58 protein-coding genes and 4 tRNA genes (2 of these 62 running past the window's edge) are annotated in these 57,671 nt (G+C 38.0%); 16 read left to right on the top strand and 46 right to left on the bottom strand.

Translation table 11 applies throughout. The features are described from left to right. The 5 genes from tilS to ispE all read right to left on the bottom strand — a co-directional run. A protein-coding gene (gene tilS / locus E4N74_RS06485; protein WP_255817071.1) for a tRNA lysidine(34) synthetase TilS crosses the window boundary here: on the bottom strand, window positions 1-18 show its start. The gene continues 1,338 nt to the left of window position 1, outside the view; only the first 18 of its 1,356 coding nucleotides appear in the window; its start codon is at window positions 16-18; its stop codon lies off the left edge, out of view. A gap of 312 nt (window positions 19-330) precedes the next feature. Further along, complete coding sequence (locus tag E4N74_RS06490) at window positions 331-963, bottom strand: 50S ribosomal protein L25 (protein WP_255817072.1); 633 nt, start codon at window positions 961-963, stop codon at window positions 331-333. A gap of 70 nt (window positions 964-1,033) precedes the next feature. After that, a tRNA-Gln gene (locus tag E4N74_RS06495) sits at window positions 1,034-1,106 on the bottom strand. A gap of 89 nt (window positions 1,107-1,195) precedes the next feature. Further along, entirely contained in the window at window positions 1,196-1,477 is a 282-nt protein-coding gene (spoVG, locus tag E4N74_RS06500) for a septation regulator SpoVG (RefSeq protein ID WP_044979572.1), read from the bottom strand. A gap of 64 nt (window positions 1,478-1,541) precedes the next feature. Further along, a complete protein-coding gene (gene ispE / locus E4N74_RS06505; protein WP_255817073.1) occupies window positions 1,542-2,393 on the bottom strand; it encodes a 4-(cytidine 5'-diphospho)-2-C-methyl-D-erythritol kinase in 852 nt (283 codons plus the stop codon). A gap of 205 nt (window positions 2,394-2,598) precedes the next feature. Here ispE and pheT point away from each other — a divergent pair, with 205 nt between their 5' ends. Together pheT and E4N74_RS06515 are read left to right on the top strand one after the other, a co-directional pair. Beyond that, a complete protein-coding gene (pheT, locus tag E4N74_RS06510; protein WP_255817074.1) occupies window positions 2,599-4,359 on the top strand; it encodes a phenylalanine--tRNA ligase subunit beta in 1,761 nt (586 codons plus the stop codon). A gap of 9 nt (window positions 4,360-4,368) precedes the next feature. Next, window positions 4,369-5,130 carry a sugar phosphate isomerase/epimerase family protein gene (locus E4N74_RS06515; protein WP_255817075.1) on the top strand — a complete coding sequence of 254 codons (762 nt, stop codon included), beginning with the start codon at window positions 4,369-4,371 and terminating at the stop codon, window positions 5,128-5,130. Between the two features lie 32 nt (window positions 5,131-5,162). On the opposite strand, the gene E4N74_RS06520 is transcribed toward E4N74_RS06515, so the two are convergent. Continuing rightward, a complete protein-coding gene (locus tag E4N74_RS06520) occupies window positions 5,163-6,026 on the bottom strand; it encodes a M23 family metallopeptidase (protein WP_044979576.1) in 864 nt (287 codons plus the stop codon). Continuing rightward, window positions 6,027-7,151, bottom strand: a complete 1,125-nt coding sequence (locus E4N74_RS06525) for a hypothetical protein (RefSeq protein ID WP_145475273.1) — start codon at window positions 7,149-7,151, stop codon at window positions 6,027-6,029. It abuts the gene before it with no gap. Window positions 7,152-7,174: 23 nt separating this feature from the next. Here E4N74_RS06525 and E4N74_RS06530 point away from each other — a divergent pair, with 23 nt between their 5' ends. Further along, entirely contained in the window at window positions 7,175-7,591 is a 417-nt protein-coding gene (locus E4N74_RS06530) for a cytidine deaminase (RefSeq protein ID WP_084224551.1), read from the top strand. Here E4N74_RS06530 and E4N74_RS06535 read toward each other — a convergent pair. From E4N74_RS06535 to E4N74_RS06570, 8 genes are all read right to left on the bottom strand, one after another. Then, window positions 7,582-7,655: transfer RNA gene (locus tag E4N74_RS06535), tRNA-Arg, on the bottom strand. The two genes, E4N74_RS06530 and E4N74_RS06535, sit on opposite strands and share 10 nt — an antisense overlap. A 142-nt stretch (window positions 7,656-7,797) precedes the next feature. Next, a complete protein-coding gene (locus tag E4N74_RS06540) occupies window positions 7,798-8,070 on the bottom strand; it encodes a hypothetical protein (protein ID WP_255817076.1) in 273 nt (90 codons plus the stop codon). Window positions 8,071-8,109: 39 nt separating this feature from the next. After that, window positions 8,110-9,138, bottom strand: a complete 1,029-nt coding sequence (locus E4N74_RS06545; RefSeq protein WP_255817077.1) for a leucine-rich repeat domain-containing protein — start codon at window positions 9,136-9,138, stop codon at window positions 8,110-8,112. Further along, on the bottom strand, window positions 9,135-9,683 hold the full coding sequence (locus E4N74_RS06550; RefSeq protein ID WP_255817078.1) for a hypothetical protein: 549 nt from the start codon (window positions 9,681-9,683) through the stop codon (window positions 9,135-9,137). The genes E4N74_RS06545 and E4N74_RS06550 overlap by 4 nt, the downstream gene beginning before the upstream one ends. A 117-nt stretch (window positions 9,684-9,800) precedes the next feature. Further along, window positions 9,801-10,058, bottom strand: coding sequence for a type II toxin-antitoxin system RelE family toxin (locus E4N74_RS06555; RefSeq protein WP_255817079.1), 258 nt, complete (start codon window positions 10,056-10,058; stop codon window positions 9,801-9,803). Window positions 10,059-10,064: 6 nt separating this feature from the next. Next, entirely contained in the window at window positions 10,065-10,295 is a 231-nt protein-coding gene (locus E4N74_RS06560; protein WP_002688827.1) for a hypothetical protein, read from the bottom strand. A gap of 340 nt (window positions 10,296-10,635) precedes the next feature. Next, entirely contained in the window at window positions 10,636-10,779 is a 144-nt protein-coding gene (locus E4N74_RS06565; RefSeq protein ID WP_255817080.1) for a hypothetical protein, read from the bottom strand. 69 nt (window positions 10,780-10,848) lie between these two features. Next, window positions 10,849-14,250 (bottom strand): InlB B-repeat-containing protein, encoded by a 3,402-nt coding sequence (locus E4N74_RS06570; RefSeq protein ID WP_255817081.1) that lies wholly within the window; start codon window positions 14,248-14,250, stop codon window positions 10,849-10,851. A 436-nt stretch (window positions 14,251-14,686) separates the two neighbouring features. Here E4N74_RS06570 and E4N74_RS06575 point away from each other — a divergent pair, with 436 nt between their 5' ends. From E4N74_RS06575 to E4N74_RS06585, 3 genes are all read left to right on the top strand, one after another. Further along, window positions 14,687-15,001 (top strand): nucleotidyltransferase family protein, encoded by a 315-nt coding sequence (locus E4N74_RS06575; protein WP_002688821.1) that lies wholly within the window; start codon window positions 14,687-14,689, stop codon window positions 14,999-15,001. Then, window positions 14,991-15,212 carry a HEPN domain-containing protein gene (locus E4N74_RS06580; RefSeq protein WP_255817082.1) on the top strand — a complete coding sequence of 74 codons (222 nt, stop codon included), beginning with the start codon at window positions 14,991-14,993 and terminating at the stop codon, window positions 15,210-15,212. The genes E4N74_RS06575 and E4N74_RS06580 overlap by 11 nt, the downstream gene beginning before the upstream one ends. 452 nt (window positions 15,213-15,664) lie before the next feature. Further along, entirely contained in the window at window positions 15,665-16,423 is a 759-nt protein-coding gene (locus E4N74_RS06585; RefSeq protein WP_044979580.1) for a hypothetical protein, read from the top strand. A 147-nt stretch (window positions 16,424-16,570) separates the two neighbouring features. Here E4N74_RS06585 and E4N74_RS06590 read toward each other — a convergent pair whose 3' ends face one another. The 5 genes from E4N74_RS06590 to E4N74_RS06610 all read right to left on the bottom strand — a co-directional run bounded on the left by E4N74_RS06590 (window position 16,571) and on the right by E4N74_RS06610 (window position 21,456). Further along, complete coding sequence (locus E4N74_RS06590; RefSeq protein ID WP_044979581.1) at window positions 16,571-17,635, bottom strand: hypothetical protein; 1,065 nt, start codon at window positions 17,633-17,635, stop codon at window positions 16,571-16,573. Further along, entirely contained in the window at window positions 17,632-20,397 is a 2,766-nt protein-coding gene (locus E4N74_RS06595) for a VCBS repeat-containing protein (RefSeq protein WP_255817083.1), read from the bottom strand. The genes E4N74_RS06590 and E4N74_RS06595 overlap by 4 nt, the downstream gene beginning before the upstream one ends. A 148-nt stretch (window positions 20,398-20,545) precedes the next feature. After that, on the bottom strand, window positions 20,546-21,166 hold the full coding sequence (gene rpsD / locus E4N74_RS06600) for a 30S ribosomal protein S4 (protein WP_044979583.1): 621 nt from the start codon (window positions 21,164-21,166) through the stop codon (window positions 20,546-20,548). 111 nt (window positions 21,167-21,277) lie between these two features. Next, window positions 21,278-21,351: transfer RNA gene (locus E4N74_RS06605), tRNA-Arg, on the bottom strand. Window positions 21,352-21,384: 33 nt separating this feature from the next. Then, window positions 21,385-21,456, bottom strand: a tRNA-His gene (locus E4N74_RS06610). Between the two features lie 141 nt (window positions 21,457-21,597). Here E4N74_RS06610 and E4N74_RS06615 point away from each other — a divergent pair. Continuing rightward, the gene (locus tag E4N74_RS06615; protein ID WP_044979584.1) at window positions 21,598-22,155 is read left to right on the top strand and encodes a hypothetical protein; all 558 of its coding nucleotides are present in this window, start codon (window positions 21,598-21,600) and stop codon (window positions 22,153-22,155) included. 48 nt (window positions 22,156-22,203) lie between these two features. Here the strand turns inward: E4N74_RS06615 and E4N74_RS06620 are convergent, their stop codons facing one another. The 7 genes from E4N74_RS06620 to E4N74_RS06650 form a co-directional block, all read right to left on the bottom strand. Beyond that, a complete protein-coding gene (locus E4N74_RS06620) occupies window positions 22,204-22,530 on the bottom strand; it encodes a DsrE family protein (protein WP_255817084.1) in 327 nt (108 codons plus the stop codon). Window positions 22,531-22,544: 14 nt separating this feature from the next. After that, complete coding sequence (locus E4N74_RS06625; RefSeq protein WP_255817085.1) at window positions 22,545-23,687, bottom strand: hypothetical protein; 1,143 nt, start codon at window positions 23,685-23,687, stop codon at window positions 22,545-22,547. 24 nt (window positions 23,688-23,711) lie between these two features. Beyond that, window positions 23,712-24,644: an ABC transporter permease gene (locus tag E4N74_RS06630; RefSeq protein WP_044979586.1), complete on the bottom strand. Its 933-nt coding sequence runs from the start codon at window positions 24,642-24,644 to the stop codon at window positions 23,712-23,714. A gap of 2 nt (window positions 24,645-24,646) precedes the next feature. Beyond that, on the bottom strand, window positions 24,647-25,744 hold the full coding sequence (locus tag E4N74_RS06635; RefSeq protein WP_255817086.1) for an ABC transporter permease: 1,098 nt from the start codon (window positions 25,742-25,744) through the stop codon (window positions 24,647-24,649). Next, on the bottom strand, window positions 25,737-27,260 hold the full coding sequence (locus tag E4N74_RS06640) for an ABC transporter ATP-binding protein (protein WP_276535511.1): 1,524 nt from the start codon (window positions 27,258-27,260) through the stop codon (window positions 25,737-25,739). Before E4N74_RS06640 ends, E4N74_RS06635 begins: the two co-directional genes overlap by 8 nt. Window positions 27,261-27,365: 105 nt before the next feature. After that, entirely contained in the window at window positions 27,366-28,439 is a 1,074-nt protein-coding gene (locus tag E4N74_RS06645) for a BMP family lipoprotein (RefSeq protein ID WP_044979589.1), read from the bottom strand. 138 nt (window positions 28,440-28,577) lie between these two features. Then, complete coding sequence (locus tag E4N74_RS06650; RefSeq protein WP_084224553.1) at window positions 28,578-29,675, bottom strand: M42 family metallopeptidase; 1,098 nt, start codon at window positions 29,673-29,675, stop codon at window positions 28,578-28,580. Between the two features lie 210 nt (window positions 29,676-29,885). Here E4N74_RS06650 and E4N74_RS06655 point away from each other — a divergent pair, with 210 nt between their 5' ends. The 4 genes from E4N74_RS06655 to E4N74_RS06670 all read left to right on the top strand — a co-directional run bounded on the left by E4N74_RS06655 (window position 29,886) and on the right by E4N74_RS06670 (window position 33,927). Then, window positions 29,886-30,992 carry a D-alanine--D-alanine ligase family protein gene (locus E4N74_RS06655; RefSeq protein ID WP_255817087.1) on the top strand — a complete coding sequence of 369 codons (1,107 nt, stop codon included), beginning with the start codon at window positions 29,886-29,888 and terminating at the stop codon, window positions 30,990-30,992. A gap of 8 nt (window positions 30,993-31,000) precedes the next feature. Continuing rightward, window positions 31,001-31,630, top strand: coding sequence for a hypothetical protein (locus E4N74_RS06660; RefSeq protein ID WP_338113350.1), 630 nt, complete (start codon window positions 31,001-31,003; stop codon window positions 31,628-31,630). After that, on the top strand, window positions 31,627-33,249 hold the full coding sequence (gene malQ / locus E4N74_RS06665) for a 4-alpha-glucanotransferase (protein ID WP_044979592.1): 1,623 nt from the start codon (window positions 31,627-31,629) through the stop codon (window positions 33,247-33,249). Before E4N74_RS06660 ends, malQ begins: the two co-directional genes overlap by 4 nt. A 75-nt stretch (window positions 33,250-33,324) precedes the next feature. After that, window positions 33,325-33,927, top strand: a complete 603-nt coding sequence (locus tag E4N74_RS06670; protein WP_044979593.1) for an ATP-dependent Clp protease proteolytic subunit — start codon at window positions 33,325-33,327, stop codon at window positions 33,925-33,927. 3 nt (window positions 33,928-33,930) lie between these two features. Here E4N74_RS06670 and cbiB read toward each other — a convergent pair whose 3' ends face one another. The 10 genes from cbiB to E4N74_RS06720 all read right to left on the bottom strand — a co-directional run bounded on the left by cbiB (window position 33,931) and on the right by E4N74_RS06720 (window position 42,959). After that, window positions 33,931-34,977, bottom strand: coding sequence for an adenosylcobinamide-phosphate synthase CbiB (cbiB, locus tag E4N74_RS06675; protein ID WP_049992373.1), 1,047 nt, complete (start codon window positions 34,975-34,977; stop codon window positions 33,931-33,933). A gap of 96 nt (window positions 34,978-35,073) precedes the next feature. Beyond that, entirely contained in the window at window positions 35,074-36,099 is a 1,026-nt protein-coding gene (locus E4N74_RS06680) for an SH3 domain-containing protein (RefSeq protein WP_044979594.1), read from the bottom strand. Window positions 36,100-36,121: 22 nt separating this feature from the next. Then, complete coding sequence (locus E4N74_RS06685; protein ID WP_255804734.1) at window positions 36,122-37,198, bottom strand: peptidylprolyl isomerase; 1,077 nt, start codon at window positions 37,196-37,198, stop codon at window positions 36,122-36,124. A gap of 5 nt (window positions 37,199-37,203) precedes the next feature. Then, the gene (locus E4N74_RS06690) at window positions 37,204-38,061 is read right to left on the bottom strand and encodes a DUF6675 family protein (protein ID WP_255804735.1); all 858 of its coding nucleotides are present in this window, start codon (window positions 38,059-38,061) and stop codon (window positions 37,204-37,206) included. An 83-nt stretch (window positions 38,062-38,144) separates the two neighbouring features. Continuing rightward, window positions 38,145-38,855, bottom strand: coding sequence for an RNA-binding cell elongation regulator Jag/EloR (jag, locus tag E4N74_RS06695; RefSeq protein WP_044979596.1), 711 nt, complete (start codon window positions 38,853-38,855; stop codon window positions 38,145-38,147). Window positions 38,856-38,876: 21 nt separating this feature from the next. Further along, window positions 38,877-40,625 (bottom strand): membrane protein insertase YidC, encoded by a 1,749-nt coding sequence (gene yidC / locus E4N74_RS06700; RefSeq protein ID WP_255804736.1) that lies wholly within the window; start codon window positions 40,623-40,625, stop codon window positions 38,877-38,879. 187 nt (window positions 40,626-40,812) lie between these two features. Further along, complete coding sequence (gene yidD / locus E4N74_RS06705) at window positions 40,813-41,034, bottom strand: membrane protein insertion efficiency factor YidD (protein WP_255817089.1); 222 nt, start codon at window positions 41,032-41,034, stop codon at window positions 40,813-40,815. Beyond that, on the bottom strand, window positions 41,031-41,387 hold the full coding sequence (rnpA, locus tag E4N74_RS06710; RefSeq protein WP_255804738.1) for a ribonuclease P protein component: 357 nt from the start codon (window positions 41,385-41,387) through the stop codon (window positions 41,031-41,033). Before rnpA ends, yidD begins: the two co-directional genes overlap by 4 nt. A gap of 11 nt (window positions 41,388-41,398) precedes the next feature. Continuing rightward, window positions 41,399-41,554, bottom strand: coding sequence for a 50S ribosomal protein L34 (rpmH, locus tag E4N74_RS06715; RefSeq protein ID WP_044979600.1), 156 nt, complete (start codon window positions 41,552-41,554; stop codon window positions 41,399-41,401). 148 nt (window positions 41,555-41,702) lie between these two features. Further along, entirely contained in the window at window positions 41,703-42,959 is a 1,257-nt protein-coding gene (locus tag E4N74_RS06720) for a beta-propeller fold lactonase family protein (RefSeq protein ID WP_049992385.1), read from the bottom strand. Between the two features lie 141 nt (window positions 42,960-43,100). Between E4N74_RS06720 and E4N74_RS06725 the strand changes: the two genes are divergently transcribed. Genes E4N74_RS06725 through E4N74_RS06745 form a run of 5 tightly spaced genes read left to right on the top strand, consistent with a single transcriptional unit; the run spans window position 43,101 to window position 47,568 of the window. Continuing rightward, window positions 43,101-44,048 (top strand): metal ABC transporter solute-binding protein, Zn/Mn family, encoded by a 948-nt coding sequence (locus tag E4N74_RS06725; protein ID WP_044979602.1) that lies wholly within the window; start codon window positions 43,101-43,103, stop codon window positions 44,046-44,048. 26 nt (window positions 44,049-44,074) lie between these two features. Then, a complete protein-coding gene (locus E4N74_RS06730) occupies window positions 44,075-44,836 on the top strand; it encodes a metal ABC transporter ATP-binding protein (RefSeq protein ID WP_255817090.1) in 762 nt (253 codons plus the stop codon). Between the two features lie 5 nt (window positions 44,837-44,841). After that, a complete protein-coding gene (troC, locus tag E4N74_RS06735) occupies window positions 44,842-45,756 on the top strand; it encodes a transition metal ABC transporter permease subunit TroC (RefSeq protein WP_044979604.1) in 915 nt (304 codons plus the stop codon). 5 nt (window positions 45,757-45,761) lie between these two features. Next, complete coding sequence (locus E4N74_RS06740; protein WP_255817091.1) at window positions 45,762-46,862, top strand: metal ABC transporter permease; 1,101 nt, start codon at window positions 45,762-45,764, stop codon at window positions 46,860-46,862. Window positions 46,863-46,884: 22 nt separating this feature from the next. Then, window positions 46,885-47,568, top strand: a complete 684-nt coding sequence (locus E4N74_RS06745) for a metal-dependent transcriptional regulator (protein ID WP_044979606.1) — start codon at window positions 46,885-46,887, stop codon at window positions 47,566-47,568. Window positions 47,569-47,571: 3 nt separating this feature from the next. Here the strand turns inward: E4N74_RS06745 and E4N74_RS06750 are convergent, their stop codons facing one another. The 9 genes from E4N74_RS06750 to flgC all read right to left on the bottom strand — a co-directional run. Beyond that, on the bottom strand, window positions 47,572-48,753 hold the full coding sequence (locus E4N74_RS06750; protein ID WP_044979607.1) for a glycoside hydrolase family 3 N-terminal domain-containing protein: 1,182 nt from the start codon (window positions 48,751-48,753) through the stop codon (window positions 47,572-47,574). Window positions 48,754-48,767: 14 nt separating this feature from the next. Further along, entirely contained in the window at window positions 48,768-51,197 is a 2,430-nt protein-coding gene (locus tag E4N74_RS06755; RefSeq protein WP_255817092.1) for a tetratricopeptide repeat protein, read from the bottom strand. Window positions 51,198-51,200: 3 nt separating this feature from the next. Further along, window positions 51,201-51,674, bottom strand: coding sequence for a flagellar export protein FliJ (gene fliJ, locus E4N74_RS06760; RefSeq protein ID WP_145475269.1), 474 nt, complete (start codon window positions 51,672-51,674; stop codon window positions 51,201-51,203). A gap of 3 nt (window positions 51,675-51,677) precedes the next feature. Continuing rightward, window positions 51,678-53,099, bottom strand: coding sequence for a flagellar protein export ATPase FliI (gene fliI, locus E4N74_RS06765; protein WP_044979609.1), 1,422 nt, complete (start codon window positions 53,097-53,099; stop codon window positions 51,678-51,680). Between the two features lie 9 nt (window positions 53,100-53,108). Then, window positions 53,109-54,035, bottom strand: coding sequence for a flagellar assembly protein FliH (fliH, locus tag E4N74_RS06770; RefSeq protein ID WP_044979610.1), 927 nt, complete (start codon window positions 54,033-54,035; stop codon window positions 53,109-53,111). A gap of 20 nt (window positions 54,036-54,055) precedes the next feature. Further along, window positions 54,056-55,105 carry a flagellar motor switch protein FliG gene (gene fliG / locus E4N74_RS06775; protein ID WP_253697550.1) on the bottom strand — a complete coding sequence of 350 codons (1,050 nt, stop codon included), beginning with the start codon at window positions 55,103-55,105 and terminating at the stop codon, window positions 54,056-54,058. A gap of 1 nt (window position 55,106) precedes the next feature. Then, window positions 55,107-56,810, bottom strand: a complete 1,704-nt coding sequence (gene fliF, locus E4N74_RS06780; RefSeq protein ID WP_255804742.1) for a flagellar basal-body MS-ring/collar protein FliF — start codon at window positions 56,808-56,810, stop codon at window positions 55,107-55,109. 63 nt (window positions 56,811-56,873) lie between these two features. Beyond that, window positions 56,874-57,239 carry a flagellar hook-basal body complex protein FliE gene (fliE, locus tag E4N74_RS06785; protein WP_255817093.1) on the bottom strand — a complete coding sequence of 122 codons (366 nt, stop codon included), beginning with the start codon at window positions 57,237-57,239 and terminating at the stop codon, window positions 56,874-56,876. A gap of 34 nt (window positions 57,240-57,273) precedes the next feature. Then, window positions 57,274-57,671 carry the 3' portion of a flagellar basal body rod protein FlgC gene (gene flgC, locus E4N74_RS06790; protein WP_002671661.1) on the bottom strand. Its footprint extends 58 nt past the window's final position, so the window shows 398 of its 456 coding nt (coding positions 59-456); the start codon falls outside the window, past its right edge — the gene reads right to left on this strand; it ends in the stop codon at window positions 57,274-57,276.

A 57,671-nucleotide genomic window follows, 5' to 3' on the forward strand; every position in this document is an offset into this window, starting at 1 on the left:
TAAAAAATCTTTTTTCATATTTACGATAAGATTTTACACAATTTACAAAAATGGTCAACAGTTAAGAAAAAATGAGAGGAGTATTATGAAGAGTCAAAAACTGCCAGCCAACAGCTGAGAAGCAGCCGAGCATCAGATCGAGCAACAACTGAGCATCAGCTCTAACGGATGCTCTAGCATCTTGTAAAAAACTTTGTTAGACTTTCTTCGCATTCTTCAGAATAGAGATACCCACTAGTTTTTCGTAAGTCCTTACATATCAATGACTTACGAAAAACATCACAAATTAAATCTAAGGAAAAGCTAAAGTTTTTGAAGTTCCATTACAGCTTATTTAGCCTCTGCAGAATCAGGTTCGGCAGCAGGAGCTTCGGCTTCTTCAACTTCAGTTTCAGCAGGAGTTGTAGTTTCAGCAGCGGCAAATTTAATAGCAGCAACGGTTATATCATCGTTTGTTAAAACTGTAACGGCTTCAGGTAATTTAATATCTCTAACATGGAGAGACTGATTTACATCCAAGGCCGAAACATCAACAATAATTCTAGGAGGCAAGTCTTTAGGCAAACATTCCAATTCAAGCTCGGTAATACCGTTTTCCAAAATTCCGCCATGGCGTACCCCTTCGGGAGAGCCGTCAAGCCTGATCTTTACCTTTGTACGCAATGTTTTTCCACGCTCTACTTCATAAAAATCAATATGCTTAATTTCATCGTTAACAATATCATGCTGAAAATCTTTAATAAAAACTTCGTAATCTTTTCCGGTAACACTCAATGTTACTATGGTACTTTCTGTAACGAGCTTAAAAAGCTTCATAAATTCTCTTTTATCAACATCAAGAGAAACGGACTTACCGTGCCTATCATACATTACAGCTGGAATACGGCCTTCCTTTCTAATTTTTACAGCAGCACTTTTACCGTATGCCGATCTTTCATTTGCATTTAACAGTCTCTGTTCCATAATACCAGAACTCCTCTACTACCAATTATTTAGTTTGCAACAAGTACCGCGATAAAAAGCGGACTCAATACTGGGACGGTAGGATTCGAACCTACGGAATGACGGCACCAAAAGCCGTTGGCTTACCACTTGCCGACGTCCCAAAATATATACAAAAGGCAAAAGCCGAATTGTATCCCAAAAAGAAAAATAAAACTAGCACTACCTAAGAAGATGATTGCTTCGGCTAAACTTAAGCTTTCACAGAATTATCAGGAAGGCTTGAAGTTCTTTCATAAGTCTCTAAAACAGCCTTTGTCATTTTATCCCTAAAGTCGGCTGTGATAGGATGAGCTATATTTCTAAACTCACCGTTACTCAACTTCCGGCTAGGCATTCCAATGTACAAACCGTTATTACCTTCAATCACTCTTACATTATGAAGGACAAAACAATCATCGAACGTAATATTAGCATAAGCTTTTAAACTATTCCCTAGGCTCACTCTCTGAATACGGACTTCTGTAATCTCCATACTGCCCTCCTTGCATAATAATATCGGTAATATTCTACCTACCAATATTTTACTACGCTTTTTATCAGAACGCAAGTATCAAGAAAAAAAAACATTTGCCGTATTCCTCAAAAAGATTGAAATAGGCATTTTTTACTGTTTTTTCATCTTTAAAAAGCCCGAAAACCGAAGAACCGGCACCGCTCATAAGAGCAAAGTCGGCCCCGTATTTTAAAAGGTCTAGTTTTGCCTTTTTTATTGCAGGATATTTATTAAAAAGAACATCCTCAAAACTGTTAAAAAAAGGCCATTCACGGCAATCTTTACCGCAAAAAAGCTCAGGATTAAAAGCAGCATTCAGTCTCTCTGATTCTTTACGGCCTAAAAGGCTGTAGGCTTCGGCTGTTGAGCTTTTTACTTCGGGGTAAATCAAAATCCCGAAATAATCCGAAGAAATAAAGACCCTCTCTATTTCTTCTCCGCGGCCCCTTACAACCGCTGCCCCATCTTCCAAAAAAAACGGAACATCGCTTCCTATTTTTAAGGCGATAGACTTCAGTTCTTCTTCCCGTAAACCGGCAGAAAACATATCATTAAGTCCATGCAGAACAGCAGCAGCATCTGAAGAACCGCCGCCTAGGCCGGCTCCTTCAGGGATTTTTTTTAAAACCCTTACGGAAATGCCTTCAGAAATACCGGTAAAGTTTTTAAACTCTTCATAAGTCCTTGTAATAGTATTTTCCTCAGGCAATTCAGCCAGCGGGGACAAGACTATACATCTTTTATCCGGTATTCTTTGCATCAAAAGCTCATCGTCAAGAGAAACAGGAGCAAAAACACTTACAATGTCATGAAACCCGTCACTTCTCTTTCCTAAAACTTCCAAATGCAGATTAATTTTTGCATGAGCCTTAAGGCTGATCGCACTTTTAATCATGTTCTAAGGATTATACCCAATTATAAAGTTTTGTCAATACAAAATACATACAAAATAGCGGAATTGTCAAAATTTTATGTTAAATACGTTTATCGCCATAGTCTTAATTTTTTGTTCTATTACAGTCATTTCTATTCACCCCTTATAGCACAAAGCCATAATTTATGATATAATTCCTCCCAGTTTTTTAACTGCGGAGGACAGAATGCCCAAAATTGAAGTAAATGAAAGCCTTTTTTTTAAATTGCTAGGAGCAAAGCTAGAAGCAAAGCTCGGAGCAAAGCACAATTACGATTACGATAAACTTGAAGAAATTTTAACATCTGCAAAGGCAGAGCTTGACGAAAAACCGGACACGGCTCTTCCCGAAAAAGAGCGTATAATTAAGATAGAATTAAATGACACCAACCGCCCCGACCTATGGTCTACGGCAGGCCTTGCAAGGCTTTTACGCATTCATGCAGGAGGGACTTCAAATACAAAAAGCTATCAGAGCTTCCTTTCATCAAAAGAAAAAATGCAAGACTCAGCTGACCGTACGGTTAAAGTATCACCGGAACTTAAAGACATCCGTCCCTTTGCGGCAGGCTTTGTAATTTCCGGGAAGCCCATAGACGAGCTCATGCTTGCCGACATAATCCAAACTCAAGAAAAACTTTGCCGCAACTTCGGAAGAAAAAGAAAGACGTTTTCTATGGGTGTTTACCGCTCCAAACTTATAAAATGGCCGGTCGAATACACGGCCGTGGATCCCGACAAAACGGAATTCACTCCGCTCGGTATGGAAAAGCCTCTTTTATGCAGAAAAATACTAAAAGAACACCCCAAAGGGATTGAGTACGCCTCATTACTTGAAGGCAAAAAATTCTTTCCGATTTTGAAAGATGCAAACGGCGAAGTCCTTTCTATGCCGCCGGTTATAAACAGTGCGAAGATAGGAGCAGTTCAAGCAGGCGATACAGATCTTTTTGTAGAATTTACCGGCACCGATATGACAAGCATCTTACTTTCAGCAAATATAGTAGCATGCGACTTTGCCGACTGCGGATATAAGATTCTACCCGTTAAAATAGAACATCCTTATGAAACGGGATACGGAAAAATTCTTACTACCCCGTTTTATTTCCAAGAAAATGCAGAAACTTCAGTAGAAGCCGTCAACAAGCTCTTAGGCACCTCTTTTAAAGCAGAAGAAATTGCCGAAGCCCTAAAGAGCATGGACTCGGAAACTCAAATTTCAGGCAATAGGATTATGCTAAAACCCTCACCCTACCGCAACGATTTTCTTCATGAGGTGGACATAATCGAAGATGTTATGATGGGGAAGACCGTTAATTTCTTTACGCCCGAAAAGCCTAACGAATTTACAATAGGAAGACTTTTGCCTGCAACTCTATTAAGCCGAAAAATAAAGGGGCTTATGACAGGCATGGGCTATCAGGAAATGATCTTTAACTATCTGGGCTCAAAAAAGGACTATATTGAAAGAATGTGTATTGATGAGGATTCGGTTATCGAGATTTCAAACCCGATGTCCGAAAACTATCAGTTTGTACGCAACTCTATTCTCCCCTCTCTTTTAAATGCCGAGATGGGTTCTGCAAATGCGGCCTACCCCCACAAAATATTTGAGACCGGAAAGATAGCTTTTTTTGATAAAACCGATGCGACGGGCACAAGGACAGCCCAAAGTTTAGGCTTTTTAACGGCGGAACAAAATGCCAACTTTAATACGGCAGCAAGCGAGGCGGCAAACCTCTTATACTACCTCGGAATAGAATACAAGGTTTGCGAAACCGTCGATCCACGCTTTATTCAGGGGAGGCAGGCAGGCCTTCTTTACAATGGGGAACAAATAGGAATATTCGGAGAGGTAAATCCTAAAGTTTTGGAAAATTGGGATATAAACATTCCCTGTTTTGCGGGAGAATTAAATATCGAAAAAATTTTGAAAACTCAAAACTAAAAACTCTTTATGAAAAATAAGCTGATTAAGGCCATTCGGACAATCGCCGATTTTGATCTTAATCTTTTTAATGACCTTAATTTAGGAGTTGAGCTTCAAGATTTTACCGAACCTTGTTTAACCGACTCGGAGATATACTCTCTTTTAAACGAATACGAAAAAAAGCTGCCGGCTTTAAAAGGAATAAAATCCATGCACGGCAGCTTTATCGATTTAAATATTGCTTCTTTTAATAGGGACATAGCCGCTTACAGCAAAAAAATGTACAAGAGGGATTTATTTTTTGCAAAGCTCTTAAACCTTGATTTTTTAGTTTTTCATACACAGATTATGCCTTGGTTTAAAGAAGATTTTAAATTCGATTTGTTCTTAAAAAACAATGCGGAATTTTTTAACGAGGCCGTAGAAAATTCAGGCTTTAACGGCTGTGTGGTTTTAGAAAACGTATGCGAAAAGGACAGCCGCCTTAGTGCAAAACTTATAGAAGCGGTTGCCTTGCCTAAGGTAAAATTAAACCTAGACTTGGGACATGCCATGGTCTCAGGCGAAAAACTCGAAAACTGGTTTTCAAATAATCAAAAGCACATAGCCTACATGCATCTTCATTCCAATGACGGAAAAAGCGATCTCCATAATCCCGTCTCAAAAGAAGACTTTACAAAACTGTCTAAGCTGTTAGAAAAATATCGGCTCAACTGCCCTATCTGCTTGGAATATTGGGATATTGATATAAAAAAAGAAATGGAAAGAATATCCTCTTTTTACAAGTGAGCCTTGCTCATCAGTTTACTTAAGTTAACTTGCTATTCTACCTGAAAAATAAAAGAAGAACTTTTTTCGTTTCCGCCCTTATCAAAGGCGGTGATTATAAGCTCTATTTTTCCTGAAGGCAAATTTATTTTTCCTAAATGTATTCTGCCGTCCTTTTGATATAAAAGAGATAGAGACGTTTTTTTGTTTTTAAAATAAAGGGATTTTCCGTCGGAACTTAAAACTTCAAATGGAAGGTCGGCGATATTCATTCCATTGATAGAAACCGTAATTCTAAAAGGGGCTAGGACGGGGCCGTCTTTTTCTATAAAATCAAAGACCGAAGAATAAAGATCATATGATCCTTGCTTTATTTTTTTTATAGTTTCCAAATTTATTTGCTGATTATCGGAACTTACTAAAACAGTATTTTGAATTTGAGGCGGTATTTTTTCTTCAATTTCAGGCATAAATAAAAGAGGATTTATTAAAACATCATTGCGGACATCCACAACCTGAAAAATTAAGGAGTTTTCTTCCGTCCATGCCGAATTTCCGGTATGCCCGATTATTGAACCCGATTCGGTTTGTTCTCGTGAAGTAAAAACATTTGTATCGGTAAGATTTCCGTAAATAGTTTGGAGTCCTTCATCATCTATAAAGATAAGAGCATTTCCCAAGGTACTGGGAAAAAAGCGGGTACTGTTTTTTTCTTCAATACTTATTAAATGTTTACCGTAGCCTGAAGCTCTAACAATGTCCGTATCTGCAAATACTGCGGATTGAGAAAAGGCCTTACCATCACCGTCTCTTTGCCCGAATAAGCGTAAAAGGGAAGGAATTTCGACAGGCCACTCAAAGGCGTAAGAATTAAAAAACAGAACAAAAAATAAAAATTTATATATATTTTTTTTCATTTAAAGCCCCCTTATTTCAAATGCAGCAATCTTATCATCCGTGCCTATATAAATTTTATTTTCTTTTTGAATTAAAAAAGCATTTTTAGAATTGAACTTCGTTTTTCCCATCATAAAATTAGGCGGATCGATTAAAAGAAGGGAACATTCGTTTTCTTTTTGAACCAACACTGTAAGAAGGTTTCTTTCACTTTGAATTCCCATGCCTATTATAAAACCGTCTTCTTTGATAATAGAAAGTTTCAAACTTTTGCAATCTATTATACCTATACCGTCAGCAGACTCAAAGACTGCAAAAGAGCCGGACTCATCAAATGAAGCAAAGGTCTGTCTTCTCAAATCCCGTTCAAAATAATAATGAAATACTATTTTATGCTGATGGTCAAGCACATTTATAAGCACCACCCTTTGTTTATTAAGGCCGCATAGGCACAAAACCTGTTTTCCGTCTTCAGAGATTGCAGCCCCCATTACGGCTTGATAGGTACTGCCCCCCGGGTAAAAGCTAAAAAGAGTGTTTCCGTCAGAATCGAGACATACTAAAAGCCCATCCGAATGGCCTATCACACAGCCTGCCTTAGATGACTGAAAAGCCGTAATAGGAGAAGTATGCGTATAAGTCCAAAGTTCTTTTCCGGTCTTATCATATTGAGAAAGAGAAGAACCTTCGGGTTTAAACAAAAAAATTCTATCCTTATCAAGGTAAACATAACCAGGCTCATCAATTCTCAAAAAAGGCTTTTGAATATCGAATTCGTCCGGTTTATAAATATCGGTAAAAAGAGGCTTTTGGGGATACTTTGTCCAAGCATAAAAAGAAGCACTAAATCTTGATTCAGCCGTTTCGGCCCGTAAAATTTCGCCGTCTTCGGCAAAATATCCGAACGAGTTCCCCAAAGAAAAAGCAATCGGAGTCTTTCCGGCAAATTTTTGTTTAAGCTCATCTGAAGATGCACCTGCCTCTCTGGAATAAATTTCGTCGTTTTGAACTTGAGGTATGGGAGATGCCCACTCAGGCATAAGATAGACATTTTCCTTCATCGGAACCGCAGCGGCAAAAATATATATAACAAGAAGAATGATTACAGCAATAAAAATAAATTTATTTTTTCCTTTAAATAACATGAAAAATATGATATACTACTTTTATGGAAATTTCAAGTCAGTTAGAAAATTTATTCAAAACAGCCCTTGAGGCTGCAAAAAAGGCCTATGCCCCCTACTCCAATTTTCATGTGGGTGCGGCTATTTTGTTGGAAGACGGTTCTATTGTAACGGGTGTAAACATCGAAAACCGCTCATACGGCCTTACAAACTGTGCAGAGCGGACTGCAATCTTTAAAGCCGTTTCTGAAGGAAAAATGGATTTTAAGGCCATCGCCATTGCAACGCCGGATGCGGACTACCCTGTAAGCCCCTGCGGAGCCTGCAGGCAGGTTATTTCGGAATTTATGGGCGGAGATATACCGGTAATCTTCGGTTCTTCGCTCGATAATGTAGTGCTGACGGACGTTAAAGGAATTTATCCCTTTGACGCCCTGCATGAATTAAAAAATGACCCGTAGACGATTCGAACGTCCGACCTGCTGCTTAGGAGGCAGCCGCTCTATCCAACTGAGCTAACGGATCAACAGGAAAGAATTATACTCAAAAAGCCCTAAAAGTTCAATACGGCGGTTTAAAAATAATTATATTTTTTAATCGGTAATGTGTAATTTGTAATTAAGTAGGCGATTACCCATTACACATTAAACCGAATTACCAACTAGAATTAAATCTCAACCCCGGGCCAGCTTCCATTCATCTTATACATCTTCCACTTCTTGTTATTTTTAGCATTATCAAAGGCATCCTTTAAGTCTTGCGGAGCGGTAAAGTCCGTGTGATTGCCTTCGCTAACGCCGGTTTCTTCGGTGTAAAGATAACACTTCGCATCATCGCTATCCGCCCGCACCGGCAAATCGTCAAAGAGCTTTTTAAATGCGTCTGCATTAAGTTTATTGCTGTAGCACCACAGCCCTTGCAAAGCGGTTAAGCCCTGCACCTTAAGCTCGGTGAGTTGATTGCCGTAGCACTTCAGCGTTTACAAAGCGGTTAAGCCCTGCACGTTAAGGGCGGTCAGCTGATTGCGGTAGCAGAGCAGCTCTTGCAAAGCGGTACAGCCTTGTACGTTAAGCGTGGTAAGCTGATTTTCGTAGCAGATCAGCCCTTGCAAAGCGTTTAAGCCCTGCACGTTAAGGACGGTCAGCTGATTGTCGTCGCAGTACAGCCATTGCAAAGCGGTTAAGCCCTGCACGTTAAGGGCGGTCAGCTGATTGCGGTAGCAGAGCAGCTCTTGCAAAGCGGTACAGCCTTGTACGTTAAGCGTGGTAAGCTGATTTTCGTAGCAGATCAGCCCTTGCAAAGCGTTTAAGCCCTGCACGTTAAGGACGGTCAGCTGATTGTCGTCGCAGTACAGCCATTGCAAAGCGGTTAAGCCCTGCACGTTAAGGGCGGTCAGCTGATTTTCCCAGCAGCTCAGATATTTCAAAGCGGTTAAGCCCTGCACGTTAAGAGCGGTCAGCCGGTTGCTGCCGCAGTGCAGCCTTTTCAAAGCGGTTAAGCCCTGTACATTAAGTTCAGTAAGCTGATTGCCCCAGCAGGACAGCCCTTGCAAGGCGGTTAAGCCCTGTACGTTAAGCTCGGTGAGTTTATTCCAGTCGCAGTCCAGCTCTTGCAAAGCGGTTAAGCCCTGCACGTTAAGGGCGGTGAGCCGGTTGCTGCTGCAGATCAGCTCTTTGATTTTGCCTTTAAGGATAACGACAGTGCCTTTTGCGTGCAGCACGGTTTTGGCACCGCTTGGGAGTGTTGTCTCGGTACAGCCTTCAACTGTAACGGGGGTACTATCGGCGGTTGTTGCCTTAACTGTAATGTCAAGTTTATCGGGACTTAAGATGAGCGAAGCGCCGCCTTCGATAAAGGGGGCATGCGGTTTTTCAGGGGCTGCCGGTACGGTTTTTCCCTTTTCCTCTTCAACCAACATCTTCTTTAAAAACGGGTTTTCACAAGACATAACCGATACTAAAAGTACCGCCAAAAATAAAACTAAAATCTTACCTTTATGTTTTTTCATATTCTAAAACCTCCGCTTATTCCGGCAGCCCAGATTACGGGGTAGCCGCCTCTTATATATGGTTCGATAAAAAAGTTTTTTACTGCAAAGCGGTAACCGAATGTTCCTTCTCCCAAACCGAATACAAATGGTTTTGCGGCCTTTCCGTTCCAGCCTAAGGAAACGCCTCCTTCCGCCTGAACAAAAAAGCCCGAATCGCAGGTTTTAAACTTTGCAAAATCATAGAAGTTCCAGCGGAATAAAAGAGCCGTATCAAGAAGTCCGTATCTTTTAAATCCCGTCGAATACAAGAGCTTTACACCGGCTGAAAACCTGCCGGCCTTTACCCAATCAGGCAGTACAAACATTCCGTAAAGACCTGCACCCAAGGCATAGCCTTTCGGTACATTCATATTCCCTTCCGCCGAAATACCCAAAGACCAATGAAAGCCGTCTTTTTCTCTCTTAGGTTCATCCTCAACCTCTTGGGCAAAAAGAACGGAAGCTCCCATAATCCACAAAAACACCGGCACACAGAGTACTATTTTTACATAATTTTTCTTCACATCATTCTCCCGATAAGTAATTTTTAATTGGTAATTTGTAATGTGTAATTTTCTTAAATTACCCATTATCCATTACCAATTAATTAATCGCTTCCACTTCTTCTTTACTGAGGTCGGTCATCGGTATACCGTTGAGCGATGAGCAATTTCGATGACGGTAATAATCAGCTTATCGTCACGGATGCGGCACAAAATGCGGTAGTTTCCGACGCGGTATCGCCATAGACCTGAAAGATTTGAAGTAAGTGCTTTACCGCGGGAACGAGGATTATCAAGTAAGGCAATTTCACTCATATATTTTTTGATTCGGCTTTGTATCGGCTTATTAAGCCGTGAAAATTGTTTGCTCGCTGCCGGAGCATATTCTACTTTCATTTTAAGTTATAGTCCAAGTTCTTTATACAGAACGTCGGCAGGTATTGCAGCTTCCCCACTTTTTTCAAAGTCATTCCATGCTTTTTCGGCAAGCAGAGCATCTTCGGCATCTTCCTGCAATTCGGCAAGATAGCGGCTTAGGGCATTTTCCAAGACGGTATCTTTAGCCGCTCCGGTAATTTTTGCCGCCCGTTCCAATGCTTGATACACTTTATTTGTCATAGTCATTGTATACATAACAAGCCTCCTTAACTCTATTATACCATATCTTCAGTAGTTTTAAAAGAGCGTTTTTTTTAATTTAACCGCAGGGGACGCTAAGAGCGCAAAGAATTTTGATGGTAATTTGATAACACATTCTTTAATTTTACCTTGGCGTTCCTTACGGCCTTTGCGGTTTCTTTTAATTTAACCGCAGGGGACGCTAAGAGCGCAAAGAATTTTGATGGTAATTTGATAACACATTCTTTAATTTTACCTTGGCGTTCCTTGCGGCCTTTGCGGTTTCTTTTAATTTAACCGCAAGGGGCACTAAGAGCGCAAAGGAATTTAAGGGGAGCTTTGTTTGAAGTATTGTTTACTTTCCTCTTTGCGAACTTTGCGGCCTTAGCGTTTTTTTTAATTTAACCGCTTTTACCTCTTGGGCAAAAAGAACGGAAGCTCCCATAATCCACAAAAACACCGGCACACAGAGTGCTGTTTTTACATAATTTTTCTTCACATCAATTCTCCATTAACAATTATTAATTACACTTTATTAATTATACATTAAACCAAATTCCCCATTGCATTACTCTTTCCAGCTTATTCTAATCGTAACATCGGTGTCGCCGTCGTCGTGCCGGTATTGTTCCGTAAATTCCACTTCATCGCCTTCAGTTATCAATTTATAACCATTTAGTCCTTGGTTTCCGTTCTCATGACCATTAGCTACATACCCCCAGTGCCATGCATCATTATTGTACTGATACGACAGCTTTGCCTTGGTCGTACCGATATGATCATCAGGACCGTTGTCTTCTTCGTAAATTTCGATATTTACCGGTATCTTTTTATCTTCAGGGAAGAAACTGAATGACTCGGTAAAGCTTTTATTGATGGTATATGACTGTCCGTTTTTGAGGTCACATGTGTTGTTCTCATCAAATTGATTATCTACCATAACCCCGTTAACTTCCATCGTCCAGTAATATTCGGCCGTGGGTCCGATATCTTTTTCTTCTACGCATTTTAGTTCCACAAAGGTAACCGTCAGTGTTGCCGGTACAAACTTTATAACGCCGTCTTTCTTGTTATACCGCCAGTATTCGTTGCCGTTTTTAGGCGTTACTTTAAAGTTTGCTTTTTCGGCATCGCCCGTTGCAAGGACTCTGCCGTCGGTATAGCTGTAAGGCGTTATCCGCGCGGCGGGGCGGTGGCTCAATGCACCGGTTACGGTAACGGTTTTACCGTTTTCCAAATCGACATCGTTTTTACCCTTTGCGTTTTCATCGCCGCCGGTAGAAGGGGTAACGATTGCACCGCCTTCCATCTTGAATGTGCCGTTTACGTACACGCCGCCGCCATCATCTGCCTCGCAGTTAGTGATAGTACTTGAGTCTTTCATAATGAGCGTACCGCCATTATCGATGTATACGCCGCCGCCATTATCTGCCTCGCAGTTAGTGATAGTGCTTGAGCCTTTCATAATGAGCGTACTTCCTCCCCATACGACAGCACCGCCTCCCGGCTCCCCTCCCTGCGCTTTTCCGTTTTTAATCGTTATGTCTTCAAGGATAAGAGTTTTATCGTTTTTCACATTGAAGACGCGCGACTTGCCGTTTGCGTTCAAAACGGCGGAAAAGCTGCCCTTTATGGTAAGTGTCCTGCCGAGCTTAATTTCGCCCGCATTGTCTCCGCCGGTCGCTGTTATTTCTCCGTTGATAACGATGGTGTGAGAGCCTTCCGTCTTTGCCGCTTCTTCTTTGAGTTTTTTCCACGCATCGGAACCGCCGCCCGTAAGATTGAATGTACCCGGTTTAAACTTGACCGTTACGGTTTTATCGCCGGTTACGTTGAAAAGTGTTGCAGTTGTATTAGGCGTATTTGCCGTAGCGCCCGTCCAGCTGTCTACTTCCCAGCCATTGTCAGGTGTTGCGGTAAAGGATATGTTTTCGCCGTATTCGACTTGTTTGCTGCCGTTTACTACCTCAGAACCTGAATCGGCTTTTATCTTTCCGTGTCCGCCGTCTACCCTGTAAGATATGTTATATTTTTGGCGTTTTACGGTAAATGTTACGGTGTTTTGTGTACCGTCTTGAGCTTTTACCGTGATTGTAAAACTCCTTCCCGTACCTACGGGTATACTTACGCTTCCTTGAGGACTTACGCTTGCCGTTGCTCCTGTGCTGGCAGTATCAAAGGTAAAATCCTTTACTTCTGCCGTATCGGAAGCGACTGTGTATTCACTATCAAAAGGAGCGGTTTTAGTTTCTCCGTTAAGATTAAAGCTCTTTAAGTTTGCAACGTTGTTTTTTGATCGGGTTATACTTACCGTTTTTGACCACGCAGGGTAATCGCCCGGACTTGCCGCAACATTTATGGTAATGTTTTGACTCGTTCCCTCCGTTAAGTTAAGCGGCAATGTAGGAGTTACGGTAAACGGAATACCCGAATGTCCGCTAAACTCAAGTGTTATATCGCTTTGAGTCACTTGAGTTACGGTATAAGGCAGGGTAACGGAACCGCTTTTAGCGTCTTTTCCGTGTATTTTAAGCTCTCTAATGGTTAGGGCATTAAGCTGTACAAATTGAACCGTTACAGTTGTATCTGCCTTTACGGTAAGCGCGGCAGTCTGGCTTCCGCTTGTTCCTGTAAAGTCTGTCGAAGGTGTACAAGTCCAGTTTCCAACCTTGTATTGGTTTGGATCTGTGGGCGTTGCGGTAAACTTTACCTGCGCCCCATGCGGAACGTTAGTAAGCGATACTTCATCGCTGCCGTTCTGGACTGTTTGGCTCTGACCGTTGCAAGTCCCCTTCAGTTCTCCCTCTCCGCCTGCTACGCTGAAGGTTACGGTGTACTTCGCCTCCGTCCACTTTGCATAGAGCGTTATATCGCCGGTTACGGTATCCGTGTCAAAGTCCCATAGGGTTGAATACAAGGTGTCAGTATACCAGCCGCCAAAGATATGACCCAGTCTTTCAGGATCCGGTGACGGCTTTGTTACCTTATCGCCGTTTAGTATATATTGAGTACCGGGCGCGGGCGTTCCGCCTTGTACATCAAATTCAACTTTAAATTTCTTTTTTAACTCTGCAAGAACGCTGTCCGAAACAACGCCTCCTTCGTCGCGCAAGGTTATGGTGTAGGATGTTTGCGAGTTGGCGCTTTCTACCTGTACCTCGGTTTTAAAATACAATACCCACTTTTCTGATGCTAATGGTACGTCAGGGGAGGATGAGTCTAATTTTTCTACCTCTCCAGACCCGATAAACGAGTCTCCGGCAGGTCTTTGAAAGTCTGAGTTGCCATTGTATAAAAGAGTGTAAGAGGAATCGTTTATTGTGATCTTTTCAATATCCTTGTGTATCGGTACCGTGCCGGAGTTCATCGCTGCCATCTTTGTCATTTCATAGGAATCGAATTTAAGGCAGAGCACGTAATAAGACTTTGGTTCCGTTGCCGTTATTTTTGTCTTTGCAATTATGATTTCGGGTTTAGGCGGCGGGGTGTTCGATTTTATGCCGAAGGTGTAGGTTTGCTTAAATACCCTGCCGTCTTTAGCTTTAAGGGTGATAGTCGGGTTTAAACTGCCTGAACCTTGTTCGTATTTTTGTAAAAGGGACGGGTTATATTTAAGCTTCAGCGTGCCGGAACCGGTTTGTTGCAGCTCATAATCCGTTCCTGCCTCAGGCTGAGAAGAAAGTTCTTTAAATTCGACAATGCCCGCCGATGCCGAAGAAGCAGGCATAACAAACGAAAAGCCTTTCGGGTTATGCACTGAGAGCGTAATATCTACGGGCGCCGAAGAGCCGACACACGGCACACCTGCTCCGTCCGGCCTATGTGCCGAACCTATGCTATGGTTTTTGACAAAGGTCTCGCTCGCCCAATAGCTTAAAAAATCTTCCGGATCTTCCAGAAATTGTTGACAAGCTGTAAAAAGTAAAATTACGGCAACTGCCGCCGTTAAAATTTTTAAAAGTCTTTTCATCACAATGGTATAATACTACGGTTTTAATATTTTATCTATTAAAAACAGGCTCATATTGCTAAAAAGAACCAAGGTTACCGAAAAAGAACTTTGGTTACTCGCTGAAAAATGTACATCCGTGTACATTTTTCAGCTTCGAGTGTTTTTGCTTACGCAAAAAACTCGTAAGGCGTGAAACCACCGGACATCCTGTCCGGCTTATAATCGGACATCTGTGTTTTTCCCGCCATGGATGGCGGGTGGTTTAAGCATACGATGTTTTAGGCAAAAAGCCTAAAACTCGTGATTAAAAAATATACAGGAGGTATATTTTTTAATCGAGCTTCGAGTTTTGCCTTGCGGCAAAACATCGCGAGAATGGAACAACTTGAAATTTACGGCATTGTTGTGTTTTTCTCCGTTGCAAATGTCCTATTTTTTGTGTATAATATAACTGATGATAACGGAAGAAATCAAACAAATAACGGAAAAAATAAAAGAAGCTCTCGACCCCGCACGCATTTATCTTTTCGGCTCCTATGCACGCAACGAAGAAACCGAAACGAGCGACTACGATTTTTATGTGGTTGTAGACGAAAAAAGCGGTAATCCGATTTTACTTTCTCAAAAAGCATATCGGGCTATTCGTAACTGCAGAACAACCCCTTGCGATGTAATTGTAAACGATGTATTAAACTTTGATGAGCGCATAAAAAGACCCACACTGGAAAAAACGGTTTCAACTGAAGGAATATTAGTATATGAAAAATGACCTTGAACATGATGTAAATGAATGGCTCCGGTTTGTTGAAATGGATATGAGCACCGCCCGTCATCTTTTTAAAATAATGCACCCCAAACCATTGGAAATAATTTGTTTTCACTGTCAGCAGGCTGCCGAAAAAGCTATTAAAGCATTGTTTATTCTAAAGGAAATTGAAGTTATTAAAATACATGACTTAATTATTCTCCTTAAAAACTAGAACCTTTTTTTTCAGTTCCTCTTTCCGTTAAAAATGCAAGCGATGATTTGACCCCATTTGCCGCGACTTTCCGCTATCCGCAATATCCCGATATTGACGAAGATATTACCCGAAAAGCTCTCTCCGATATGGATATTGTTGTAGACTGGTGCAAAGGGCAAATTAAAACCTGCAGAAGTTAAAACTCGTATACCCGCTTATGAATGTACATCATTGTACATTTCTCTCCTCATCATTTTTTTGGATCCATCGGTTCCGGCAGGGGATTTTAAAATTGCAGTGCAATACGCTAATATCGGGATGTACGTAAGCATAAGCACAGGCTGTGTGACTTTTCCACTGACCGTAAAGTTAATGAGTAATTGATAATTTAATTACAAATTGCCCATTACAAATTACCTATTGATTGGCTACTTGTATTTTATACCGTCTTTTTTTATACTCTTTTCGTTATGAAAGAATTTTTTACCGTTAGCCGTATTATGTATGCATCCGCTTTTTTTGTGTTGTGTGTTGCAATTCTGCTGAATATTACAGCTCAAGTTCCGCTTGCTGGGTTTATTCCGGTTGTACGGTGGATTGATGTTGCCGTTAATGCGGTTGCCGCCGGTTTGTGTGTCTTTTTGTTTATAAAACCGGATTGCAAAATGATTTCGTATCTGTTATTTTTTATTGAAGGCGGGATTACCGCTCAGATGGGTTTTGTAGGTATCGGCACCCTCCTTTTTACCTCAGGCTGCATTATGGTTTTTGTAAACGGAGATTTTAAAACCCGCTATAAAGAAAAGATTGCGGCACTCTGTTTGTACTGGGTACTCATTACGGCAGGCCTTTATTTTTCGTTTAATATAAAAATGGCGGTATTCGAAATTGCGCTTACTCTTTTTCACTTCGGACTTCTGCTCTGTCTTTATAAAAAACTGGAATCAAAGCTCTCCTTTCTTTTGCCTGTTGCAGAAGTTGTTACTCCTGAAATTCCGCTTCCTGCTAAAGGTTCGGCCTTGCATTTGTCGGACCACGGCATTTCGGAGAGGCAAAAGTTTTTTATTCAAGGCACGGTTACCGGCGGGAAAACATACGAAGAGCTCGCTGAAGAATATCACGTAAGCACCTCGGTTGTAAAAAAAGATATGGCGGCGGCATGCCGTCTTTTCGGTGTAACAAACAAAGAAGATTTGAGGATTTTGCTGCTGCAATATAAAATCGAATAGAGGATACCTTAATTCCTTATGGACGCCTTTATAGGCACCCGTAAGGGTGCCTATAAAGGCGCAATTCTTTTTATATTGCAGCTCAAACCGGAGTAAGTCAGGCCTCCCGAACCGGCACTTGGCGTTCGCATTTAACGTTTCTTTATTTTATCTTAAACCGTCGGCTTTTTTCAGCCATTCATAAAAGTCAAGCCCTGAAACCTCTCCATCCGGAGCAAAGAGGCGGCCGTCGATTAGGGGAATCACATCCTCTTCTACAGTGCCTATGATTGAATCAAAGTAAACCCCGTCTATGGCTACATCCTGTATCGGGCTTGGTTTTCCGCTATAGACATATTGGCGGCTGTATTGAGTGAGTGCCTCATTGTCATTCCATATAAGGAGGTGCCACAAAAAAAGAGCGGCATCCTTTCTTGTTGCCTGTCCCTTTGAAAGATTGGCCGAATCGGCATACCAGCCCGCGGCCTTTAACCTGTCTGCAAGCATTGCAGGCCGCCAAAAGGCAGTTCCCGTAATTGAATCGAGGGCATGGGTATTATCCTGAGTAAGGGTCGTCATATCTATTAAGCTTATCCTATTTTGGGTTAAAATCTGAGCAGTGGACTTTTTTAGATCGGAATCAACCTTATAAAACTTTTTGCAATACTCCCTCTTTTCACCGTAAAGAAGGCTGTATTCTTCGTTTAAAAAATCCAAGGAAGCATCAAAGGCAACCAAAGCTCCAGTATAATCTTCCAAACGGTAATAGACAAAGCCCAGCTCCGATTGCAGCCTGTAGGCACGCGGGTCTAGTTTAATCATCGAAATCAAATAATCTCTTTGGTCTTCAAGCCTGTCGAGTAACCTCGCTTTAATCAGATGCACATATTCTTCATGAGGATTATAGCTTTCGGCAGTTTTAAGTATTTTTTTTGCAGAAACCTTGTCCCTGTTCAGTAAAAAGTAATCGGCATAGAGGGCATATACCAAGGCAAGATAGGATCTATCAGATGAAGGAGAAGCTAAAAGAGCATTTAAATCCTTTTTTATCTGTTCAATCTTTTCCTGATTGTTTTCCCTGTACTGCCTGACTATGTCAATTTCAATATTTTCTACATTCTGAATATTATCTTGAGATAATGTAGTAGAATAAATAGAATCTTTTTGCATTGTAGAACAAGATACAAAAACCATCAAAACACAAAGCAGCAAAAGCAAAAATTTATTTTTCATTTTGAAACTCCCGTATAAGAATGAATGCGGTTATCTATTCCGCAAGTTATTAATTCGGGTTTTCCGTTTCCGTCCACATCGATTAGATAAGGGATTCCCGTTCCTGCAACCGGAAAACCGTTTAATGGAGAAAGGTTGGCATTATAAGCATATATGGAGTTTCCTCCTCCCGAAACAAGCACATCATCATAGCCGTCCGCATCAAGATCAATTAGGGTAATAAGGTAATCGGACGCATTTTTTTGCTTTAAAGGAATTTTGTCTATTATGTTGCACTCGGTATCTATCTTATATAAAAAGCCGTTATCCGTAATCAAAAAAAACATTTTTAAGTTTTCGGAATAAACGGGTTGAGTTTTACAGGAGCTATTAAGGTCTATGGAATAAACCGCATCCTCTTTTCCCCGTATAAGTGCAGGCTGAAGAGAAAACAAACCCTTTTCCGTCAACACGGCTTCGTATGTATTATTTTTATATAAAATAGGCTGAACGGCCGAGATACCGTCAAGCTCTTTGGGATAACCGGAAACGATTTTTCCCTTATCATCAAAAATATACATAAAGCTGTCAAAGGAACGGGGAATAGCCGTAATAAAATCTCCATATACTAAAGGAGAATTCCGCAAGCGCGTATTCATTTCGTCCGAATAATAAAAGGTAGCCGAGCTGTCTACATATAAAAGAACGGGTTTATTGGCAATCGGAATAACTATCTTGTCCTGTATAATCGCCGGAGAAGAGCTTAATTTTTCTCCGGTTAAAATCGGAAAACCTGAGGCGGCGTTCAGATTATAATCGGTTTTATAGACGCTTCCGCGGGCAGATATGGCCCAAACGGAATTTACAACACCCTTTTTAATATCAAGATTTAAATAAGCCTTATCATCAAGTTTAATCGACTTTAATTGCTTATCCGCTAAATTTAGAGCATATAGATTAGATCCGCTTACCCAATAAGCAAAGGGCACATTGTTTGTTCCCTTTCCGCAATAGAGGTACGAGTTCAACTTTGAATTAAATTCGAATGGAAAGGCGGAAAGTTCTCCCAAAGCATGGGCTTCGGTTTTTTGGGCATAAACTTCAAATTTAACGGTTTTTTCTTTTTCAAACCGTATTGAAATTAGCCCCCGCCCGAAACCTTTTAAGACGGATTGTAAAACCTGATTTGTTCTTAAAAATGAAGGAACTTGATTTTCCAAATTATAATAAACAAAAACGGATGTTTCGGGAGAAATAGACCTTGTTATGTTTTTCCAGTTTTCGGTTTTTACAAGTAAGTCTCCTCTTTTTACATCATTTAATGTAGAAGCAAGGGCTTCCGCACTCTGCGAAAGATAAAGGTACCCTCCTTCAATAACATAAAAAGGAGTGGGGAGCTCAACCTTAAAGGCCCGTAAAAGTCCCATTAAAATATCGGGAAATTCTATACGCGGTATCCTTATGCCGTCGACAAGGGCAGAAATATTTCTATTTATAAAAAATGAGGTATAGATCAATTCAAAGGCTTGCCTGCATAGTTTTTCATCTTTTAAAGAAACAAAAAAGATAGGAACATCGGATTGCTTTACTTCAAAAACACCTATCTCTTCTCCCATCCACGAAAAGAGCAAGTCCTCAATGCCCTTATTAAAAATAAATTTAGAAGCCTTATTTGCCGACTCGTAGGCTTTCAATATAGATGAACCTAAAACATCATTTCCGTTTTGGAATAAAAATTGAGGATCACCCATATTTATCAAACTTATATAGTCGGTTGATTTTGGAAGCCTGTTCAATATACCCGGAATAAAGGCCTGCCTTTGAAGAATCGTATTTAAGCCCTCGGATTCGGTTTCCCACTTACAAAGCCCCGAAAGACTTATATCTTTATAATCCAAGCTAAGATTTATTTTAGCGTCTTCAGGAAATTTAAGGGTACGCACAACATTATTGCTTATCGAATCGTCTTTAGGCGTGTCTTTGGTAAAATAATTTACATCGCTTAATATGCTTAAAGAGCCGCCCTTCTTTTCTTTGATAAATTTACGCAAGGTTTTAATGTGTTCATCTTCATTCTTTTTAGATAGGGCCGAAAAAAATAAATTCTTTGATGTAGAGGCAATTACGGAATCTTTGTAATTTAAAAAATATACAGCTTGACCTCCGCCCAAATCATACTGCCAAAAACTTATGCCGTTTTCTTCAATCGGCTTAAGCTCTTTTAAATCAGACAACAAATCAGGGTAAAATTTTAAGATAATGGGAGAAAGCCGCGTTACGGCAGATCGGAAGCCCAGTTTAGCAAAAATTAAAAAATTATTTTCAGGATAGGCGGCTATGTCTAAGCTGATGTTTGATGCAGAGCCGAACCACCATGAAGATAAGAGAGGAGAAGCTCTAAGGGAACGTAAGGCACCTTGAAGCTGAGCTGTTTCAGGTGAGTTTAAAACGGAATCGACTGTCCGCATTGAAAGAGTTTTTTGTAGAAGCTCTCCTGCAGAATCTATGTTTACATAGGCATAATGTCCTTCAGGTATGTACTCTATCGGATTTATGCCGTCAATTGCGGAATAAATAAGAAAACCTGCAACGGGTAAAACCAATACAAGTAAAATAACTAAAAGAGTCATTCCGATTTTAAAAAAAATGCCGTGCTTTTTTTTGACTTTTACTTCTTTTTTTTCGGGTGTTTTATTTTCTTCCGCTACAGTTTGATTATCGCTTTCTAAAGAGGCGGTTTCATCTTCTTTTTGATCTAATATTGTTTCCGGATTATCGCTCATCTAAATTCTCCAAATTTAATTGTGTTCAACATTTTATATTTGATATTATAGAACTAAAGGAGCAAAAAATCAAGCATGAGAATAATAAAAAACGGCTCATTCTCAGGATGAGCCGTTTATACAAGAACCTAAAACTTAAGTTTAAAACTTAAGCTTTTCTTGAGTAGTATTCAACGACGTTCTGTATATTTCCTACGGGCTGAATATCTGTAGGAACGGGCAAAATATTTACCGTAGCAGAAAGTTTTTCATCATCAATCGTGAGCCAAGAGCCTCTCGCATTTTGAGAAGTGCTCATATTATGACGGATAAGGTTTTGAATACCTTTTTTATTTTTTGTTGTGATAACATCGTTTACGCTTACGCACATCGAGGGAATGTTTACGGGCTTTCCGTTAATAAAAAAATAAGCATGCGTGACCATTTGTCTGGCCTGTGCACGGCTGATAGCAAAGCCCATTCGATAAATCGTATTATCCAAACGCTGTTCCATCAAGGAAATCATATTATCACCGGTAACACCGGGCATTCGGCTTGCTTTTTTATATAAATTCGTAAACTGACGTTCCGAAATTCCATAAGCAAATCTGAATTTTTGTTTTTCCTTTAATTGTTCTCCATAAACAGAAGTCTTGCCCCGTTTTCTTGCGCCGCGTTCTTTTCCGGGACTGTTCGGCTTACGATCCAAAAGTTTGTCATATTTTGGGTTACCGTAAATATTAACGCCGAGCCGTCTAACTGTTTTTCCTTTAGGCTGTCTAGTCGCCATTCGTCACCTCTTATAAGAATAAAATAGATTTTTAAGCCTATCAAAATCAGACTGTTTTGTCAAGTAATTAAAAATTATGGAAATAAAACAGTAAAATAGGCGGCAAATCTATGCGCCCGACACGATTCGAACGTGCGACCTGCGGATTCGAAGTCCGATGCTCTATCCAGCTGAGCTACAGGCGCAAAATAAACGGAGCCTTGTAAGCCCCGCATTAGGGTGGGTAGTGGGATTTGAACCCACGACAACCAGAACCACAATCTGGCGCTCTACCCCTGAACTATACCCACCAATTGAGAGCTCATTATGCTAAAAAACTGAAAAAATGTCAAGGTCTTTTTTTACAAAATTAGACAAAGTTCAATTTTGAGCCTTGAAGACTTAAAAAAAATAGTGTATAATTCTACTTAATAAATCAAAAGGAGATTTTTATGTCAAATTTAAAAGCAATTGATCTTTTTGAAGCCTACGCTCAAAACAAACTTCCAATGGATCAAGGATACATCGTTTCATCTTTTTTTAAGGAAGATTCGGCCTACAGTGTTTATGAGGTAATTTCATATTCAACAGTAAAAGACATTTATATGACCGGCGACGGCTTAACATTCCAAACAAACGGAAAAAAACTTTTCCTCTTGGTAGAGCCCGCAAACTTCCCTCACAAGGCAACGGAACCGGTATTTAGAGATAAGAACTTTCAAGTACCATTGAGATTTAAGGAATCCAATATTTATACTGCAAAGAATCAGTCTACCATTATCTACAGTAAAAAACCTCAGGACGCTATTTCGGCTTTTACGGTAGTAAAACCTGTAGGAATTAACTTTGCATTCCTTTTTTATCCTCTTCCCGACACATTTAAATCGATCGAACTTTTCTTTGAAAAAACATTAAATCAGGAAGCGGTTATCCCTGTAAGCGATGCAAAAAAAGTAGCAAAGGACTTTGCTGCCCTTTGCGAAAAAGTGCTGACTTGGCCTAAAGAATAATCAACATTTCAAGAGGTACCTATGATTAAGGACATCTTAGGTACCTTTTTATTCTATTGTGTATTCGATAAAGCCTTCAGCTTTTCGGCTTATAATTTCGCCTATTCCGGCCCTGACGGTTCTTATATTTTTGTAATTTATATCGGGCATATTTTGCCCCATCAGGGCGTTATGACACAAAGCAATATCAAGCCCTGAATCCGTAAAATCGTTTTCAAAATTTTCAAAATATTTTACAACATCACCGGCAAAAACAACTTCAATTTCGGCAGTGTCGCCCATTTCTTCACAATATCTTTTATAATTAGTTATCTTGTGCTTTAACTTGTCTATTAACTTAAACTTTTCAATCCTAAACAAAACCTTACAATGCATAATTCCTTCCTTGTTTATAAATCTTCAGCCGGTGGTATAGACGGCTCAGGCGGGGCTCTCCGCTTTGCATTCTGCTTTTCGATCTCGGCATCCAGGTCTTTAATATCGGATCTAATCAAAAATGGAGAGCCCATGGCAAAGACATTTCCGTCATCCATTATATAAAGAGGTAAATTTTCTAAAACAGAAAATTGTGCCTTAGGATAGGTATCGGGAGAAGCATGAGTTCCGGGGCCTGCTCCGCTAGGCATAAAACTTAAAGATAGGCCTTGGGTATTTTCAGCACTTGCATTCGAAAAAGTTGTGTATTTTCCCTTTTCATAATTGCGTAAAATACTGCCTGTATTAGTAACGCATGAATAAACAAGGCTGCCTCTTTTTAAAAGACGGGGAAATTCACAGCTAATTCCGTCATTCATCTGCACAATCACCTTTTTATCATTATACTCAAGGTCATCCAGCCAGTACCGGAATCTGATATAATCGTCTCCGCTAAAAAAGTAAGCATCTATTGAAGCGGGAGCTTCATTAGGATAAAGAAGGATACCGTCAGGACTGCCCTGCTCTATCCAAAAACCGTCCAAGAGGTTCCTTGTGCCGGCGAGGAAATTTGCAGAATTTTCATCTTTTGATTCTAAAAGATTATCCGAGCTTTCTTTTTTTATCTCATAAGGAATTTTTTTATAAAATGAAGTAAAAAAATAGTTTTTTTCTATACATACGGGAAAAACAACGGCTTTTTTAACATAAGGGTAGCTTATTCTTAAATAAAATTGAGTTTTAGAATCTTCGACAGCTTCTATAGAGGAAGAAAAATTCCCCATTTTTTCGTACACAAAGCGGTAATAAGGCTTTAAAACAACTCTCATATTAAGAGAATCTTTTTCAATGTCTCGTGAAAATTCTATAAACCGCCCCCCGTTCTCCCAGATTCCCTCAATATCAAGAGCATTTTCGGGGAAGGCAGTTCCGGTATTTTCTTGGCCAAAAAGACTAAGGGCCGGCCCAAAAAGGGTAAAGGCCGGCCCAAAAAGGGTAAAGGCCGGCCAAAAAAGATTGAGGGCTGGCCCAAAAATATTGAAAGCTGGCCCAAAAAGGTTAAGGGCTATAAAAAGACTCAATATAAGGCCGAATTGCCGAAAAAAGCGTTTTTTCATAGGCTCCTCCCTGATTAAAAAAACTTAATAAGGTTCACCGTCAGCCTTAGGGGCTGCCGAATTTTTACTGAAAAGAACAAGGGCTATCAAGGTTACCATATAAGGGAAAATTTTAAGCCAAACCGGAGGAATAATACTCAAGGAAGGGATAACCTGAGAGACATTTGCAACAGTACGGGCAAAACCGAAAAAGAAAGTTGCGCCCAAGATGCCTAAGGGCTTCCACTGACCGAAGATTAAAGCTGCAAGGGCTAAAAAGCCCAGACCGTCAACACTCCCGTTAAATTCACCCGAATAGGTTACAAGAATAACGGCCCCGCCCAAACCGGCCAAAGCCCCGCTCGCACATACGGCAAAATAGCGCATCTTATGAACATTTACACCGGCACTGGCCACGGCCGAAGGATGCTCTCCGCAGGCTCTGAGTCTAAGGCCGAATGAGGTCTTATAAAGTAAAAACCAAGAAAAAACCAAAATAGCCAAAATAAGCCATGTACTCCAATAACTTTGGGAAAAGAATAGAGGACCTAAAACAGGAATATTTGCCAAGCCCGGGATATCTTTTCTTATTATGCCGTTTACACGGACATTTCCCGAACCTAGAATGGCTCTTGCAGTATAGACCGTCAAGGCTGCAGCCAGCATATTTATAGCAGTACCGCTTATAATCTGATCAGCCTTTAATGTAATTGAGGCAAATGCATGTAAAAGAGAAGATAAGATTCCCATGATTACGGCAGCTAAAAGGCCTATGGGTATAAGAAGCCCTGAGGGTATCAAGCCTTCTAAAAGATGTATGGTAATAGCTGCAGCAAAGCTGCCTACAAGCATGAGGCCTTCAAGCCCTAAATTTACTACACCGCTCCTTTCACTATAAAGACCGCCTAAAGAAGTAACTAAAAGCGGAATTGTATATGCTATAACATAGGGAAATATAGAAGTTAAAGTATACCACATAGTTAATTCGCCTCCTTGACGGTTTTTTCCTTATTTTTTTGGATTTTAGACCAAAATTTCTTTAGCAATAAACTTGTAGCCGTAAAATATATAATAACGGCAATGATAGTATCGGCTATTTCGGGCGGTACATTTGTGTTGGCACTCATAAAGCCCTTTCCTACATGGAGAACGCCGAAAAATATGGAACTTAAAGCAACACCGACGGAATTTCCGGCACCTAAAAGAGCTACAGCTATTCCGTCAAAACCTTGCGAGGGTAAAACACCTATCTGCATGTTAAGGGAATAACCGGCATAATAGGTTAAACCGGCAAGACCTGAAAGAGCTCCGGCAATCATCATCGAAAAGATAATATTTCTGTTTACTTTGATGCCTGCATATTCCGCCCCACTTTTATTATATCCTGCAGCTTTTAATTCAAAACCCAGAGTCGTTTTATCCAATATTATTTTTACAAGAATAATCCCTAAAACACCTAAAAATATGCCGTAATTTATATACTCGCTTCCGAAGAGATTACTCAGCCACTCGGCCCTCAATGTGTGCTCTACTGCAATGGAGCGGCTTTCGGTTTCGATAAATTCGGTCTTTAGATAACCTTGAACCGAATAATAAACTATCCAATAGGCTATCCAGTTCATCATTATGGTAGAAACAACCTCATGTACATTGAATACGGCTTTTAAAAGCCCCGGCAAAGCAGCCCAAAGAGCTCCTCCAATCATGGCGGCTATTATTAAAACAAGCAATAAAACGGGACGAGGAAGTGAACTGTTTAAGGCTATAAAGGTAGCACAAAGGCCTCCAATGAGCATCTGCCCTGAAGCCCCTATATTAAAAAGACCTGTTTTAAAAGCAAAGCTGACCGAAAGCCCTACAAACAAGAGAATCGTGGCCGTTGCAAGGGTGTTTCCTATACGTTCTATATTCATTAGACCGCCCCGGAAAAGGTAGGAAAAAGCCGAAAAAGGATTTGTTCCTAAAACAGCTATAAAAACGGCTCCTGCAATAAGGCCGAGTAAAACAGCGGAAAAACTTATAATAAAATTGTTTTCGGCTATATTAAAGTCTTTAAATCGTATTTTAAGCTTACTCATTCTTTCCTCCCATACCTGCCATCATAAGCCCTACTTCTTCGGCGGTGGTTTGTTCGGGGCGTACGATTCCGCTTAAAGAGCCCCTGTGCATGACGGCTATTCTGTCTGAAAGATTAAATATTTCATCAAGTTCAAAGGAAATTAAAAGAACCGCTCTCCCGTTATCTCTGTGCTTTACAAGTTCCTTGTGGATAGATTCTATGGCACCGACGTCAAGTCCTCTCGTAGGGTTTACCGCTATTAAAAGATGGGGATCAAGGGTAATTTCTCTTCCTAAAATCGCCTTCTGCTGGTTACCTCCGCTTAAATCTCCTGCCTTGGATTCTATACCGTAACCTGAGCGGACATCAAAGGCTTCGCTGATTTTTTGGGCAAAGTTTTTGATTTTTTCCTTGTTTAAAAACCCGTGCTTTTGGAAGTTTTTTGTGTAATAGGATTTTATAACCATATTTTCCGCTATGGAGTATTGTAAAACAAGGCCGTGTTTTTGTCTGTCTTCGGGAACATGTCCTAAGCCCTTTTCAGCTCTCTCCCTTACGGAAAGGTTTGTAATATCTTTTCCTGCCAAAATTATACTGCCTGACTCGGACGGCATTAGCCCTGAAAGCGCATAAACAAGTTCGCTTTGACCGTTTCCGTCTACACCGGCTATGCCTACAATTTCCCCTGCCCTGACCTCAAGGGAAAAGTCTCTTACGGCAGGCAATTTTTTTTCTTTTAATACGTTTAAGCCCTTAATTTCAAGAATAGGTTCCCCCGGATTTGAAGGCCCTTTTGGAACCTTAAAATCTACAGGCCTACCCACCATTTTGGAGGCAAGTTCATTTTTGGTAGTAGAAGCTACATCAACCACATCTATGAGTTTTCCCCGTCTTATGACCGTACACTTGTCGGCTACATCCAAAATTTCCTGCAATTTATGGGTAATAAGAATTATAGCCTTACCTTCTGCGGCAAGGTTACGCATAATCTGCATAAGTTCGCTTATTTCTTGAGGGGTTAAAACTGCCGTGGGCTCATCAAAGATGAGAATGTCGGCATTCCTATAAAGCATTTTTAATATTTCAACCCTTTGCTGCATACCTACGGTGATATTACTTATAATAGCATCAGGTTCAATAAAAAGACCGTATTTATCGCTTAATTCTTTTATGCGCTTTTCGGCTTCTTTTTTGTTTAGGATAAAACCGCCTTCTTTACCCAAAATGATATTTTCAGTTACGGTAAAATTATGGATGAGCTTAAAATGCTGATGCACCATTCCTATCCCCAGATCGTTTGCATCGTTAGGGCTGTTTATTTTTACCTTGTTTCCCTTTACATAGATTTCTCCTTTATCGGCATGATAAAGGCCGAAAAGGATACTCATCAGAGTAGATTTTCCCGCTCCGTTTTCTCCCAAAATTGCGTGTATCTCTCCCTTTTTAACGCATAGGCTTATATCATCGTTTGCAACAATTCCGGGAAATTCCTTGCGGATATTTCTCATTTCAATCACATAATCACTCTGGGGCAATTTGAACTCCTCAAAAAATAAGAAACTGCCCATCTTTTTAATTTTAAAGATGGGCTTTAGTTTTTGGGCATCTTCTAAAAAACTGAAGTTTTTAGAGGTTCCCTCTTATTTAAATAAATCACCTTGAACTGCACTTACTACAATCTCTCCGTTCTTTATTTTTTGATAAATCTCATTTACTTTTTGCTGTACATCATCAGAAAGGTTTGGATTTTTCAACGGAATTCCTACACCGTTTTCTTTTACAGAGAACAATAATGAGCGTCCGCCCGTGAAAGTTCCGTTCAATTCTTCCTTAATCATGTCGTATGAAGCTTTATCAAGATATTTCATAGCAGATGTAAGAATTACAGAAGAGCCGTCTCCTATTATTCCTTCTGCATATTGATCAACATCTACACCTACAACCCAAACTTTTTTTCCTGCCTGAGTTCTGGTTTTAGCTTCGTTTATAACACCTACGCCTACACCGCCTGCTGCAGCATGGATTACTGTAACACCCTTATCATACATAGAAGCGGCAAGCTGCTGGCCTGCAGCAATATCTGAAAAGCTGCCCTGATAGATGAAGTTTTCAGGGTAGATTTCAATTTTAGTACCTAGGTTTTCGTTGGCATATTTAATACCTTGCTGCCATCCCCAGTTAAATTTTTGTACTGCAGGAATTTCCATACCGCCGATAAAACCGAAATTTCCGGTCTTTTGCTGTAAAGCAGCGGCAACACCTGCCAAGAAACCGGCTTCATTTTCTAAAAAGCTGATACCTATTGTATTAGGTCCGTTTTGGGCATCATATGCATCGGCAGGATGAGCATTTCCGTCGATTATGATGAACTTGGCATCCTTGTACTTGGACTGGGCCTTAAATACAGCCGTCTCAAATTTAAATCCGGGACAAATAATAAATTTATATCCTGAATCGTAGAGGTTTGAGATTTCTTTGATGTAGTCGGCTTCGGTTGTTCCGACAGGTTTTAAATATTTAACCTTTACACCAAGATCTTTTTCGGCTTTTTTAATACCTTCCCAAGTTCCTTGGTTAAAGGATTTATCGTCTATAGTTCCGGCATCCGTAACCATACCGACCATCAAAGCCTTTTTGCCTTCTTCCTTGGTGCAAGAAATCAGCACACCGGCAATTAGAAGACAACCGATAAAAATCTTAAAAATATTTTTCATAGAAACTCCTTTTTGTATGCTAAACTGTCTGAAAATTAAGAATAAGCTTCTTAACTGACAGACTGTTAACCGACAAAGTACTTTGATTATACACTGTTTTTAAATTTATGTCAAATTTTAAAACAGCCTTTCAATAGTTTATCTACAGTCCGAAATATAACCTGTTAATAAAAGAAGAGTGTTCTCAAGCCCTTGCTTGTGGATTCTCTCATAGCCGTGGGAGGCTGCAACTCCGGTGCCGATTAAAGCATGGCGGTAATCATAGCCTGCACTCAGGGCAGCTGAGGCATCCGAGCCGTAAAAGGGATAAACATCGACTGCAAAGTTTAATTCCATCTCCTTGGCTATTTTTATAAGCTCGCTTGTAAACTCATAGTTGTAGGGCCCGGAAGAATCCTTTGCACAAATTGAAACTGCATATTCATCGGTATCAAGATCGCTTCCTACAACGCCCATATCGACTGCAAGCATATCGCTTATACCTTCGGGGTGTCCTGCAGAAGCTCCGTGGCCTATTTCTTCATAATTGGTAAACATAATGTAGGTCTTACGTTTTAATTTTAATTCTCCCTTTGCAACCTGCTCTGCAAGGTAGATGAACATCCCGCAGCTCGCCTTGTCGTCCAAGTGGCGGCTTTTTAAAAAACCGTTCCCTGCCTTTCGGGCAAGGGATTCTATGGCGACGACATCGCCTGCCATGATGCCGAGCTTTTCGACATCTTCACGGGACTTTACAATCTCATCGAGCACGAGCTCCATGTTTGAATCATCTCTTTTTAGCTCGTTTATTTCGCGCGAAGCGTGAACGGCAGGTTCCGTAAGCCGCATGGTTCCTTCATATTTTTTCCCCTCTCTTGTAATGACAGTTACATTGGACTGTTCCACATAATTGTATGGGAAGCCCCCGTCAAGGCTGGTGCGCAGACGGCCTGAAGATTTAATATGGCGAACAAAAAGGCCTAGGGTATCAATGTGGGCTGAAAGCAAAAGAGCCTTATCTCCTTTTTTGCCGCTATTAGGTTCGGCATTTTTATCAAGTTCGCAGACAACGGCTCCCTTGTTTGTAAGCCAAGGCTTGAAGCCGAGCCCCGACAGCCTTTTCATAACATAATCGGCGGCCTCGCAGGTGTAGCCTGTGGGACTTGGTATATTGCAGATAGTGATAATCTCGTCCATAACCTTTTCGGCTGCATTCGAAATCGAGGTTTTAAGTTCGTTAATCTTATTTTTTTCCATTGATAAAGCTCCTTTAAAGCATGTTTTAATTAAGACTTATAGAATATTATAGATGGGCCAATATGTCAAGAAGAGGAAGTTCAAAAATTATCAGGTAAATACCGGGTATTCACCTGGTGAATATTAGATTTTTATTCCATCATGTTAAAAAATCAAGCTCATTGAAACTTTTACAAAATAATGATAAGATAAACTCTCATAGAGGTAGATATGAATATAGCAATCATTTACGGCGGAAAGTCAAGCGAGCATGAGGTTTCCCTACAGTCGGCATCATCGATTATAAGGACAATAGATAAAAAACACAAACTTCACCTAATCGGTATTTCTAAAAACGGAGCATGGTATTTACATGGAGATGAAGAAAGAGAGCGAATTATAAAAAACGAAAAGGCCGTTTTAAAAATAAAAAAAGATGAGGCAAAGAGAGTAACAGTCATTCCCGGAGGCGGCACAAAAAAAGGTTTAAAAGCAGGAGACGACTTTTTACCGACTGATGCGGTCTTTGCCGTTCTACACGGAAGATTCGGAGAAGACGGCACAATTCAAGGTCTCTTTGAAATGGCCGACCTCCCCTATGTAGGGGGCGATGTAATGTCCACAAGCATATCCATGGATAAGGAAAAAACCAAGATGATTTGGGATTATTCGGGCCTTCCCATTGTACCCTATATAGCAATCAAAAGGCAGGACTGGGATGACCCTGAAAAGAAAAAAGCAATCTTAGCAAAGGCCGAAAAGGACTTGGAATATCCCCTTTTTGTAAAACCGTGCAGAGCAGGAAGCTCGGTCGGTGCCGGAATGGTAAAAAACAGAACCGAACTTTTAGAGCAGGCAGAAGAATCTTTTTTATGGGATAATAAAATTTTAATTGAAGCATGTATTGAAGCCAGAGAGATAGAATGCTCGGTTACGGGAAACACCAAAACAGTAGCCTACATTCCGGGAGAAATAATTCCGACCCATAAATTTTATGACTATGAAGCAAAATACACCGATCCGAACGGCGCCGAATTAAAGATTCCGGCCGATTTAAATGAGACCCAAAGAAAGACAATTAGAGAAACTGCAATTAAGGCCTATGAGGCATTAGATCTATCAGGTCTTTCCCGCGTTGATTTTTTTATCGACAAAAAAACCGGTAAGATATACTTAAATGAAGTAAACACCATTCCGGGTTTTACCTCAATTTCAATGTTTCCTAAAATGTGCGGAGCTTCAGGACTTCCATACGGTGAACTGATCATGCACCTAATAGAGCTTGCAATAGATAGATTTAAGGCAGACAGAAAACTCAAAACCTGCCGCCAATCTTAACTAAAACGATGATAAAAAAGAAAAAAGAAATATTTTTTTTAAACATAATTTTTATTTTTCTATTCATTCTATTTATTTTTATGCCGGTAATTTTACCTAAAACTTATTTTACGGCTATTGTCTTTAATATAAGTTTTTATATAATCTTTCACATAATAAGTTTTGCCTTATATTCTTTTTATTATAAAGAGGATGAGGCAAATATAAAAAAACTTATAATCGGTGTAAAAGAAAATCTTATTTCAGCTTTAATTATATCTGCAATAAAATTATCGATAATATCAGTACTGATTTTTTTATTAAGATATTTTTTAAAGCTAAAAACTATTATGGGATATTTTTTTTCAGTACTCATTCTTTTTATTTTTTTTATTTTTGAGCTTTCTCTTTTTTGGTATCCGGCCATAATCACTTTTCAAAAGAAAAATAAAGGAATAATCTGCAACTTAAAAAAATCCTTTTATCTTTTTTTTGAAAATTCTTTTTTTACATATAAGATAGTATTCTTCAGTACCCTAAAATTACTTATTTCATTCCCTGCCCTATTTATATTTCCGGGAATTACGGGAATTATATTTTACATAGCAGAAAATTATAAACTGATAAATTATAAACCAACAATGGAGGAAAATAAATGAAAAGAAGTTCAGGTATTATTTTACATCCTACCTCGTTACCTAATGATGAAGGCATAGGGACAATCGGTAAAGAAGCTTTTGCCTTTATAGATTGGTTAAAAAAAACAAGAACGGGAGTTTGGCAGATGCTTCCGATTGGCCCCACAGGTTATGGCGACTCACCCTATGCTTCTTTTTCGGCCTTTGCAGGAAACCCCTATCTTATAAGTCTTCAAGATCTTTGTGAAAAAGGCTTTTTAGAAAAAAAAGATTTTGACGAATACAAAAAAATCGTACAAGAAAACACTGATCCTAAAAGAGCGGATTTCGGTTTAATCCATTACCATAAAACAAAAATGTTAAAAAAAGCGGCAGCATTTTTATTGCACAAAACGGAAAGAGACTCATCTTTAAAAGAAAAACTTGAAAATTTCTATCAAGAAGAAAGTTTTTGGCTGTACGGATATGCAGCCTTTATGACAATTAAAGAAGACTATGAAGAAAAAGCAAATAAAGAAAATTTAGTGCAAGGAATCTGGAATGAAGTTTGGCCCAAGGAACTTGCCTTAAATAAAGAAAACGAAGTAAAAGCATTTTTAAGCAAACACTCCGAAGAATATAAGGCCCAAAAGATTATACAGTTTTTCTTTTTTTCGCAATGGAAAAAATTAAAAGATTATGCTGAAAAAAACGGCATACAACTTATAGGAGATATTCCGATATTTACAGCAATGGATTCAGCCGATATTTGGCAAAACCAAAGTTTATTTTTACTGGACAAAGAAGCTAAACCTAAAGCCGTCGCCGGTGTGCCTCCCGACTTTTTTAGCCCTACGGGACAGCTTTGGGGTAACCCTCTTTATGACTGGGCTAAGATGAAAAAAGACGGCTACCTATGGTGGAAGGCCCGCATAAGACATACCCTAAAACTATTCGACATAATACGCCTCGACCATTTTAGAGGCTTTGAAGCCTTTTGGTCTATCCCCCGAGGTGCAAAAACTGCTCAAGAAGGAAAATGGGTGAAAGGCCCTGACCATAATTTTTTTGAAGAAATACAAAAGGATCTGATTTCATTGGATGAAAAATACAGGATAGAGCTTCCAATACTAACTGAAGATCTGGGAATTATAACGCCTGAGGTTGCCAGACTCAGAGATGATTTTAATTTTCCGACGATGAAGATATTGCAATTTGCCTTTGACTTAAACGAATTTAAATCGGAAAATATGATTAACCCTTATCTGCCTCATAACCACAAAAAAAACTGTGCCGTATATACCGGCTCCCACGACAACGACACAATCATGGGCTGTCTTGAAAATTCTTCCGATGAGATGCTAAAATTTATTTACACCTATCTTTACGGAAAAAAAGAGGATGAAAGGATTTGCTCCATTTTAAACACTTATGAATTTAAAAAAGAATTAGCCTCCGAAATAATCCGAAAAGCTTTTTCTTCCGTAGCGGATTTTGCAGCCGTACAGATGCAGGATCTTTTGTTTTTAAATTCGGAAGCAAGAATGAATGAACCTTCAACAGTCGGAAGAAACTGGCAATGGAGGGTAACCGGCTCTTATGAAAACTGCGAGATGACCGAAAAATTGAAGCTTTGGAATATCTTGTACAATAGGGTATAAAAAATTACCCCCTGTACAATAGTTTAAATTTTTTGTATATTAGTCATTGTGAACGAAAAAATTTTAGGAGCTTACATGAACTTTATAAATGAAAAAAATGAAGAGAAAAAAAATAAAACAAATGATGACGATGCTTTGATGCAAAAATTTCTTAATACACGCCAAATTATTTTGGCAGGAGAAATCAACAAGGAGCTTTCCGAAAAAATAGTACGCCAGCTTTTACTCATGGAATCATTGTCGGCAACAAAGCCTATTTATATTTATATAGATTCCCCCGGAGGAGATGCCGATGCAGGCTTTGCAATCTTCGATATGATAAGATTTATAAAGGCTCCCGTTTACACAATAGGTATGGGACTCGTTGCCAGCGCAGCCTCTATCATTCTTCTTGCGGCAAGTAAGGAACGCCGCTTCGGTATGCCTAACAGCCACTACCTTATCCACCAGCCGCTTTCCGGCATAAAAGGTGTCGCAACCGAAATTGAAATCCATGCCAAAGAACTTGAAAAAATGAGAATAAAAATAAATAAACTCATTGCAGAAGAAACGGGCACGGACGAAAAAAAAGTTGCAAAGGATACGGATAGGGATTGTTGGCTCAATGCCGAAGAATCTTTAGAATACGGACTTATCTCAAAAATAGCGAAAAGCCGAAAAGACATCCCTGAAAAATAAGAACTAAAACTTTAAAAAAAAGAAAATCGAATAAAGCCCAAACATAAAAATCTCGGATGCATACATCAGCTGTATGCATCTTTTTATATCCTCATCTTCAATTTCAAAAACTTCATCCCCTATAAAAGGTTTTTCGACAAGAACTCCGCCGTAATAGTTCGGGCCGCCCAGTTTCAGACCTAAAAGACCTGAGGCAGCACTTTCAGGATGAGCTGAATTGGGACTGGAATGTTTTCTGCAATCCCTACGCCAAATCTTAAAACCTCTTTTTATTATAGCCAGTTTTGACATTATTTTATTTGTTTTTTGCGAACCTTTTTGTGCCCGTCTTCCAAGTTTACAAAAAAAAGAACCTGCAAGAATGAGCAAGGCAGAAAGGCGGGCAGGAACATAGTTTACAATATCGTCGACCTTTGCCGGAAAAAATCCCAAGTCGGCATATTTTTCATTTTTATAGCCGAGCATAGAATCCATAGTGTTTACAGCCTTATAAGCTATCCCTCCAGCAGGACCTAAAAGCATCATAAAAAACAATGGAGCTATAACCCCGTCACTTGTATTCTCGGCTATGGTTTCAACACAGGCACGGCTCACTCCTTTTTCATCCAAAGACTCGGTATCCCTGCCTACAATATTTGCAATCTGCTTTCTTCCCTCTTCAAGGCTTACCTGCAAAGCCTTAAAAACTTTTATAGATTCTTTTTGAAGACAGCGGGCTGCAAGGCAGGTATAGCTGATCCATACTGAAAAAATAAAGTATAAAACCTTGTAAGGATATAATAATTTTAAAAAGAAAAAGACAAGACAAAAGCTGAAAATAATATTGAAAACAACAATTAAAAAACCGGCAAACTTTAAACCTCGCGGAGAACTAAAACAAAACCTAGCAAGGACTTCTTCTTTTTTTATAAGACTTCCTATAAATTTTACGGGATGAGGAAAAGAATAAGGGTCGCCTAAAATAAAATCAAGAATGATTGCAGACAATAAAATAAAAAAATTAATGTGTGAAAAAACAAAATCGGAAAGGCTTAAAAAATTAAAATTCATTTTGACGATAGATTTTAATCTAATAATAGAACTAATCTAAAACAAAACCGTCCGGCCTTTTATAAAGCCAAGACGGTTTTTCACTAAACAAAAAGCTTATTTTTCTTCAAGGTATGAAGCTTGAATCCAACCTTTCTTTTGTTTGTTTTGTACATAGTACCATTCGGTTTGAGAACCATCACCATCAACAATTACAACTTTTTTTGAAGCATGAAGAACGGTATCGGCTTTTACGGATGCCAAAACTCTCAGGTTCCCTTCTGAAGACGGAATACTCAAAAGTTCTACATCTTCTTTTGCCGTAAATTTCTTTTCTACTTTTTCGGATTCAAGTTTCTTTAAAAAAGCAGCCTCCGCATCCAATACTTGAGCAAGATTTTGTAAAATTGCTATATCATCACTATAGTGCGAATTCATTTCAATAGCGTTTTGAAACAGTTCTGCCCTGCTTGTTTCACTTTGAGTTTCCATTGCAATTTGAGCAAGAACCATTGCTGCCACATTTTCTTTTTGAAATTCGACAGTATCTCTTTTAGCATACTTTTCTTTTACGATCCACGAAGTTACCAGTTCAGGGCAATAAGCTGCAATCTTTACAAATTTCTGATTAGAGCTGTTTAAACTATCTTTATAAACGGCAACAATAAAATACTGAGGTATGATTTCATCCGTAACCGCCGTTAAAGAATCCGATTTGTATAAAACCGTATCTGCAGAAGAAATAAATCCTGCAACCGTATTAGGCTCATAACAATAGTCTTGAATCCAATATTCCTTATCTTTTAAAGAAATATGGAAGAATCCCCGCTTTTGTCCGTCAGTTCTTTGCGCTTCCTTTTTTTCGCCAAGGTAAATAGCAACATCTCCCAACGAAGCTTCTGCAGCCCATTTCATTTTACCGTCATCCGTTTCGGTATAGAGTCCTGCACGGTGCACATAGATAACTCCGTCTGCATTTACCTCAGCCATCGATTCTTTAGGAGAATCTTTTTCCATTGAATCCATGGATTCAGGTTTTGCAGGCTCGGATTTTGCAGTTACGTCTTCCTTTGTACAAGAAGCAAAGGCAAATAACAAGACACACAACAGTAAAACAGGCTTTCTAACAAAATTTACTTTCATAAGCAACTCCTTATTTTTTATGTTATTTTATATTTAATAATTCAAGTTCAAAAACCAAGTAAGCGTTTGGAGGAATAACACCTCCGGCACCGGCTTCACCGTAAGCAAGGTGAGGAGGAATAATGATAATTCGTTTTTCACCCAAAGTCATTTTTGCCGCTTGAGAATCAAAGCCCTGAATAACTCGGCCTACCCCCACAGGAAAATCTAAAGGTTTATGCATATCGGAATCATCAAAGACCTTTCCGTTTTCCAAAAGGGAGCCCTTATATTTCATCGTTAAGGTCTGACCCTGTTTAGGAAGGTCTCCCTTACCTTGTTTTATAACAAAGGAATATACACCGTCATCATCAAGTTTTGCAGGAGAATATTTCGTTTTAATCAAACCTTCCATTTTTTTTGCAACAGCCTCTGCTCTGCGCTTTTCACTTTCTTTTGAATCTGAAAGGTATTTATAAAAGGCCTCTTGATCGGTTTTAAAAGCCTTTGCTTCATTTCCTGTTCTTATAATTTTAACGGTTTTAATTTTATCGCCCTGCTGAATTGCATCTACAACATTTTGGCCTTCAACAACCCGCCCGAAAACCGTGTGCTTACCGTCAAGCCAAGGAGTTTCAACATGGGTAATAAAAAATTGAGAACCGTTAGTACCGGGACCTGCATTAGCCATTGACAAAACACCGGGACCGTCATGCTTTAAATTCTCTACAATCTCATCGGGAAATTTATAGCCGGGGCCGCCCGAACCTGTACCTGTAGGATCGCCGCCTTGAATCATAAAATCAGCTATTACCCTATGAAAGGTGAGTCCGTCATAAAAAGGTTTTTCCTTTGCGGCATCAAGAATTCCTTCAGCTAATCCTACAAAATTACATACCGTTAAAGGGGTATCCTTGTAAAAAAGCTTTAAGACAATCAAACCTTTATCGGTATCGATAGCAGCATAGAGCCCATCTTCTTTTAAAGCTTCTATATTTTTTAAATTGCTCATTTTTTTATCTCCTTTTTCCAAGCCGGAATTTGTTATTATAATAGCAGCAGTTCCTGCAACTAAAATCATAAACGCAATAGCAATAATCATGATCCATAATTTTTTCATTTTCATCATTCTGTCTTCTCACTATTTTTTTTAGCACTATATTCGATACCTTGTTCGGCACATTTATATTCATCCAAAAACCAATTATATACGGCAGTCAACCGTGAAGAAAAAGCTCTTTTTACCCTGCCGCCTATAAAAGGAAATGTAGGAAATTTAGCAGTACTTGAACAATGGATTAAAATATAATCATCCAAATCATACACGGATATAGATAAGATCATTGCTTCAGGCTGAAGGGCAATAAGACTCATATCGGGATGTGTAATCTTCTGTTTATTCACGCATATCATACCAATATTATTACCGCTTTTAAAATAACTGTATTTATAAATAAAATCTCCGAATGTAGCATCTACTTGACGGGCAAGGATTTGCAAGCCGTCAACTTCTTCATTCAAAGGGTCATCTATCCGTTCATAAACAAAACCGTCCGAAGTTTTTACCTCTTTTACTGCATGAGATGTCAAATAAAGAGGCCTCATTTCTTGATAGCTGTTTGAAAAATATTCAATACCCTCAAGGCCGGAAATATGACGCATTATTTTAGAAATATCAGGATTATTCGGCCCCTCTTTTTTATACAAAGAGATGAATTCTCCTAAAAACGCAGGTTTTTTTTTCTCCAATAATGGAGACATTTTTTCCGAAAGGGCCGAAACAGGCATCATTTCGGGTTTCATGTTCGAAGCCCCATATTTTAGCTTAATTATTTCCTTCTTTTGAACAAGCTCGGCTGCTATCTTGGGATCAAGAATCTCCGCAAGCCTCTGCTCAATACTACGGCTTGAAGGATTATCGTTTGCAAAAATTGAAAACAGGCAGACCGCAAAAAATATTAACAACATTTTAATCTTTTTCATAAAATCTCCAATAAAATTGATTTACCTCGAAGAGGCTTCCTCAATGAGGAGGATTCTTCGAGGCCTGAGCCCGCCTGTTACATTTATATACCTTTGTAGAACACACGAACCTGTTTATATAAACCACTGCCTTCGCTTTTGGTTTCAATATCATTTACGGCATTTAAGGTTGTATGAATAATTCTGCGCTCATAAGGATTAAGAGGTTCCAAAAGCTGTGACTTCTTTGTCATACGTACCTTATCGGCGACATCATAGGCCATTCGGACAAGAAGTTCTTCTCTTCTCATTCTATAACTTTCACAATCCACAGATACCCGTGTATAAGCATGGCCTATGGTGCCGGCATATACATTTGCCAGAAGCTGAATAGCATCTAAATTTTTACCTTTTTTGCCTATCAGCATTGCAGCATCCTTAGAGTTAATTCTATAAGAAAAATGTTTTTTATCGCAAGCAATTAATGACACAGAGCAATCATAGCCTATTTTTTCAATCATAGTCTGAATAAAAATTCTTGTTTTTTCTGAGCCTTCTGAAATTTCCTCAGAAGTTCTTACATCCGGCTCTTCTTCAAACTTTTCGACTTCCGAATCTTCCTCTACATTGTTATGCGCATTATTCTTTAACGATTCATCAACATGCACTCTTATCCTCGCATACCCTTTTTTAAACAAGGAATTTTTTTGAATTTCCAAAATTTCAACATCAAACTGATCTTTTTCAAGACCGAGTTCAGCTACTGCAATATCAATAGCATCCCGTTCTGTTTTTCCTTCAAATTCATATATCATATCTATTCTCCCATAATAAAATTATTCTTTATTCTTCATCGACTTATTGATTATAATCTGCTGTAAAAGCATCAATATATTGGAAAATGTCCAGAACAATAAAAGTCCCGAAGGTGCATTATAAAAAAGGAAGAAAAAGAAAACCGGCATAAAATACAGCATTATCTTCATAGAAGGATTTTGCTGAGACTGACCCGGAGTCTGCGTCAGCTTACTATGCAAAAGCTGAGAAACGGTATAAATGATAGGAAGCAATCTTAAATCCGTCCAATTTAAAAATGGAATAGTGAAACCGAATTTCAAAACACTATCACCCACTGACAGATCAGGAATCCAGCCGGGAATAAAACTTGCTCCTCGGAATTCGAAATAATTATTAAATAATCCGAACATAGCAAACAAAAACGGAAGCTGAATAAGCAAAGGCAAACAACCCGATGCAGGATTATAACCGGCTTCTTTATAAAATTTAACCATTTCTGCATTAAGTTTTTGAGGATTATTTTTATACTTTTGCTGAAGCTCATTAATCTGAGGCTGAAGTTCCTGCATCCTCTTTGTGGCCTTAGAACTTTTTTGGGTAAGCGGGAAAAAGATTACACGCATTAAAAGAGTAAGTAAAAGAAGGGCTACACCCCAGTTAGGAACAATTTTATATAAAAGCTCCATAATAAATTTTAAAATTTTTTCCAATGGGGCTAAAAAGCCGCTTGAAGCAGCAAGGCTGTCTATTCGTAGATTTTCATAACCGTAATTATTGGCTGCCGCAGAATTATAAGAGTTTAATATCTTTTCGGAACTAGGCCCTATGTAAACTCTATATTGGTCATAAGCTGCATTTCCTACAATCGGCTGTCTTGAAATAAAAAATTGAGAATTGTGAAGTTTTGCTCCTTCTTCCTTCAACCCGGAAAAAAACATTTTTTGAATAGGGTCTTTGGGTACAACGATAAAAGAAAAGTACTTACCTGAAACGCTTACCCAAGAAGCTAAATCGTTTACAGTCTTCGTTTTTCCGTCTGTAATACTTCGATCTTCTTTTTTCTTTTCATTTGCAAAATATGAAAGGGCTCTGTATTCGTATTTATCGTTTGCTTTATCCCATTCAGGACCGATCTGAGGAGCACTGCGTAAAGTATAAGCACTATCACCGAAAGAAATACCCTTCATTCCTTCTTTTCCGTCAATTGCGATTTCAAGGGTAAACATATAATCACCCGGAATAAAGATATAGCGTTTTGCAAGAGTAAAAACGGTTTCCGAACCGTCCATATTTTTTAGCTTTATATCCCGATAAAAGCCTATCTGCTTTCTTCCGTCGGAAAGATTTTCTTCTTTTACATTAAAAAGTAAATCAACAGCTTGAGCATCGGGGCCTCCGAAGGCTAAAGAAAGAGCTCTGTTCTTTTCGGTAACATTTTCTATCATTTCAACACGCTCATCACTTCCTGCTGAGGCATGTTCCTTTAGTTTATAAGAAATAATATCTCCGCCCTTATTTGTAAAAACGGCACGGATAATATCGGTTTCAATAACATAGGTTTGTTCTCTCGAAGGAAAATCCGAATCTGCAACCGCTTCAATCATCAAATTTGAAATTTGATTCGAAGACGTTTGAGCGGTATTTTCAGATGAATTTGAATTTTGTCCCTGAGCAGCAGATTTTTGTGGGAAATTGTACTCGGTAGGGAAGTATTTTTGCTGAATATACAGCCAACCTCCGAAAACAATCATTGACAGCACAACGGCCAAAACAGTATTTTTTTTCAATTATAACTCCAATAAAAACTTTTTGCAGCAAATATCAATTTGCGAAAAAAGTTTTTTCAAGTAGTTTTGTTTTTGCAAAACTACATACAATAATGCGATGTTTTGTGCTTTGCACAAAACTCGAAGATAAACAGTGAGGCAGTATTTCTGCCGAGCTGTTGATCATAACTCTTATAAGTTAATCATTTTAGGGAACAGGATCGTATCCTCCTTTACAAAAAGGGTTACACCTCAAAATCCTAAGCAAAGCCATACTGCTTCCCTTAAACGGGCCGTATTTTTTTATGCTTTCGATAGCATATTGCGAACAAGTAGGTTCATACCTGCAGCTAGGCGGAAAATGAGGAGAAACAGCCTTTTGATAAAAGATTATACAAGCACATAAAAAACTTTCTAAAAGTTTTCTCATAAAGCCTCATCATTATACATTTTCGCTTTTAAAAAGAGGGTGGTAAGTTGTTCCAAACGAAAGGAATAGGAATCCTTTTCTGAAAAAACCAACAGGATAATGTCGTTTCCCGGTTTTAACCTATGTTTTATATGCCTATAGGCCTCTTTTGATATTCGCCGAGACCTGTTCCGCATCACAGCGGAACCGAAACCTCGCCGAAAAGTACATAAGAATCGATTGTACTCCAATCCATTAGGCAGGGTGAACAAACTAACTCCATTTAAGCTAAGTTTAAGGCCTTTTTTAAATACGGCCCTAATACATGATCGATCTTTTAACCGTTCTTCTCCGGAAAATGTAAAATTACTCACTCAAGAGAAGATTAGAACGGTTTTTTTTCGTCGGAAGCTGAAAGCTTGCGTCTGCCCTTTGCTCTGCGGCGGCTTAAAATAGCCCTTCCGCCCTTTGTCTTCATAAGTGCACGGAATCCGAAGCGTCGAACCCGCTTTGTTTTACTTGGTTGATATGTCCGTTTCATAAACTAGACTCCTTATATTATAGAACGAGAACCCCCGCTCAAAGATTTCACTATAAATCACGTTACGGATTGTGGATTATATCAATTAAGGGGATAAAAGTCAAGAGTTTTTAAACATATTGTTTTAAAACATTGTCTCAATAATTTTTTAAGGCTTAAGTTTATACACCCTTATTCTATTATCCAAAAAATCGGATAGGACTATTGTTTTACCGTCGGGTGAAACATCCAAGCCCGTAGGCTGATTACCGGCTTCAATGCTTTCAATACGGGTAAAGGTTTTTGTATCGATTATATCAAGACGGCCGAATACATAACCAGCATATAAATACCCTTTATCGGGATTATTCGGCCCGCGGCATGAAACATAGAGAAGGGTTTTATCGGGTGAAAGCTGAATAGTATTCGGATTAAAAAACACCTTGATACTTGCAATAAGTTTATCTTCATCCATAGAGTAAACTTCAACAATATTATTTTTCATATCGGAAACGTAGATGAGCTTACGGTCATAATCTGTAACGATGTGCCGCTTTGCCCCCTTTACCCCGCCTTCGTAAACGGTTTTATAATCGGCTAAAGATTTTTTTATAAGTTTACATTGGGAATTACCGGCAGAATCTTCAAATTGTGCACAATAGATAAATTTTCCGTCTTGAGAAAAGGCCATACCTCTCGGAACAGCCTTAGTTTTTATTTTACTTTCTTCTTTATAAGAAGAAGGATCTATAACGCTTATATCATGGGAAGTCCAATTACTCAAATAGACCTTATCAAGGCCGGCATTATAAGCCATGACCTTACTCCATGTACCTGTAGATTTTATAGTTCTTTTATACTCAAAAGATGTAAGATCAAAGATATGAATTGAGGCTGTGGGCATTTGGCTGACCCATAACTCGTTTTTATGCTTTAGCACTAAAGACTCTACAAAGCCGAACTTTTCGGCATATTCCTTTGGAGGAGAAATTCTTTTTGTGTCTCCGCTTTCTATATCTATTAGATCGAATCCCGACCCGTCAAGGAGAGCTGCTGCAACGGTTTTATCGTTTACAAAGGTTACGCTCTTAGGTTTTCTTCCTGTAGAAAAGACCTTAACTACATCATATTTTGAATCTATGGGAGAAAGAACAACAAAGACTTTTTTATTTTCTATCGATGTTAAATCTAAAATATGAGTGCGGAAGCCTTCTTTTTTTATCACAATGGAAGCAGTCCTATCTTTTAGATTAAAACTCAAATGCCCCAATGTTTTATCTGAAGATATGAGTTTAGGTTCAACTTTAAGTCCATCAGCAAAAAATTCCGCATTTTTATACGGTTGAAGATTAAGATCAAAAACAAATTCCGCAAAGAGCGATAGAGCCGAAAGAAAAAATAAAAATACAAGCAATCTTTTTTTCAGAAAACATAAAGAATTAACAGATAATTTCATAAATTTATTTTGCTTGTTTTACAAATACTTGTCAATAGGACGCTTGACATCTTTTTTATTTTTTGATATATTATAATTATAATTTTGATGTATCAAAATAGGAGAATTATTATGAATATAAAAAAAATATTTGATTTAAAAATAGTAAGTCTTTTTTTATTATTGGGCTTAGTATTTTTTTCCTGCTCAAAACAAGAACAAAAAACGGATATATCTGAAACGGAAGGCAAAATAAAAGTTACGACAACAATCGGTATGATATCCGATATTGCAAAGATTATAGGGGGCAATGAGGTAGATGTGCACGCTCTTATGGGAGCGGGAGTAGACCCCCACCTTTACAGAGCGAGTGCAGGAGATATGGAAAAACTTCAAAATGCCGACATTATTTTTTACAATGGTCTTCATCTTGAAGCAAAAATGGGGGATGTTTTGAAAAAAATATCTTCTACCCGCAAAACAATAGCGGTGGCGGAAAACATACCAAAAGAATATCTGTTGCCATTTGAGGAAAACGAATTTGATCCTCATGTTTGGTTTGACGTAAAACTATGGAAATATGCAGCTGAATCGGTATATAAAACTCTAGCGGAATTTGCTCCGCAAAAAAAAGAAATCTTTAAAGAAAACTATGAGGCCTATCTTGCAAAACTTAATGAGCTCGATGAGTTTATCAAAAAGAGAGCGTCGGAAATTCCTCAAGAAAAAAGAGTTTTAGTTACGGCTCATGATGCCTTTAACTATTTTAGCAGAGCCTACGGTTTTGAAGTAAGAGGTTTGCAGGGAATAAGTACCGTAAGCGAGGCCGGGGCAAAAGATGTACACGACCTTGCAAATTTTATCACTGAAAGAAAACTTCCGGCTATTTTTGTAGAAAGTTCGGTTCCTGAAAAAAATGTAAAAGCCTTGCAGGAAGCCGTAAAAGCCAGAGGCTACAATGTTTCTATCGGAGGAGAGCTTTTTTCGGATGCTATGGGCGATGAAGGCAGTTTTGAAGGCACCTATATAGGAATGCTCACTCATAATATAAACACAATAATAGATGCTTTAAAAAAGTAAGTGCTTATTCCAAGAAGGATGATTTTATGAACACATGTTGTACAGAACATTCAAAAGAAAACTTAATTCCGGCTTTTTGTGTTGAAGACCTCACCCTAGCCTATCGAGAAAAGCCTGTACTCTGGGATATAGATGTATGCGTACCTCAAGGCGCCATGGAAGCTGTAGTCGGCCCAAACGGAGCCGGAAAATCGACACTTCTTAAAGCCATGATGGGCATCCTTCCTATAGCATCGGGAGAAATAAAAATTTTAGGAAAGTCCTATAAATCTCAAAGAAAAAGAATAGCTTACGTACCTCAGAGAAATTCGGTCGATTGGGACTTTCCTACTACAGTCTTAGATGTTGTTTTAATGGGATCGTACGGGAACTTAGGATGGATAAAAAGACCCGGCCAAAAAGAAAAAACGGAAGCTCTATCGGCATTGGAAAAGGTAGGCATGCTTGAATTTGCAAAACGGCAAATAAGCGAACTTTCAGGAGATCAACAGCAAAGAGTCTTTTTGGCAAGAGCTCTTGTCCAAAATGCTGATCTTTATTTTATGGATGAACCCTTTCAAGGAGTTGATGCAGCAACCGAACAGGCTATCGTAAGACTTTTAAAAGAATTAAAAGCCGATGGAAAAACACTTTTAGTGGTTCATCATGATCTTCAAACCGTAAAAGATTACTTTGACAGAGTGCTCTTATTAAATGTAAGATTAATAGCTGAGGGAAGAGTTGAAGAAGTTTTTACCGAAGAAAATTTAAGAAAAACCTATGGAGGAAGAATAGCTTACAATTCTTAAAAAAAATGAATTATATAATAAATTTTTTTGCAGATTATACTTTAAGAAATGTGTTTTTGGGAACAATGCTTTTAGGAATAGGATCAGGGATTGTGGGAAGTTTTGCTGTTTTACGCAAACAAAGTTTACTCGGAGATGCGGTTGCACATGCTGCCCTTCCAGGAGTAGTAATAGCTTTTTTAATCACAGGTTCTAAAATGACTCTTCCCCTTTTAATAGGAGGAGGTCTTACCGGCCTTCTCGGAACGATTTTTATAAACAGCATCGTAAATAACTCAAAAGTTGACACAGATGCGGCTCAAGGCATTGTATTGGGTGTATTTTTAGGTTTAGGCTTCTTACTTTTAACCTATGTTCAAAAATTACCCGGGGCAGGAAAAAGCGGCCTTGACAAATTTATATTCGGTCAAGCAGCAACTATCACACAGCAAGATGTAATAATAATTTTTATAGTTGAAGTCTTTATTCTTATAAACATTATACTCTTCTGGAAAGAACTTAAAATATCTACTTTTGATTCTGAGTTTTCTCAATCAATAGGTTTTTCACCTAAAATAATAGAATTAGTTTTAACTGTTTTAATTGTAATTACAATAGTTATAGGAATACAATCGGTAGGTGTAATTCTTATGAGTGCTCTTTTACTTGCACCGGCAGCAGCTGCAAGACAGTGGACAGATAAATTAAGCGTTATGTGCATATTATCGGCTCTTTTTGGAGCTGCATCAGGAATGGGCGGAGCCGTAATTTCTTCGCAAGTTGTAAAAATGCCTACAGGTCCTATAATAGTTTGTTTTTTAACGGGCTTTACAATTATTTCAATCCTATTTAGCCCTCACAGAGGAATTATTCAGGCAAAAATAAAAAAACTTTATATTAAAAATAAAATGCTTAAAAAAATAAAAGAGGTAAAAAATTAAACTTTATGAATATGGAAATAATATTAATTGCAATTATTGTATCCGCTTCATGCGCCCTCTGCGGAGTATTTTTAGTGTTAAGAAAAATGTCGCTTATGAGCGATGCAATAAGTCATTCAATTTTAATAGGAATAGTATTAGGCTTTTTTATAAGCAAAAGTTTATCGTCAAGCATTCCTTTAATAGGAGCCGTTATCGCGGGAATGGTCTCGGTTGTATTTACCGAAGCCTTACAAAAAACAAAACTTATAAAAAGCGATGCCGCCATAGGCCTTGTTTTTCCGTTTTTATTCGGTTTGGGAGTTATCTTGGTTTCAGTTTATGCGGGAAATATTCACTTGGATACTGATTCGGTTTTATTGGGAGAATTGGCCTTTGCGCCATTTGATAGAATAAATCTTTTTAAAATTTCACTTCCGAAAAGTTTAGTTCAAATGGGCTGTATTCTCATATTCGATTTATTTTTTATCATACTATTTTTTAAAGAATTAAAACTGACAACCTTTGATCCCAATTTAGCAAAATCATTGGGCTTTAGGCCTGCAATAATGCATTATAGCTTAATGTTTGCAGTCAGTCTTACCTGTGTAGGAGCATTTGATTCTGTAGGGGCAGTTTTGGTTACAGCCCTTATGATTGCACCTGCCGCTGCAGCCTTACTATTGACAAATAGTCTTTTTTATATGATAATAATTTCAATCTTAATTGCTTCAGCAGCATCGATAAGCGGTTTCTACCTTGCGATAAAAATAGACGGGAGCATATCAGGCTCAATGGCATCTATGACAGGCTTGTTTTTTTTGCTTGTTTACTTATTTTCTCCTAAAGATGGATTGGTAAGACGCAGACTTGAGCAAAAAAAATTAAAAATAGATTTCGCCGTTAAAATGCTTATTGTTCATCTTTTACATCATCAAGGTGAAGAAAATATGGCCATAGAGTGCAGAGAAGAACATTTATGTGAACATATCAACTGGACACAAAAAAAAGCTCACAATACAGTACGGTTAGCAGAAAGATTAGGTTACATAAAAAAAGAAAACGGTTTGCTTATTTTGTCTGGATTAGGGGAGAAAGAAGCTGAAAAGTCAATAACTAATATCTAATTGGAATGAAGATTAAGGAGGAATGGTGCAAGTCTCGCAAATTGCAACTGAAAATTATTTAAAATCCATTGTCAAATTTTTATCGGAAACCGATAAGGATTTAATCACTACCGGTGAACTTGCAAAACTACTGCATGTTACTCCTGGTACGGCTACATCTATGGCAAAAAAACTTGAAAAAGAAGGATACATAGAATATCAAAACCGAATAGGATGCAATCTAACCGAAAAAGGAAAAAAATACGGACTTAATATTTTAAGGCGGCATAGGCTAATTGAAACTTTTTTATTTCGAATACTAAAAATGAATTGGCAAGATATTCATAATGAAGCAGAAAATTTAGAACATGCCGCTTCGGATGTTTTAATAGACAAAATAGATGAATATTTAGAAAATCCTAAAAGAGACCCGCATGGATCAATAATTCCGGCAAAAAATCAGAGAGAGTATACATTTGCTGATTTAGCTATTGATAAAGCAAAATGCAAGATCAAATATTCCGTAGCAAGACTTACCGGCTCTGAAGCTCAGTTTGAATATTATAAAACAATAAATTTAAAATTAAATTCGAAAATCATACTGGAAAGCAAGAATGAAGAAAGCGGCTTAGCTGAAATTATTATAGATGGAAAAAGAATCTCATGTTCAACAATGATTTTAAAAAATATTTTCATCGAGGTGCCCCTGACGAAGCATTCTAATTAGTATTTATTTTAGTATTTTTTCTGCTGCTTTTTTTGCATTATAAAATTCTTCTTTATCAAATTTATATTTTTCAATAGGCTTACACGATTCGTCAATAATGCCCATTTTCATTTTTGTTTTTAAAATATTAAAAACAGCTGAATTGATACGTTTTTCAAAATCTTCATCCTGTTTTATTTTTTCTGAAACGGCTTGGACTAAATCTTTAAATTTAGGTTCGGAACACATTACCATATCACAACCCGCTTGTAAAGCTGAAATTACGTTATCTGAAGTTGAGCGTCCTTTTTCTTTAAGAGCTTTCATTGCCATATCGTCAGTAATAATTAAACCCTTAAATTTTAATTCATCACGTAAAAGTTTTTTTATTCCTTTTTTTGAAAAACAAAATGGAACTTGTTCTATAAAAGAAACTTCAGCATGAGAAATCAAAACAACTCCATCAGTATCATAAAGAATTTTTCTAAAAGGATTTATAAATTCTTTATAAAAAATATCTTCTGAAACATCAATAATACTTTTTGAAAGATGAGGATCGGTACCTGTACCCGGAAAATGTTTTACAGCAGACATTACGCCGCTTGTTTCCATTCCCGATATAAATATTTTGGCATATTTTACAAGAATATCTTCATTTATTGAAAATATACGGTCATTAAAAAAAGTTTTATTTTGTGATTGTATTTTTTCAACAATGGGAGCAAGATTTAAGTGTATTCCTAATAAAGATATTTGTTTTGCAGTATATTTATAAAGTAATAAAGCATCTTCTTCATTTAACGTATCCGCGACTTCTTTTGGTGAAGGAAGCGGTGAAGCTATTTTTTTTATTCGGTAAACACTGCCTCCCTCAAAGTCAGATGCAAAAAAAGGAGGGATAAACGTTTCCGATTTAGATAAACTTCGCATGGACTGCTTTACCGATTTTATATAAGAAGCACAAGCTTGAGGGGTATCTGAAAAATTATATCCGAATAAAATAAAGGCACCTGGAGTATATGAGCCGAAGTAAGAATTTAAATAAGATGGGAATACTTTTTTTCCTTCAATGCTCATCATTAAAACTTGAGCTGATTTTTCTTCAACACTCATTTTAGAAATGTAATAGTTAATATTTTCATCGTTAGCAAAAAGAGCTGTACAAACAAAAGAACAATATAAAAAAACGGTAAGAAAACGTTTCATAAATGATTCCAAGATTAAATAAGTTTTTGACTTTTTGCAACCTTAAAAAGTCTGGAGTTCCATAAATTATTTTGCATATACTTGTCTCGTATATCATTTTCACCTATAGCAAGTACATTCTTCTGCATTGACTTAAAAGCCTTGCTTAAATAAGCAACACTTTGTGAGGAACTTTCTCCGTAAAGGCGGACGGATAAATCATAGCATAGATACATGTATAAAGATGAATAAGGATCATTTTGGTGTAAGGACTCAACAGCTATACTTTCCAAATCTGATAAAAAACCTTTGCAAACTTCTACATCATACATTTGTGAAAAATTAATCTTACAATTATAATAAGTATAAAAGGCATCAAATATTTTTTTACCGATAGACATATTATATATATTGGACCAAATCAAATCTTCAACCATACTAAAACCTGATTTTAAATTTGTAAATTCCATAAGTTTTGAATCATTATGTTCACTATAAACGGAAGATACGTCAAAACCCATTTTTTTAAAATCATTGTTTGAGACAGGGTAAAATAAAAAAGATTCCAATAAAAATAACAAAGCATCATCCGTGTAGTCTACATATTTCAATAAGATATCTTGAGCATTTTTTATTTGTCCCATATAAATTAAGGAACGCCCATACCAAGATTTACATAAGGGTTCTAATTTTTCAAAATATAAAGCAGCAAATTCAGAAGCAGATTTAAAACTTTCAGCGGCTTTACTGAATTCTCCTATCTGTAAATACACACGCCCTGTCATAAACAAATAAGGAATTTTCCATTTTTGTTCAAAATAATTATCAACAGCAGAGGATAAACGATCCAAAAAAATTATAGATTGCTTTAAATTATTTTGTAAAAAATAAACTACACTTAGATTGAATAAGGCGTTACAAATAAATGAAGTATCATGAGAATGTTCTGCATTATCAAGAGAATAAGAAAAATAAGTGATCGCATCGGATATTTTATTCTCGGAGAGATAAAAAAATGCAAGTAAAGAAAATGCTCGAAACTCTCCGGATTCCAATTTATTATCTTGAAAAAAACTAATCGCTGTTTTTATATATGCATAAGATTTTGAAGTATTATAATCGATATTTGAAATAATCGAATTTTGATAATATTTTAATGCATCATAAAAAACTTCGTTTTTATATTTTTTTAAATCCAAACCTTCAATAACATCATCAGAACAAGTGTGTAATAACGAAGTAATTAAAAAATCCGGTTTACATTTAAAATTTAAATAATCAAAAATTTTTTCAGTTTCCGGATTTGCATCTATAACACCGTTTTTGTATTTTTTCCATAAAAATTCAGCTATATATTTATCAATTTTATTTTTATTAACAGCAATACGTCTCTCAATTATCTCAAGTAAGCCGTAAGGGACGGAATAAAGATTATTTTCCATTAAAATAATACCTTCAGAATACATCCATGAATAAATATCATTGAAAAACGCCATACTTTTATTAAGCGAAAGCAAAAACTCATTTATCTCATCATAAAAAAAGTATTTACCTGAAGATAAAATAATATATACAAGCTCTAATAAGTCATCAGGAATACCGTATATGGACGGCAAAGAAAAATCAAAAGATTGAATGGTTATATTTTTATTAACAGCATATATTTTTTCTGCTTCTTCCAAATTTTTTTTATCATTTATATTATCTATTAAAACTTTTATAGGTTTGCCATTATTTTTTATTTTAATATAGTTTTTTAAATAAATTGCAGTATTGGTTAAAAAGGCATCTATAAAATATTGAGGCATCTCTTTTAAAAATCTATATTTTTTTAAATAAACATAAACATTCTTTGTAGATAAAAAAGAATTTATATCCCCATATTCCATTATTTTTAAACAATCATCATCTAGGGGATTAGCCAGAATAAAGTTATATAATGCCCAAAAATAAGTATCATTTCGATGAAGCACAATTGAAGATTCTATTGTAATATCATTATGCTTACTGCTTATAGTTTCAAAAAAGTTAAAACCGGAGCATTCAAACATTGAATAATCAATAAGATTAAAATCAAGGTACTTTGAAAGTTTAATTGAAGCGTTTTCTGTTGCAAATAGTCCGTATTCCGGAATCAATTTTTGTTTGTATGATAATACACAATCCAACAAATAATCATTTGATTTTTCTTCTTCAGTATAATCAATAATACATCTAACTTCTGAAATTTTATTTTTATGTGAGATTAATATTTTATTCAAATTGTATAAAAAACGGGCAATAGAAAAAGCATAAGCAACCGATTCTCTTTTAAATAAAAAATAAAAACCGCCTTGAATCTGTAAAAATTCCGAGCCATTTGATACAGCTTCCTCTTTTATTAAATCAACAAACGAAAGGAAAGCTTTTAAATCAATTTTACGTAACTGTCTTTCATACACTACTTCTAAAAAAATACTGAACATAATTTATTCCCGATTAATAATACTAGCATTTGTATAATCATTATTTTTACCGAATTTATAGGTGATTATATCATCAATATATTTTTCTTCTGCTTTCATATTTTCTTTTTTCCAAATTTCATGCTTTTTTTCTTTTAGTTTTGAAATAACTTTTCTTTTTGATGCAGCTTCAATATATATTTTTCTTTTTTCATCAATAATCTGTTCTGCAATAATTAGCTGCTCCAATAATTTATCCTTTTTTTTATCTAAAAAAATTATATAATTTTGTGCATTATGAAGATCAGGTATACTTATTTCATCAGACTGAGGATTAAATTTCAAACTTGTTTTAGCTTTTAGTTTTGCAATTTGTCTTAATTCAAGGTCTATGTAATCCTTATGAGCAATAGCATGAGCCAATTCAATTTCTGCTTGATGCTCACAGAATGAGCGCAGAGCTAAAAGTTTTTCAAGTCTAAACTCAAATCTTTTCATAACTTATCCCTCAGAATTTGCTTTATACAGTAAAGGGCTTTCGGAACTTTGAGCGTATTTTTTTATTGCGCCCAGACCTAAACCGGCTTCATCAAATTCTTCCGGAGGAATATCGATACCCGTAATATCGGAAAGTTTTTGTAAGGTATCTTTTAATTTTGCAGGATCATCCACCTCTTGAGTTAAAAAATCATAAATACGCGGGTAATGTTCGATAGCATCATCGATTGCTGCACTGCTTCCTTTTTGATAAGCACCAAGATTTATCATATCTTCGGATTCGGTATAGTCTTTTAATAAGGTACGCATACGTTTTGAGGCTGTTTTTGTATTTTGCCCGGATACTCTGTTTGACAATCTGGAAATACTTTTTAAAACATTAACGGCAGGATATTGACCGCGCTCTGCAAGGTTTCTGTCCAAAACAATATGACCGTCTAAAATACCTCGGACTGCATCCGAAATAGGCTCATTCATATCGTCTCCTTCTACCAATACAGTATAAAACCCTGTGATGGAACCTTTTTCGGAAGTACCGCTTCTTTCCAGAAGTTTTGGTAGAGAACTGAAAACACTGGGTGTATAACCGCGAGTTGCAGGAGGCTCTCCTATGGCAAGGCCTATCTCTCTTTGTGCCATAGCAAAACGTGTTACAGAATCAAAAAGAAGCATAACATCTTTTCCCTGATCTCTAAAATATTCTGCAATTGCCGTAGCAGTATAAGCACCTCTTATTCTTGCAAGAGCACTTTGATCTGAGGTTGCACTTACAATAACAGAATGTTTTAAACCTTCAGGCCCCAAATCATGTTCTATAAAATCCAAAACTTCTCTTCCGCGCTCTCCTATCAGAGCAATAACATTTACATCGGCATTTGTATTTCGAGCTATCATTCCAAGCAAGGTAGACTTCCCTATTCCCGTACCGGCAAAAATACCTAGTCTCTGACCGCGGCCGACTGCCAAAAGACCGTCAATTGCACGGATACCGGTAACAATTCTTTGCCTTATAGGTTTGCGTGTCATAGCATCGGGCGGAGGAGCAACAACGGGATATCTTTTAGCTGAATACGGTTCAGGTTTTCCGTCAGCCGATTTACATAAGGCATCTACAACACGGCCCAATAAAACATTTCCGACGGGAACGGATAATATTTCACCGCTTGCTATAACATAATCTCCTACCTTTACTCCTTGAACATCGGTATAGCTCATCAATTGAACCAAAGCTCCGTTTAAACCTACAACCTCAGCCTTTATACCTTCAGGATTATCATCGGTAATAATTTGGCAAAGCTCTCCTACGGAAGCTACAGGTCCCTCACTTTCAATAAGTTTATCATGTACACGAACAACATGACCGGTAAATTTTATCGGATCGGTTTCCGAAACAGCATCGGTATACTTATCAAAAATATCTACCATATCGGCACCTTAAATATTTCCGGTTTTTATCTTTGTCTTAATGGGCGATATTTCCAAAATCTTTTGTTCAAGTTCGTTAAGTTGGCTCGAAATACGTGCATCTATTGCCCCGAAATCCGTTTCAATTATACAGCCGCCCTGATCAACAGTAGAATCTTCAACCACTGTAATATTCTTAACATTTTCTGCAGCAGATATGAAATTCTTAGTGTGCTCTGTAGTCATTTTTACATCAGCTAAATTAACTCGGATAACTACGTCTCCCCTGCCTTTAACTTTACGCAAAGCATGAACAACATTAGAAACTACAACATTTCTCTGATTTTCGGAAATAACCTTAACAACCTTTCTTGTCATCAACAGAACAAGATCAACTATTTGCTGCTCGGTTTCTGAAAGAATTTCTTGGCGTCTATCCATAGTCTTATCTATGATTGTATGTAATCTGTCGGTTAGGCGTTGAACTTCAAGATGACCTTCCTTAAAGCCTTCTTCACGGCCGCGACTAAAACCTTCTTTATAAGCATCACGATTTACCGAATCTTTATTTTTTTCGGAATCGGCTATTATATCTCGGGCTTTTTGCTCGGCTTCGGCTATAATATCTTCGGCTTCTTTTTTAGCATTTTGGGCAATAACTTGAGCTTCATCCGTCTGTCTTTTTACTTCATCAAAGGCCGCATTTTGTGCACCTTGAATAATCTTATCGGCTTCAGCTTTAGCATCCGAAAGCATTTTTTCTTTTTGCTTTTCCCATTCAACTTTAAAATTTTCAGCTTCCTTTTTTAAATCTTCGACGGTAGGCCCCTCATAAACCGGAGCTTCTTCTTGAATAATTTCTTCAGGTTCTTCTTGAAAAGTTTTATTGAGCTGTAAAAGCACTACATCGCTATTATTTTTGTTTACCTCAAAGCCTCTAAAAATAGTTTTAGCCATAAGCAATTCTCCGTTTTATTTTATACCAATTCATCCTCTTCGGATCTGGCGATAACAATTTCACCCTTATCTTCCAAGTGCCTGATAATCGAAACAATCTTTTGTTGAGCTTCTTCAACATCCTTAACACGTATCGGTCCCATGTATTCCATTTCATCGCGGAGCATGGCACCTGCACGTTTAGACATATTCCTAAATATCTTATCTTGAACTTCAGCATCAACTTGTTTAAGAGCCTTAGCCATTTCATCATTATTAACTTCACGCAAGACCTTACTGATGGATCTATCGTCAAGCATAACAATGTCTTCGAATACAAACATCTTCTTCTTGATTTCTTCTGCCAAGTCGGGATCTTCATCTTCAAGGGATTCAATAATCGATTTTTCGGAAGAACGGTCAACAAGGTTAAGAATCTCAACAATGCTGTCGACACCTCCGGCCGCCGTATAATCCTCGCTTGAAACCGTAGAAAGCTTCTTTTCCAAAACTCGTTCAACTTCACGGAGAACATCGGGGGAAGTTGTATCCATGGTTGCAACACGTCTTGCTACATCGCTTTGAATTTCATCGGGAAGATTTTGCAAAATTACCGATGCCTTTTGCGGTTCAAGATAAGCAAGAATCAAAGCTATTGTCTGCGGATGCTCTTGCTGAATAAAGTTTAATAAGTGCGCAGGATCGGTTCTTCGAATAAAATCGAAGGGCCTAACTTGCAGCGAGCTTGTAAGCCTGTTTATTATCTCAATAGCTTTTTGACTTCCGAAAGTTTTTTCCAGAACATCTCTTGCATAATCTATACCGCCGGTTGTGATAAAGTTTTGAGCTGCCATTAAATCCTGAAACTCTTGAAGAACGGCATCTTTTAATTCAGCTTCAACACTTTCAGTTCTTGCAATTTCAAAAACTATTTTTTCAACTTCATCTTCACGAAGGCGTTCCATTATTTTAGCGGAGATTTCACCTCCGAGAGATACCAAAAATATAGCGGCTTTTTGCCTTCCGGTAAGAGAATTAATATCCTTACCTTTTTTTGAACTTCCTCTTTCTTTTGCAGGTGCTACAGCCATATTATTCCTCCATGAGCCAAGTTCTAATTAAGAGAGCAACATCTTCAGGATGTTCCCTAGCCATATTGATGGCATTTTCTTGAAGCTCCTGACGTCTTCTCTCTTCAACCGTCATTGAAACATCGGCATCAGCCATTTGCTGATCATACAACATTCTTTCACGTTCCAACTGAGCTTGACGCAGAAGTTCTTCTTCGCGGAGCCTTTTTCTTCTTTCAAGTTCACGGCTTATGATTCTATACAAAATAAAGAGTAACAATATCAATGCAATACCGGCCAGTGAAAGTAAGAAGATAGTTTGTCTTTGCAGTGACTTAAAATATTCTTTATCTTCAAGTTCAAACTGTGCAGTTCTATCAACCATAACATTTAAAACACTTACGGAATCTTTTCGGCTTGCATCAAAGCCTATGGCATCCTTAATTATTTTTTCGGCCTGCCTTATTTCTTCGGCTGAAAGAGGTTTATATTCTCTTTCAATTACACCGTTTTTAATAATATATTTTCCATTAACATCCTTTTTCTTTTCCCAAACGCCGTCGATATTTACCGATACGGTTCTTCTTTCCATTTTTGGAAGAAAAACTTCCTTTATCTGGCTTGAACTTACAAGATGGTTTTCTTTTGTGATAGTCTGAGTAGAGCGTCCAACTACATTTCTTGTATCTTGATAAGAAGGAGAAGTTTGTCCCTCAGTTCCGGTAGGTCCTTGAGGATTTATTCCGCTTCCTTCCCAGATAGTAGTTGCATTTTCAGAACTTACCGTAACCGATTGAACTACTTGAGAATCATCATAAGAAGTCTCTGGATTATCCTGTTTGATAACTGTGGGACGTATTTCGGTTGTATCGGCAGAACGTTCGGACATATCCATATCAATTTTAACGTTTATATCTCTAACTCTATCTTCCCCGTAAATTTTTTGCAAATGAATCAATATATTGTTTCCATATTGTTTTTCAAGTTTTGCAATAAATTTTTGCTGCTTTTCAATTAGAGTTAACCGATCTGCATCTTTCATACCTTCAAAATCATTTAAGGTAAGGCCGGAAGAATCGCTTATAGTAATATCTTCATCTTTTAATCCGGGAACCGCAAGCCTAAGCATTTTTTGAATACCTTCTATTTTTTTTCGGTTATTTGAAATATCGCTTCCGGGAGCAGGATAAATAACTACGGTTGCAGTTGCAGGAAGTTGTTCCGATTCAAATAATGCTTTTTCGGGGATTCGGACAATAACATTGGCATCATCAATATCCTCCAAGGCTTTTAAGTGTCTTCTGACTTCCTCGGTAATTGCACGACGTACGTCAACCTCACGCTCAAAATCGGTACGAGAGTACCTTTCGACATCGAAGAATGCCCAAGGGCTTGTATTATTAGGTATCAAATCTTCACGCAACAAAATAGCTCTCATCCTTCTGGCAGTTGATTCATCCGCAACTGAAATTATTCCTTCAGAAGAGATTGTAGTTTTTACATTTTCTTCATTAATCCGCAAGATAATTCTATCCCGCAGATCAACATCGGTTATTGCCATGTCTATTACGGGTACCGATGTCGGTTTTGAAGACCATCTACTGAGAACAACAACCAGCACCAGAGCAAGCACAATTACCCCGATGATGATTCCTTTTTGAAGCTTTGTCCATTTTCCCCAAAGCGTTCCAAACTTTGTTTTTAGATTGTTAAACTTTTCGTTCATGTTTTCCCCCCATGCACTGAACGAGCTTTGCAAGACTTTAAGTTAAAAGCCTTGCAGCCGATTTTATCTTGTAGTTGTTATATCATTCCAACTTTTTACCAAACGGTCGATTATAGTTTGTGCTAATTTAAGCGATAAACTGGCTTCGGCCATTCCCATCGTTATATCATGAACATCGACCGATTCGGGATCGACAATCATTTGTTCTCCTAACTTGTCCATTTTGGTTTGTTTTGCATTCATACTATCGAATGCTTTTAAAATAGTTTGCTCAAAGCTCGCCGCTTCCTTATTAACGGCAAGCTCAATCATGTCTGTATTTGAAACCATTTTGGCTCTAAAATTATCGGTAACAACGGCATTAATTTTCGGAACATTTAAAAGTCCCGGTACCGAATTTACATTTGCAACATTTACAGCGTTTACCATTTTTTCCTCCCACTAAAATATTTTATCGTTCATTTTATCTTGCAATATCCAAGGCTCTTTGGAACATATCCTTTGCTCCGTTTACAACAGCAAGGTTTGCCTCATAAGCCCTTGAAGCCGAAATTAAATCCACCATTTCGGTAACTATGTTTACATTAGGATACTCTACATATCCTTCCTTGGGGCCGTATTTTAATGCCTTAGGGTGAGTCGGATCATAAACCCAACGGGTATCGGAAGTATCTTTTTCTATCGAAAGCACTTTAACGCCCTCACCCACGCCCCTTTCTACATTTTGAGGCGTAAAAGGAGTTTGCCAGTCGATACCGCTTTTCTTTTGGCCGACTATTACGCGGCTTCTTTTAAAAGGGCCGCCTTCTTGAGTTTCCAAGCTGGAAGCGTTTGCAATATTGTTTGATATTACATCGGTTC

This window comes from Treponema putidum (assembly GCF_024401155.1).
Lineage (GTDB): Bacteria > Spirochaetota > Spirochaetia > Treponematales > Treponemataceae > Treponema_B > Treponema_B putidum.

Coding starts and splice junctions, on each gene's coding strand:
- E4N74_RS06560 (WP_002688827.1), bottom strand. CDS start 10,295: ATGTATACAATGACTATGACAAATAAAGTGTATCAAGCATTGGAACGG.
- fliH (WP_044979610.1), bottom strand. CDS start 54,035: ATGGCTAAAACTATTTTTAGAGGCTTTGAGGTAAACAAAAATAATAGC.
- E4N74_RS06635 (WP_255817086.1), bottom strand. CDS start 25,744: ATGAGTAAGCTTAAAATACGATTTAAAGACTTTAATATAGCCGAAAAC.
- E4N74_RS06650 (WP_084224553.1), bottom strand. CDS start 29,675: ATGGAAAAAAATAAGATTAACGAACTTAAAACCTCGATTTCGAATGCA.
- yidD (WP_255817089.1), bottom strand. CDS start 41,034: ATGAGAAAACTTTTAGAAAGTTTTTTATGTGCTTGTATAATCTTTTAT.
- troC (WP_044979604.1), top strand. CDS start 44,842: ATGAATTATATAATAAATTTTTTTGCAGATTATACTTTAAGAAATGTG.
- pheT (WP_255817074.1), top strand. CDS start 2,599: ATGCCCAAAATTGAAGTAAATGAAAGCCTTTTTTTTAAATTGCTAGGA.
- jag (WP_044979596.1), bottom strand. CDS start 38,855: ATGATATATGAATTTGAAGGAAAAACAGAACGGGATGCTATTGATATT.
- E4N74_RS06590 (WP_044979581.1), bottom strand. CDS start 17,635: ATGAAAAATAAATTTTTGCTTTTGCTGCTTTGTGTTTTGATGGTTTTT.
- E4N74_RS06585 (WP_044979580.1), top strand. CDS start 15,665: ATGAAAGAATTTTTTACCGTTAGCCGTATTATGTATGCATCCGCTTTT.
- spoVG (WP_044979572.1), bottom strand. CDS start 1,477: ATGGAGATTACAGAAGTCCGTATTCAGAGAGTGAGCCTAGGGAATAGT.
- E4N74_RS06685 (WP_255804734.1), bottom strand. CDS start 37,198: ATGAAAAAATTATGGATCATGATTATTGCTATTGCGTTTATGATTTTA.
- E4N74_RS06680 (WP_044979594.1), bottom strand. CDS start 36,099: ATGAAAGTAAATTTTGTTAGAAAGCCTGTTTTACTGTTGTGTGTCTTG.
- E4N74_RS06515 (WP_255817075.1), top strand. CDS start 4,369: ATGAAAAATAAGCTGATTAAGGCCATTCGGACAATCGCCGATTTTGAT.
- E4N74_RS06520 (WP_044979576.1), bottom strand. CDS start 6,026: ATGAAAAAAAATATATATAAATTTTTATTTTTTGTTCTGTTTTTTAAT.
- fliE (WP_255817093.1), bottom strand. CDS start 57,239: ATGGTAAACGCTGTAAATGTTGCAAATGTAAATTCGGTACCGGGACTT.
- E4N74_RS06645 (WP_044979589.1), bottom strand. CDS start 28,439: ATGAAAAATATTTTTAAGATTTTTATCGGTTGTCTTCTAATTGCCGGT.
- E4N74_RS06755 (WP_255817092.1), bottom strand. CDS start 51,197: ATGTTCAGTATTTTTTTAGAAGTAGTGTATGAAAGACAGTTACGTAAA.
- E4N74_RS06530 (WP_084224551.1), top strand. CDS start 7,175: ATGGAAATTTCAAGTCAGTTAGAAAATTTATTCAAAACAGCCCTTGAG.
- fliF (WP_255804742.1), bottom strand. CDS start 56,810: ATGAACGAAAAGTTTAACAATCTAAAAACAAAGTTTGGAACGCTTTGG.
- E4N74_RS06740 (WP_255817091.1), top strand. CDS start 45,762: ATGAATATGGAAATAATATTAATTGCAATTATTGTATCCGCTTCATGC.
- E4N74_RS06725 (WP_044979602.1), top strand. CDS start 43,101: ATGAATATAAAAAAAATATTTGATTTAAAAATAGTAAGTCTTTTTTTA.
- E4N74_RS06620 (WP_255817084.1), bottom strand. CDS start 22,530: ATGCATTGTAAGGTTTTGTTTAGGATTGAAAAGTTTAAGTTAATAGAC.
- E4N74_RS06545 (WP_255817077.1), bottom strand. CDS start 9,138: ATGAAAAAACATAAAGGTAAGATTTTAGTTTTATTTTTGGCGGTACTT.
- E4N74_RS06525 (WP_145475273.1), bottom strand. CDS start 7,151: ATGTTATTTAAAGGAAAAAATAAATTTATTTTTATTGCTGTAATCATT.
- E4N74_RS06595 (WP_255817083.1), bottom strand. CDS start 20,397: ATGAGCGATAATCCGGAAACAATATTAGATCAAAAAGAAGATGAAACC.
- E4N74_RS06660 (WP_338113350.1), top strand. CDS start 31,001: ATGATAAAAAAGAAAAAAGAAATATTTTTTTTAAACATAATTTTTATT.
- E4N74_RS06655 (WP_255817087.1), top strand. CDS start 29,886: ATGAATATAGCAATCATTTACGGCGGAAAGTCAAGCGAGCATGAGGTT.
- E4N74_RS06745 (WP_044979606.1), top strand. CDS start 46,885: ATGGTGCAAGTCTCGCAAATTGCAACTGAAAATTATTTAAAATCCATT.
- E4N74_RS06630 (WP_044979586.1), bottom strand. CDS start 24,644: ATGTGGTATACTTTAACTTCTATATTTCCCTATGTTATAGCATATACA.
- fliI (WP_044979609.1), bottom strand. CDS start 53,099: ATGGTAGATATTTTTGATAAGTATACCGATGCTGTTTCGGAAACCGAT.
- fliJ (WP_145475269.1), bottom strand. CDS start 51,674: ATGAAAAGATTTGAGTTTAGACTTGAAAAACTTTTAGCTCTGCGCTCA.
- E4N74_RS06580 (WP_255817082.1), top strand. CDS start 14,991: ATGAAAAATGACCTTGAACATGATGTAAATGAATGGCTCCGGTTTGTT.
- rpmH (WP_044979600.1), bottom strand. CDS start 41,554: ATGAAACGGACATATCAACCAAGTAAAACAAAGCGGGTTCGACGCTTC.
- cbiB (WP_049992373.1), bottom strand. CDS start 34,977: ATGAATTTTAATTTTTTAAGCCTTTCCGATTTTGTTTTTTCACACATT.
- E4N74_RS06555 (WP_255817079.1), bottom strand. CDS start 10,058: ATGAAAGTAGAATATGCTCCGGCAGCGAGCAAACAATTTTCACGGCTT.
- E4N74_RS06750 (WP_044979607.1), bottom strand. CDS start 48,753: ATGAAACGTTTTCTTACCGTTTTTTTATATTGTTCTTTTGTTTGTACA.
- E4N74_RS06690 (WP_255804735.1), bottom strand. CDS start 38,061: ATGAAAAAGATTAAAATGTTGTTAATATTTTTTGCGGTCTGCCTGTTT.
- malQ (WP_044979592.1), top strand. CDS start 31,627: ATGAAAAGAAGTTCAGGTATTATTTTACATCCTACCTCGTTACCTAAT.
- ispE (WP_255817073.1), bottom strand. CDS start 2,393: ATGATTAAAAGTGCGATCAGCCTTAAGGCTCATGCAAAAATTAATCTG.
- E4N74_RS06575 (WP_002688821.1), top strand. CDS start 14,687: ATGATAACGGAAGAAATCAAACAAATAACGGAAAAAATAAAAGAAGCT.
- E4N74_RS06625 (WP_255817085.1), bottom strand. CDS start 23,687: ATGAAAAAACGCTTTTTTCGGCAATTCGGCCTTATATTGAGTCTTTTT.
- E4N74_RS06730 (WP_255817090.1), top strand. CDS start 44,075: ATGAACACATGTTGTACAGAACATTCAAAAGAAAACTTAATTCCGGCT.
- E4N74_RS06490 (WP_255817072.1), bottom strand. CDS start 963: ATGGAACAGAGACTGTTAAATGCAAATGAAAGATCGGCATACGGTAAA.
- E4N74_RS06570 (WP_255817081.1), bottom strand. CDS start 14,250: ATGAAAAGACTTTTAAAAATTTTAACGGCGGCAGTTGCCGTAATTTTA.
- E4N74_RS06670 (WP_044979593.1), top strand. CDS start 33,325: ATGAACTTTATAAATGAAAAAAATGAAGAGAAAAAAAATAAAACAAAT.
- rpsD (WP_044979583.1), bottom strand. CDS start 21,166: ATGGCGACTAGACAGCCTAAAGGAAAAACAGTTAGACGGCTCGGCGTT.
- E4N74_RS06615 (WP_044979584.1), top strand. CDS start 21,598: ATGTCAAATTTAAAAGCAATTGATCTTTTTGAAGCCTACGCTCAAAAC.
- fliG (WP_253697550.1), bottom strand. CDS start 55,105: ATGGCTGTAGCACCTGCAAAAGAAAGAGGAAGTTCAAAAAAAGGTAAG.